The sequence below is a fragment of the Aeromonas sp. 604282 genome (genome assembly GCF_049170575.1).
Classification (GTDB): domain Bacteria; phylum Pseudomonadota; class Gammaproteobacteria; order Enterobacterales; family Aeromonadaceae; genus Aeromonas; species Aeromonas veronii_A.
The window spans coordinates 1-42,300 of sequence record NZ_JAAKMV010000022.1 but is presented as its reverse complement, the minus strand read 5'-3'; the positions used below and the strand labels follow the sequence as shown (position 1 = coordinate 42,300).

At 60.5% G+C, this 42,300-nt stretch carries 44 protein-coding genes; 26 read left to right on the top strand and 18 right to left on the bottom strand.

The annotated features are described in order from the left end of the window. On the top strand, positions 1-197 hold a 197-nt coding region (locus G5367_RS19795), incomplete at its 5' end, for a hypothetical protein (protein ID WP_421260630.1). A gap of 21 nt (positions 198-218) precedes the next feature. On the opposite strand, the gene G5367_RS19790 is transcribed toward G5367_RS19795, so the two are convergent. Together G5367_RS19790 and G5367_RS19785 are read right to left on the bottom strand one after the other, a co-directional pair. Next, entirely contained in the window at positions 219-2,801 is a 2,583-nt protein-coding gene (locus G5367_RS19790) for a GNAT family N-acetyltransferase (RefSeq protein WP_421245055.1), read from the bottom strand. A 73-nt stretch (positions 2,802-2,874) separates the two neighbouring features. After that, the gene (locus tag G5367_RS19785) at positions 2,875-3,066 is read right to left on the bottom strand and encodes a hypothetical protein (protein ID WP_005342100.1); all 192 of its coding nucleotides are present in this window, start codon (positions 3,064-3,066) and stop codon (positions 2,875-2,877) included. A gap of 189 nt (positions 3,067-3,255) precedes the next feature. Here G5367_RS19785 and G5367_RS19780 point away from each other — a divergent pair, with 189 nt between their 5' ends. Beyond that, a complete protein-coding gene (locus G5367_RS19780) occupies positions 3,256-4,116 on the top strand; it encodes a hypothetical protein (protein WP_421236378.1) in 861 nt (286 codons plus the stop codon). Here the strand turns inward: G5367_RS19780 and ilvY are convergent. Then, complete coding sequence (gene ilvY, locus G5367_RS19775) at positions 4,105-4,998, bottom strand: HTH-type transcriptional activator IlvY (protein ID WP_005342097.1); 894 nt, start codon at positions 4,996-4,998, stop codon at positions 4,105-4,107. The genes G5367_RS19780 and ilvY overlap by 12 nt on opposite strands. Before the next feature lie 253 nt (positions 4,999-5,251). On the opposite strand from ilvY, the gene ilvC reads away from it, so the two are divergent. Beyond that, positions 5,252-6,733: a ketol-acid reductoisomerase gene (gene ilvC, locus G5367_RS19770; protein WP_216959951.1), complete on the top strand. Its 1,482-nt coding sequence runs from the start codon at positions 5,252-5,254 to the stop codon at positions 6,731-6,733. 252 nt (positions 6,734-6,985) lie between these two features. On the opposite strand, the gene pgi is transcribed toward ilvC, so the two are convergent. The 5 genes from pgi to coaBC all read right to left on the bottom strand — a co-directional run bounded on the left by pgi (position 6,986) and on the right by coaBC (position 12,386). Further along, the gene (pgi, locus tag G5367_RS19765; RefSeq protein ID WP_421245056.1) at positions 6,986-8,635 is read right to left on the bottom strand and encodes a glucose-6-phosphate isomerase; all 1,650 of its coding nucleotides are present in this window, start codon (positions 8,633-8,635) and stop codon (positions 6,986-6,988) included. 338 nt (positions 8,636-8,973) lie between these two features. Then, entirely contained in the window at positions 8,974-9,810 is an 837-nt protein-coding gene (locus tag G5367_RS19760) for a mechanosensitive ion channel domain-containing protein (protein ID WP_041210774.1), read from the bottom strand. A 165-nt stretch (positions 9,811-9,975) separates the two neighbouring features. After that, positions 9,976-10,572, bottom strand: coding sequence for a nucleoid occlusion factor SlmA (gene slmA, locus G5367_RS19755; protein ID WP_005339495.1), 597 nt, complete (start codon positions 10,570-10,572; stop codon positions 9,976-9,978). Between the two features lie 68 nt (positions 10,573-10,640). Then, positions 10,641-11,099, bottom strand: coding sequence for a dUTP diphosphatase (dut, locus tag G5367_RS19750; RefSeq protein ID WP_216979843.1), 459 nt, complete (start codon positions 11,097-11,099; stop codon positions 10,641-10,643). Between the two features lie 84 nt (positions 11,100-11,183). After that, positions 11,184-12,386, bottom strand: coding sequence for a bifunctional phosphopantothenoylcysteine decarboxylase/phosphopantothenate--cysteine ligase CoaBC (gene coaBC / locus G5367_RS19745; protein ID WP_421245057.1), 1,203 nt, complete (start codon positions 12,384-12,386; stop codon positions 11,184-11,186). 148 nt (positions 12,387-12,534) lie between these two features. Here coaBC and radC point away from each other — a divergent pair, with 148 nt between their 5' ends. From radC to G5367_RS19715, 6 genes are all read left to right on the top strand, one after another. Next, positions 12,535-13,209, top strand: coding sequence for a RadC family protein (radC, locus tag G5367_RS19740; protein WP_421245058.1), 675 nt, complete (start codon positions 12,535-12,537; stop codon positions 13,207-13,209). 136 nt (positions 13,210-13,345) lie between these two features. Then, positions 13,346-13,582, top strand: coding sequence for a 50S ribosomal protein L28 (rpmB, locus tag G5367_RS19735; protein WP_005307492.1), 237 nt, complete (start codon positions 13,346-13,348; stop codon positions 13,580-13,582). A gap of 11 nt (positions 13,583-13,593) precedes the next feature. After that, positions 13,594-13,761, top strand: coding sequence for a 50S ribosomal protein L33 (rpmG, locus tag G5367_RS19730; RefSeq protein WP_005307500.1), 168 nt, complete (start codon positions 13,594-13,596; stop codon positions 13,759-13,761). A 93-nt stretch (positions 13,762-13,854) separates the two neighbouring features. Then, a complete protein-coding gene (locus G5367_RS19725) occupies positions 13,855-14,310 on the top strand; it encodes a hypothetical protein (protein WP_421245059.1) in 456 nt (151 codons plus the stop codon). Between the two features lie 24 nt (positions 14,311-14,334). Next, on the top strand, positions 14,335-15,147 hold the full coding sequence (gene mutM, locus G5367_RS19720) for a bifunctional DNA-formamidopyrimidine glycosylase/DNA-(apurinic or apyrimidinic site) lyase (RefSeq protein WP_216979846.1): 813 nt from the start codon (positions 14,335-14,337) through the stop codon (positions 15,145-15,147). Positions 15,148-15,261: 114 nt separating this feature from the next. After that, a complete protein-coding gene (locus tag G5367_RS19715; protein WP_421245060.1) occupies positions 15,262-16,197 on the top strand; it encodes a VirK/YbjX family protein in 936 nt (311 codons plus the stop codon). A gap of 90 nt (positions 16,198-16,287) precedes the next feature. Here the strand turns inward: G5367_RS19715 and coaD are convergent, their stop codons facing one another. Next, on the bottom strand, positions 16,288-16,773 hold the full coding sequence (gene coaD, locus G5367_RS19710; RefSeq protein ID WP_111901322.1) for a pantetheine-phosphate adenylyltransferase: 486 nt from the start codon (positions 16,771-16,773) through the stop codon (positions 16,288-16,290). A gap of 134 nt (positions 16,774-16,907) precedes the next feature. On the opposite strand from coaD, the gene G5367_RS19705 reads away from it, so the two are divergent. After that, complete coding sequence (locus tag G5367_RS19705) at positions 16,908-17,945, top strand: glycosyltransferase family 9 protein (protein ID WP_421245061.1); 1,038 nt, start codon at positions 16,908-16,910, stop codon at positions 17,943-17,945. 51 nt (positions 17,946-17,996) lie between these two features. On the opposite strand, the gene G5367_RS19700 is transcribed toward G5367_RS19705, so the two are convergent. Continuing rightward, the gene (locus tag G5367_RS19700; protein ID WP_421245062.1) at positions 17,997-18,773 is read right to left on the bottom strand and encodes a glycosyltransferase family 2 protein; all 777 of its coding nucleotides are present in this window, start codon (positions 18,771-18,773) and stop codon (positions 17,997-17,999) included. Between the two features lie 276 nt (positions 18,774-19,049). Between G5367_RS19700 and waaF the strand changes: the two genes are divergently transcribed. The 5 genes from waaF to G5367_RS19675 all read left to right on the top strand — a co-directional run bounded on the left by waaF (position 19,050) and on the right by G5367_RS19675 (position 23,105). Next, complete coding sequence (waaF, locus tag G5367_RS19695; protein ID WP_216976535.1) at positions 19,050-20,084, top strand: lipopolysaccharide heptosyltransferase II; 1,035 nt, start codon at positions 19,050-19,052, stop codon at positions 20,082-20,084. Position 20,085: 1 nt separating this feature from the next. After that, positions 20,086-21,351, top strand: coding sequence for a lipid IV(A) 3-deoxy-D-manno-octulosonic acid transferase (gene waaA, locus G5367_RS19690; RefSeq protein ID WP_421245063.1), 1,266 nt, complete (start codon positions 20,086-20,088; stop codon positions 21,349-21,351). Between the two features lie 92 nt (positions 21,352-21,443). Then, complete coding sequence (locus G5367_RS19685; RefSeq protein ID WP_421245064.1) at positions 21,444-22,424, top strand: MDR family oxidoreductase; 981 nt, start codon at positions 21,444-21,446, stop codon at positions 22,422-22,424. 74 nt (positions 22,425-22,498) lie between these two features. Continuing rightward, positions 22,499-22,636 carry a hypothetical protein gene (locus G5367_RS19680; RefSeq protein WP_216952376.1) on the top strand — a complete coding sequence of 46 codons (138 nt, stop codon included), beginning with the start codon at positions 22,499-22,501 and terminating at the stop codon, positions 22,634-22,636. 136 nt (positions 22,637-22,772) lie between these two features. Further along, positions 22,773-23,105 (top strand): DUF2799 domain-containing protein, encoded by a 333-nt coding sequence (locus G5367_RS19675; protein ID WP_042061170.1) that lies wholly within the window; start codon positions 22,773-22,775, stop codon positions 23,103-23,105. 20 nt (positions 23,106-23,125) lie between these two features. On the opposite strand, the gene G5367_RS19670 is transcribed toward G5367_RS19675, so the two are convergent. Then, entirely contained in the window at positions 23,126-23,290 is a 165-nt protein-coding gene (locus tag G5367_RS19670) for a hypothetical protein (protein ID WP_421245065.1), read from the bottom strand. Between the two features lie 112 nt (positions 23,291-23,402). Continuing rightward, positions 23,403-23,837 (bottom strand): flagellar basal body-associated FliL family protein, encoded by a 435-nt coding sequence (locus tag G5367_RS19665; protein WP_421245066.1) that lies wholly within the window; start codon positions 23,835-23,837, stop codon positions 23,403-23,405. A 145-nt stretch (positions 23,838-23,982) separates the two neighbouring features. On the opposite strand from G5367_RS19665, the gene G5367_RS19660 reads away from it, so the two are divergent. After that, positions 23,983-24,519, top strand: a complete 537-nt coding sequence (locus G5367_RS19660; protein ID WP_421245067.1) for a chorismate--pyruvate lyase family protein — start codon at positions 23,983-23,985, stop codon at positions 24,517-24,519. Then, positions 24,516-25,385, top strand: coding sequence for a 4-hydroxybenzoate octaprenyltransferase (gene ubiA, locus G5367_RS19655; RefSeq protein ID WP_005339536.1), 870 nt, complete (start codon positions 24,516-24,518; stop codon positions 25,383-25,385). The genes G5367_RS19660 and ubiA overlap by 4 nt, the downstream gene beginning before the upstream one ends. Positions 25,386-25,454: 69 nt before the next feature. Here ubiA and plsB read toward each other — a convergent pair whose 3' ends face one another. After that, complete coding sequence (gene plsB, locus G5367_RS19650; protein ID WP_421245068.1) at positions 25,455-27,878, bottom strand: glycerol-3-phosphate 1-O-acyltransferase PlsB; 2,424 nt, start codon at positions 27,876-27,878, stop codon at positions 25,455-25,457. A gap of 204 nt (positions 27,879-28,082) precedes the next feature. Here plsB and lexA point away from each other — a divergent pair, with 204 nt between their 5' ends. From lexA to dinF, 4 genes are all read left to right on the top strand, one after another. Further along, positions 28,083-28,706, top strand: coding sequence for a transcriptional repressor LexA (gene lexA / locus G5367_RS19645; protein WP_005339540.1), 624 nt, complete (start codon positions 28,083-28,085; stop codon positions 28,704-28,706). Positions 28,707-29,190: 484 nt separating this feature from the next. Next, positions 29,191-29,406 (top strand): hypothetical protein, encoded by a 216-nt coding sequence (locus tag G5367_RS19640; RefSeq protein ID WP_019446524.1) that lies wholly within the window; start codon positions 29,191-29,193, stop codon positions 29,404-29,406. A gap of 209 nt (positions 29,407-29,615) precedes the next feature. After that, positions 29,616-30,242 (top strand): SCO family protein, encoded by a 627-nt coding sequence (locus tag G5367_RS19635; RefSeq protein ID WP_421294908.1) that lies wholly within the window; start codon positions 29,616-29,618, stop codon positions 30,240-30,242. A 2-nt stretch (positions 30,243-30,244) separates the two neighbouring features. Further along, positions 30,245-31,606, top strand: a complete 1,362-nt coding sequence (dinF, locus tag G5367_RS19630; RefSeq protein ID WP_323894265.1) for an MATE family efflux transporter DinF — start codon at positions 30,245-30,247, stop codon at positions 31,604-31,606. A gap of 13 nt (positions 31,607-31,619) precedes the next feature. Here the strand turns inward: dinF and trmL are convergent, their stop codons facing one another. The 3 genes from trmL to G5367_RS19615 all read right to left on the bottom strand — a co-directional run bounded on the left by trmL (position 31,620) and on the right by G5367_RS19615 (position 34,206). Further along, positions 31,620-32,084, bottom strand: a complete 465-nt coding sequence (trmL, locus tag G5367_RS19625; protein ID WP_266135680.1) for a tRNA (uridine(34)/cytosine(34)/5-carboxymethylaminomethyluridine(34)-2'-O)-methyltransferase TrmL — start codon at positions 32,082-32,084, stop codon at positions 31,620-31,622. Between the two features lie 74 nt (positions 32,085-32,158). Further along, on the bottom strand, positions 32,159-33,529 hold the full coding sequence (locus tag G5367_RS19620) for an ATP-binding protein (RefSeq protein ID WP_409012620.1): 1,371 nt from the start codon (positions 33,527-33,529) through the stop codon (positions 32,159-32,161). Then, entirely contained in the window at positions 33,511-34,206 is a 696-nt protein-coding gene (locus G5367_RS19615) for a response regulator (RefSeq protein ID WP_216979855.1), read from the bottom strand. Before G5367_RS19615 ends, G5367_RS19620 begins: the two co-directional genes overlap by 19 nt. 85 nt (positions 34,207-34,291) lie before the next feature. Between G5367_RS19615 and G5367_RS19610 the strand changes: the two genes are divergently transcribed. The 4 genes from G5367_RS19610 to G5367_RS19595 all read left to right on the top strand — a co-directional run bounded on the left by G5367_RS19610 (position 34,292) and on the right by G5367_RS19595 (position 37,748). Beyond that, positions 34,292-35,203, top strand: a complete 912-nt coding sequence (locus G5367_RS19610; RefSeq protein WP_337073808.1) for a cation diffusion facilitator family transporter — start codon at positions 34,292-34,294, stop codon at positions 35,201-35,203. Positions 35,204-35,211: 8 nt separating this feature from the next. Then, positions 35,212-35,991: a serine O-acetyltransferase gene (gene cysE / locus G5367_RS19605; RefSeq protein WP_005339552.1), complete on the top strand. Its 780-nt coding sequence runs from the start codon at positions 35,212-35,214 to the stop codon at positions 35,989-35,991. 20 nt (positions 35,992-36,011) lie between these two features. Beyond that, the gene (locus G5367_RS19600; RefSeq protein WP_279464017.1) at positions 36,012-37,292 is read left to right on the top strand and encodes a hypothetical protein; all 1,281 of its coding nucleotides are present in this window, start codon (positions 36,012-36,014) and stop codon (positions 37,290-37,292) included. A 246-nt stretch (positions 37,293-37,538) separates the two neighbouring features. Next, positions 37,539-37,748 (top strand): cell division protein ZapB, encoded by a 210-nt coding sequence (locus G5367_RS19595; RefSeq protein WP_005339554.1) that lies wholly within the window; start codon positions 37,539-37,541, stop codon positions 37,746-37,748. Between the two features lie 72 nt (positions 37,749-37,820). Here G5367_RS19595 and elbB read toward each other — a convergent pair whose 3' ends face one another. Then, positions 37,821-38,471 carry an isoprenoid biosynthesis glyoxalase ElbB gene (gene elbB / locus G5367_RS19590; RefSeq protein ID WP_005339556.1) on the bottom strand — a complete coding sequence of 217 codons (651 nt, stop codon included), beginning with the start codon at positions 38,469-38,471 and terminating at the stop codon, positions 37,821-37,823. Positions 38,472-38,871: 400 nt separating this feature from the next. Between elbB and polA the strand changes: the two genes are divergently transcribed. Next, complete coding sequence (gene polA / locus G5367_RS19585) at positions 38,872-41,637, top strand: DNA polymerase I (RefSeq protein ID WP_421245071.1); 2,766 nt, start codon at positions 38,872-38,874, stop codon at positions 41,635-41,637. Between the two features lie 88 nt (positions 41,638-41,725). Here the strand turns inward: polA and G5367_RS19580 are convergent, their stop codons facing one another. Then, positions 41,726-42,265, bottom strand: a complete 540-nt coding sequence (locus G5367_RS19580; RefSeq protein WP_108541386.1) for a gamma carbonic anhydrase family protein — start codon at positions 42,263-42,265, stop codon at positions 41,726-41,728. Positions 42,266-42,300 lie beyond the last annotated feature (35 nt).

Sequence of the window (42,300 nt, the reverse complement as noted above, 5' to 3'; positions counted from 1 at the left end):
GGTTTGCTCATAAGAGCCACAGATTTGCACACCAGAGCCAACACAAGCCCAGTCTGACGACCGGGCTTTGGTGTTTTAGCTTGTTAAACCAGCCAATGGCTCGCTTTTACCTGTCGGAAGAATGGCCAGATAGCAGACTATTCCCACCATTTTCTGGCTATATCAGCGTTCTATCAGCTTCATTTACAGTTATTTGAATGATCCTGCAGGTGGTCAAATCAGGCTTCTGTCGCTTGCTGGCTACAGAGCAGTTCCATATTGACCACCCCCTCCTCCATCTGCACGTCGATCTTGAAGCCAAGCCGTTTGGCGAGGTTGACCATGCCGCGATTGCTGGGCATGGTCATGCCGGATAACTTGCCAATCCCCTGTTCTTTGGCGTAACGGATGATCTTCTCCATCATCAATTTGCCGAGCCCCACCCCTTTCAAGTCCGATCGCACCAGAATGGCAAACTCGGCATCGCTCTGGTCCGGGGTCGAGATAGCGCGCACTACGCCGAGGATCTGATCCTGCAGCTCGCCATCTTGCCCCACCGCTACGAAGGCCATCTCCCGGTCGTAATCGATCTGGGTCATGCGGGCCAACTCTTCGTGACCCAGTTCACCGACATCGGCGAAGAAGCGTTTGTACCTGTCTTCATCAGAGACTTGCAGCACGAACTGCTTGTGAGCCGGTTCATCTTCCGGCCGGATCGGGCGCAGTAGGATATGGCGTTGATCTTTAAGCCAGGCACCTTCCTCCAGTTCGGTAGGATAGGGGCGGATCGCCAGTCGGTTGCTGGTTGTGATGGCGGGGTCAGCCAGCGTGAGGCTGGCATCCAGTACCACCATCTCGGCGCCGCATGCTTGCAGCGGGTGCAGGTCCAGCTTCTGAATCTCCGGAAAGGCGAGCAATAGCTCGGAGAGCTGGCAAAGCACTTGGCCCAAGGCATCAATATCCAGTCGTTCCGGCGTCGCCTGTTCGCGGATCTTGCGGCTCTTGAGGGCACCGATGATCTGATAACGTGCCAGTGCCTGATTGAGCGGTGGCAAGGCTGCTACCATCTCCTGCGGTTCGGCGCCCGACTCACCCAGCAGGATGACGGGGCCAAAGATGGCGTCTTGCTGGATCCGCACCCGCAGCTCCAGGCCGCCGCTGCGGCGGGCCATGCGTTGCACCAGCAAGCCTTCGATGCGGGCGCCCGGATCGTGTTGTCTGACCCGATCCAGAATGGCATCTGCGGCTTGCGCCACTTCTGCCGAGGTGCGCAGATTGAGCACCACCCCGTGTACGGCAGACTTGTGTTGGATGTCGGGTGAGCGCAGTTTCACTGCCACCGGATAGCCGATCTGCTCGGCGGTCAGGGTCGCCTCGATGGCATCGGTGACGATCCAGGTTGGCAGGGTCGAGAGGCCGGCAGCCTGCAAAATTGGATGCACCAGATGGGTATCCAGCCTCAGCTGCTTGCGCTCCTGCGCCTGACGGACCAGATGTTGGCAGAGCTCGACATTGAGCTGGTTGCCATGCAGTGATGCCGGTGTCTCCATCAATTGCTTCTGGTTGCGGCGGTATTCCACCATGTGCATGAAGGCGGCCATGGCACTTTCCGGCGTGCGATAGGTCGGGAAACCTGCCTCGGTAAAGAGTTTGCGACCCTCCTGCGCCGAGTATTCGCCCGCCCAGTTGGTGAGGATATTGAAACGGCGCGCTCTGGGATGCTGTTTCAGATGGGCGATAAGATGGCTGGCCAGCGGTGCATTCGGTGCTGTGAGCGAGGGTGCGTGGATAATCAGGATGGCGTCGATACCATCCTCCTGCAACACGCTGTCCAACGCCTCCTGATAGGTGGCGATGGTGGCATCGCTGCCGATGTCGAGCGGCGGGCGAGCCAGCTTGCCGCCACGCTCCAGCAGCACATCCACCGCCATATTGGCCAGCCCGCGGCCGTTGGAGATGATGGCGAGCCGCTCCCCCTTGAGGGTCATGGAGTGGCTCAGTGTTTCCACTGCGGCAAACAGCTCGTGGGTATCCCGTACCCGCAGCATACCGGCGCGGCGGATAGCGGCGTCATAGACATTGTCGAGGCCGTGGGCCGGATCGTGGCGCCCGCTTTTCAGTACCAGGATCGGCTTGTTGCGCGAGGCGGCCCGCGCCGCCGAGAGAAAGTGGCGGGCGTCGTGCAGCTTGTCCATGTAGATCAAGATGGCACGGGTGACGCTGTCGCGGGAGAGCTGATCCAGCAGCTGGCCGAAGTCGATATCGCAGTGATCGCCAAGTGAGATGAAGGCGGAAAAGCCCAGTTCATGCTGCTTGGCCCAATCCAGAATGGTGGTGCTGACAGCGGCGGATTGCGAGAGAAAGGCGACCTGCCCCGGCTTGGCGGCAATGGGTGAAAAGCTGGCGTTGATCCCTTGGCCGGGCAGCAGCATTCCCATGCTGTTGGGGCCGAGCAGGCGAATGCCGTATTGTTGGCAGACCCGTTTCAGCTCCAGCCGCTCCTCGGGGGAAAAGTCGGCGGCCAGTATGATGGCTGCACCAGAGCCCTTCTGGCCGAGCGCTTCCAATAGTGGCAAGACTCGTTCCCGTCTGGTGCAGATGATGGCGAGATCCGGGATCAGCGGCAGGCTGGCAATATCGGGATAGGCCAGCACGCCGGCGATGGCCTTGTTGCGCGGAGTGACCGGGAGGATGGGCCCTTTGAATTGGCCTGCCAGCAGGTGACGCACGATCACATGACCCGCCTTGAGCGGGTCGGTCGAGGCGCCGATCACGGCGATTGATTGGGGTTTGAACAGCCGATCCAGACCGCTTGCTTTCATGGGCACTCCCGACAAAAGGGGGAAGATACCAGTCTAATACGCCTTTGCTGCGGGTTCTGTGACCGGCTCCCGATCACCGTTTGTTCAGGGCATTGGCACGCAGATAAAAGCGCAGTTCGCCCTGTACCCGACGAATGGCTCCCAGGTAGCGTTCCTGCAGATAGATATCCTGCTCCCTATCCAGCGCCGTGCTGGGCACCCCCATACTTTGCAGATACTCGTCAAACAGGGTAGAACCCTTGATCTCTACCAGATGCTGTTTCATGGCTCTCCTCCCTGCGCCTTGGTGTTTGTTGATGAGTGCTCAGTCTGCGATGAGCTGCATGGTTTGCCTATTGTCACTTTTGACACGAGAGCGCTCACACATCTTTCAGAGAGGGCACCGTTGAGCCGCTGGCTGGCGTTATAGTATGGCGAGGAGAATGAGGTGCATGAGGAGCGGATGGTGCACGGGATGATCAGAGTCTGGTGGTGGTGTATGGGATTGTGGGCGGTTGGCGTATCGGCAGCCGAGCAGCCTATCCGCGCCTGGAATCTGTTGCTGGATCACCCCAACCCCGCCGTCGTCCAGTTGCTGCGGCTCTCTCTCGATCTCACCGTACCGGAGTATGGCCCCTACCAGCTGGTCCCCAGCCCCCAGATGGAGCAGGGGCGGGCTGTGAAGGAGTTGCGTAGTGGCGAGCTGGTTCAGATTGGCGTCTTTGCCCCGGATGGTGAACGGGAACGAGAGCTGTTGGCGGTCCACATTCCGCTGGCCAAGGGGCTGCTGGGGTGGCGGGTGTGTCTTGTTCGGCAGGGTGACGAGGGGCGTTTTGCTGCGATCGGCTCGTTGGTGGACTGGCATCGCGCCGGACTCTCCATCGGTCAGCACAGATCCTGGCCCGATACCCAGTTGCTCAAGGCCAACGGCCTAAAGGTGACGGTGGGCAATCTTTATGAGGCGCTTTTCAACATGCTGCGCAAGAAGCGTTTTGACTGCTTCCTGCGCTCGGTCATCGAGATCGAGGATGAACTCAGGCAGCACCCGGATCTGGCCATCGAGCCTCGTCTGGTATTTCGCTATCCGCTAGCGCTGCTCTTCTTTGTCTCGCCCAACTATCCGGAGCTGGCGCAGCGTATCGAGCTCGGCCTGCAGCGGGCACGGCAATCGGGCGCTTTTGATCGGGTTTTTGAAGAGGGATTTGGCAGCACCATTCGGCGGCTAAAACTGGATGAGCGGGTGCGCCTCGAGCTGCACAATCCCGACCTGCCGTTGCCCAGTCGCGTCATGATGGCTGATCCGGCACTCATCTATAAACCGGTGTCAGCGCAGTGAACCCTGATTCTGCGCGGTATCCCAGAAGGCGCGGATCAATGGCTCCTCCAGCCGCTTCTTGAGTACCCCGATCCCCACATCAAATGGCTTGAAGGCGGGCTTGAGGTCGATGATCCGTACCTTGTCGCCGAGCGGGCTGTGGTCGATCACCGCCGCCGGTACCAGCCCCACGCCACAGCCGAGCGCCACCATGGCGACAATCCCCTCGTTCCCCGCCACTTCGGCATAGATGTTGGGGGCTATCCCCTTGTTGCGAAACCACTGATCGCTGCGTTTGCGGGCCAGTCCCTGCTCGGAGAGGATGACTGGCAGCTGCTCCCAATCCGGCTCCCCTTGACGGAACCACTGGTTCAGCTGCGGGGCATTGCGCGGCGCGATGAAGACCAGCGGCACCAGCTGCAGGCTGGCAAATTCGAGTTTGGCCGGCAGGGCATCGGGGCGGGCGGCGATGGCGAGATCGGCCTCGTCGGCCAGGATCTTGTCCACCGCCAGCGCCGGGTCGCCGGTCTCCAGCTTGATCTCCAGCTGGGGGTAGCGGCGGCGAAAGCGCTCCAGCACCTCGGGCAGCAGAAAATAGCTGGCAGTGACCGAGCAGAACACGCGCAGCCGTCCCTGCAGTGGTTCATCGCTGCGTTTAAGCTCCTGCTTGAGCTGGCGCCACTCCTGCAACAGGCCGCCGCCAAACTCCCGCAGCTTCTCGCCGGCGGGGGTGAGTCGCACTGAGCGGTTATCTCGCTCGAACAGGATGCAGCCGGTCTCCTGCTCCAGCCGCTGGATGGCGCGGCTCAGGGTCGAGGGGCTGACCGCCATGGCATCGGCGCTCTTGCCGAAATGAAGGGAGTCGGCGAGGTGGAGAAACAGTTCGAGATTACGAAGGTCCATTGATCACTTCCTGCAGCTGTCAGGGCATAAAGTCATGCCGAACCGTCCGGCTCTGGCAACCGCATCCCCGTACAATTCAGCGGCCATATTGTCGAAACGGGGGCGCATATAGGGATAACTTGCCAAGAGTCATCTTTCAATTCTTGCAACGTACTGTTTCGAATATATCAGTTCAGGCAATAAGTGTCCCGCGCTATAGTGGTTCAGACAACGCCGCTACCCGGCATGGAATCAATCGAACGGAGCAATCACCATGGCTAACTATTTCAACACCTTGAACCTGCGTCAGCAGTTGGCCCAGTTGGGCAAGTGTCGTTTCATGCAGCGCGAAGAGTTCGCGGACGGCTGCAACGTGCTGAAGGGCAAGAAGGTGGTGATTGTGGGCTGTGGTGCCCAGGGTCTGAACCAGGGTCTGAACATGCGCGACTCCGGGCTGGATATCTCCTACGCCCTGCGCAAGGCCGCCATCACCGAGAAGCGTGCCTCTTGGCAGAAAGCCACCGACAACGGCTTCGCGGTCGGTACCTATGAAGAGCTGATCCCGACTGCCGATCTGGTGCTGAACCTGACCCCGGACAAGCAACACTCCGACGTCGTCAAAACCGTGATGCCGCTGATGAAGCAGGGCGCCGCGCTGGGTTACTCCCACGGCTTCAACGTGGTGGAAGAGGGTCAGCAGATCCGCTCCGACATCACCGTCGTGATGGTGGCGCCCAAGTGCCCGGGGACCGAAGTGCGCGAAGAGTACAAGCGTGGCTTTGGTGTGCCGACCCTGATCGCCGTTCACCCGGAAAATGACCCGAAAGGCGAAGGCATGGCCATCGCCAAGGCGTGGGCCTCTGCCACCGGCGGCGACCGTGCCGGGGTGCTGGAATCCTCCTTCGTGGCGGAAGTGAAATCCGATCTGATGGGCGAGCAGACCATCCTCTGCGGCATGCTGCAGGCCGGTTCCCTGCTTTGCTACGACAAGCTGGTTGCCGAAGGCACAGACCCGGCCTATGCCGGCAAGCTGATCCAGTTTGGTTGGGAGACCATCACCGAAGCCCTGAAGCAGGGTGGCATCAGCCTGATGATGGACCGCCTCTCCAACCCGGCCAAGCTGCGCGCCTTCGAACTCTCCGAGCAGCTCAAGACCCTGATGCGCCCGCTGTTCGAGAAGCACATGGACGACATCATCGCCGGTGAGTTCTCCCGCGGCATGATGGCCGACTGGGCCGAAGATGACGTCAAACTGTTCACCTGGCGTGAAGAGACCGGCAAGTCTGCCTTCGAAAATGCCCCTGCGTTCGCTGGCAAGATTGCCGAGCAGGAGTACTTCGACAATGGCGTGGTGATGGTGGCCATGGTCAAGGCGGGTGTCGAGCTGGCGTTCGAGACCATGGTGGCTTCCGGTATATACGAGGAGTCTGCCTACTACGAATCCCTGCACGAGTTGCCGCTGATCGCCAACACCGTTGCTCGCAAGCGTCTGTACGAGATGAACGTGGTCATCTCCGATACCGCCGAGTATGGCAACTACCTGTTCGCCAACGCCGCCGTGCCCTTGCTGCGTGAGCACTTCATGCCGACCCTGAAAGCGGGCGATCTGGGTGCCAGCAAGGCGGAAGGGCAGAACGTGGATAACCTGGCGCTGCTGGCGGCCAACGAAGCGACCCGCAACCACCCGATCGAAAAAATCGGCCAAGTACTGCGTGGCTACATGAAAGACATGAAACGTATCGCCGTTGGCGGTTAATCAGGTATGACCCGCAACCATGCCTGATGCGAGAAGAGCGGTCAGGTACTGCGCGGTTATATGAAAGACATGAAACGCATCGCCGTTGGCGGTTAAGCCCGCATCGGGCAGGATGATGAAGGGGCGGGGATGACGATCCCCGTCGCCGGTCGGACTGGACACCCGACCGGCCAGCCAGAAAAACCAGCCTGACAGTCATAAAAAAGCCCCGCTCATCGAGCGGGGCTTTTGCATTTAGAAAGGCCCGATAAATCAGGCTTTCCACGCTTTCCAGGTGTTGATCAGACCGTTGGTGGAGCAGTCGTGGCTGGTGACAGCCTCGTTGTTGCCCAGTTCTGGCAGGATCTTGTTGGCCAGCTGTTTACCCAGCTCCACGCCCCACTGGTCGAAGCTGAAGATGTTCCAGATTGCACCCTGTACGAAGATTTTGTGCTCGTACATGGCGATCAGGGCACCCAGGGTTTTCGGGGTCAGGCTCTTGAACAGGATGGAGTTGGTCGGACGGTTGCCTTCGAACACCTTGAACGGCACCAGATCCTTGACCTGCTCCAGGGTTTTGCCAGCAGCCAGGAACTCGGCTTCAACCTCTTCCTTGCTCTTGCCGAAGGCCAGCGCCTCGGTCTGGGCGAAGAAGTTGGCCAGCAGTTTCGGATGGTGGTCACCGATCGGGTTGTGGCTGATGGCCGGCGCCAGGAAGTCACAGGGGATCAGCTTGGTGCCCTGATGGATCAGCTGGTAGAAGGCGTGCTGGCCGTTGGTGCCCGGCTCACCCCAGATGATGGGGCCAGTCTGGTAGTCAACCGGCTTGCCGTTGCGATCCACGTACTTGCCGTTGGACTCCATGTTGCCCTGCTGGAAGTAGGCAGGGAAGCGGTGCATGTATTGGTCGTACGGCAGAATGGCTTCGGACTCGGCACCGTAGAAGTTGTTGTACCACAGGCCAATCAGGGCCAGTAGCACCGGCACGTTCTGCTCATAGGAGGTAGTGGCGAAGTGCATGTCCATCTCGAAGGCGCCTTGCAGCAGGGCTTCGAAGTTTTCGAAACCGACGGAGAGAGCGATGGGCATGCCGATGGCGGACCAGGAGGAGTAGCGGCCGCCAACCCAGTCCCAGAACTCGAACATGTTATTGGTGTCGATACCGAACTCGGCCACGGCCTTGCCGTTGGTGGAGAGGGCGGCGAAGTGCTTGGCAACGTGGGCCTTGTCACCGGCGATCTTGATGAACCAGTCGCGGGCGGTCAGGGCGTTGGTCATGGTCTCCTGGGTGGTGAAGGTCTTGGAGGCCACCAGGAACAGGGTGGTTTCCGGATCGATCTTCTTCAGGGTCTCGGCGATGTGGGTGCCATCGACGTTGGAGACGAAGTGCATCTGCAGGTGGTTTTTGTAGGGACGCAGTGCCTCGGTGATCATCACAGGGCCCAGATCGGAGCCACCGATACCGATGTTGACCACGTGCTGGATCGCTTTGCCGGTGTAGCCTTTCCACTCGCCGGAGATGATCTTCTCGCAGAAGCCCTTCATCTTGGCCAGCACGGCGTTTACTTCCGGCATCACATCCTTGCCGTCGCACTCGATGGGGCGGTCGGAGCGGTTGCGCAGGGCCACGTGCAGTACGGAGCGGCCTTCGGTCATGTTGATCTTGTCGCCATTAAACATGGCATCGATCGCGCTGCGAAGATCGGTCTCTTTGGCCAGATCAACCAGCAACTTGAGGGTTTCTTCGGTGATCAGGTTCTTCGAGTAATCAACCAGGATGTCGCCGCCGAAGGTAAGGGAAAACTTGTCAAAGCGCTTCGGGTCCTGCGCGAACAGATCCTTGAGTCGGGTCTCTTTGTTTGCTGCAAAGTGGGCTTCCAGTGCCTGCCAGGCCTGGGTTTGGGTTGGATTGATATTTTTCATAGGATTCCTGAAATGCCAAGTTGTGTTTGAACCTTGCAGGCAAGGTCCCGCCAAACCTTATTATCCGAGCATTATAGCGAGCCGGCCGAGCGGCCCGTGTAACAGAGTTTTACCGATTGTCTTTTACCGCAATGGGGCAACCGTCGGGAGTATACAACCAGAACATCGGGATTATGAGTCACGAAAGCAAGGGGGATCTTGCGCTCGCTCATGATTGGGGCTGGCCCGCAGCTCTGAAATTGTTTTCATTCAGCCGGCCTGATTATGCAGCGGATGGCGCGCTAGAAATGACAATGCCAGCCCGAAGGCTGGCATTGTGGGTTGCTGCTTTACCGCGATCATGCCTGCGGTTTTTGCATGTGCATCACCATCTGCGGGAAGGGAATTTCGATCCCTTCGGCATCAAAGGTGAGTTTCACCTTCTCGTGGAAGTCGAACCAGACACCCCAGTAGTCGCCGGTCTTGACCCACGGGCGCACCACGATATTGACCGAGGAGTCGGCCAGCGCGGCGACGGCGATGGTAGCGGCCGGATCCTTCAGGATGCGCGGCTCTTCGTTCACCAGACGCTCAAGGATCTGCTTGGCCTTGCGCAGGTCGGAGCCGTAGCCGATACCGAAGGTCATGTCGACGCGGCGGGTATCCATGCGGGAGTAGTTGACGATGGTGCCGTTGAGGATGGCGGAGTTCGGAACTACCACCATCTTGTTGTCACCGGAGGTGAGGGTGGTGGTGAATAGCTGAACGGATTGCACCACGCCAGACGTGCCTGCCACTTCGATAAACTCGCCCGCCTTGATGGGGCGGAAGATGATCAGCAGGAAGCCAGCGGCAAAGTTGGAGAGCGAGCCTTGCAGCGCCAGACCGATGGCCAGACCGGCGGCACCGATAATGGCGACGAAGGAGGCGGTCTGGACGCCGACCCGGCCCAGCGCGGCGATCACCACGAACACCAGGATGGCGTATTTGAGGATGCTGCCAACGAAGTGGGTGACGGTGGTGTCGAGCTTGCGCGCCTGCATCACTTTTACCACGCCACCGCTGAGCAGATTGGCTGCGATATAGCCGACCAGCAGGGTGAGCAGGGCGGCCGCGATGTTGACGGCATACTCGATCAGCAGGCCCTGGTTATTGACCAGCCAGGTCTGCGCTTCGGTAATGATTTCGGGTTCCATAGGATGTCCTTTCGGGTGCTAAAGGTTTATGGCGCATGAATCTAACATCGCAGCGCGACAGTCCGGGTCGCATCTGGTGCTTATTTTACTGCCATAAAAAGCTGCCACAAAAAAGAAGGGAGGCCAAGGCCTCCCTTCTTCAAGCTAGGTGAAAAGCGTTGCCGATCAACTTTGTAGCAGTTGACTGCGAATAAATTGCCACTGATCCTCAAAGCCGGCGGTGGGCTTGAGCTTGAACTCGGAGCGGACGAACTGACTGATGCGACCTTCGGTGTAGGCCAGCAGCAGATTGGCCAGCATGGTCTCATCGAGCTGGAAGCCCTGACCCTCGCGCAGTCGCTTCTCGCGCAGCACCTGTTTGATCTGGGTCTCCAGCTTGTCGAACAGGATGCTGATGCGGTCTCGCAACCGGTCATGCTCCCCCAGCAGGGCATCGCCGTTGAGGATGCGGGTAATGCCGGGATTGCGCTCGGCGAACACCAGCAGCAACTGCAGGATGTGGTGGCAGCGCGCCATGGTGTCTTTCTCTTCCGCCATGATCAGATTGACCCGTGACAGCAGGGAATCCTCGATAAAGTCGATCAGCCCCTCGAACATCCGCGCCTTGCTGGGAAAGTGTCGATAGAGGGCAGCTTCAGATACGCCGACCTCGGCCGCCAGACGGGCCGTGGTGATACGCTGCCCCGGACTGGTTTCCAGCATATGGGCGAGCGCCTGCAGGATCTGATCGCGCCGACTCTGTTTCTGATTACTGCTTGCCATGGATTCCCCTAAAAAAACAATGGCTTGATTCTGTTATTAGGCACCGCCCATCAGGTTGGTGTGGTCTGTTATTGACGACCGGAAGAACCAAAACCGCCTTCGCCCCGTTCGCTCTGGTTGAACTCATCGACCAGTTGGAAGGTGGCCTGAACCACCGGCATGATTACCAGCTGGGCGATACGCTCGCCGGGTTGCATGGTGAACTCATCCTTGCCGCGGTTCCAGACCGAGACCATCAGCTGACCCTGATAGTCGGAATCGATCAGACCGACCAAGTTGCCCAGCACGATGCCGTGCTTATGGCCAAGGCCGGAGCGGGGCAGAATGGTGGCACACAGACCCGGATCCTGAATGTGAATAGCCAGACCGGTCGGTACCAGAGTGGTATCGCCCGGAGCCAGAGTCAGCGGCGCATCCAGCAGGGCACGCAGATCCATGCCGGCAGAGCCGGGAGTGGCGTAGGCGGGCAGCGGGTACTCGGTACCGATACGGGCATCCAGAATCTTCAGTTCAATTTGTGTTGTCATGAATCGCTTTTTCAGTTGGATCTTCTTGTGTTGGCGCCCCTCTTGGCAAGGCGGGGTGCCGTGAGTCTTGTTCTTTCGGGACGCTCAGCGCCGATAGTGACGCGCAATCAGGGCGATCAGGTGACGGGCCAGCGTCAGCTTGTCGGCCAGCGGCAGAGGCGCCTGGCCCCCTTGCCAGAATACGGTCAGGGCGTTGTCATCGGCGTTGAAGCCTTGCCCCTCGCGGGACACATCGTTGGCGGCGATCATGTCCAACCGCTTACGCTGCAATTTATCGAGGGCGTATTGTTCCACATCCACGGTTTCGGCGGCAAATCCGACAGTGAAGGGCTTGTCTGAAAGGGCGCCGACGGCCGCGATGATGTCGGGGTTTTTCACCAGCTTCACCACCATCTGGTCGTTGTCACCAGTCTTCTTGATCTTCTGGCTGGCGACCTGCTCGGGGCGATAGTCAGCCACTGCTGCGCAGCCGATGAAGAGGTCGCACTCGCCCACCCGGCTCATTACCGCCTGATGCATCTGCTCGGCGCTCTCCACATCGACACGGGTCACGCCTGCCGGCGTAGCCAGCGTCACCGGCCCGCTCACCAGCGTCACCTCGGCGCCCGCTTCACGGGCAGCGCGGGCGATGGCAAAGCCCATCTTGCCGGAGCTGTGGTTGCTGATGTAGCGCACCGGGTCCAGCGCCTCGCGGGTCGGGCCAGCGGTCAGCAGCAGCCTGACGCCCGCCAGCAAGGGCTCGGCGGCCAGTTGCTGGCAGCAGCGATCCACCAGTTCGAGGGGATCCAGCATCCGGCCCGGGCCCACATCGCCACAGGCCTGGCTGCCGGCATCCGGCCCCCACAGCAGAATGCCGCGGCTGGCCAGGGTCTTGAGGTTGGCCTGGGTCGCAGCGTTGAGATACATCTGCTGGTTCATGGCGGGCGCCAGCGCGATGGGCGCTGGAGTGGCCAGACAGAGGGTGGTCAGCAGTTCGTCGGCCATACCGGCCGCCATACGTGCCATCAGGTTGGCGCTGGCGGGGGCAATCAGTACCAGATCGGCCCACTTGGCCAGCTCGATATGGCCCATGCCCGCTTCGGCAGAGGGGTCCAGCAAGCTATCCGCCACCGGATGACCGGAGACCGCCTGCAGGGTCAGCGGGGTGATGAACTCCTTGGCGGAGCGGGTCATCACTACCCGCACTTCGGCCCCTTGATCTTTCAGACGGCGTACCAGCTCGGCACTCTTGTAGGCGGCGATCCCGCCACTGACACCCAACAGGATGCGTTTATCGGCCAATCTCATCTGCTGTTTCTCTATCCGGCTCACTTTGACTGGTCGGCTAAGATACCACAGGCTGGGGATGACGACAGGGGTTGGCATCAAGGGCTTGTGGCGGGGAACACGCAAATATTTGCTATGTTTTTCCTCAACAGGGAGAGAGGAGAGACAAATGAGCATCAAGGAGTGGCCGGAAGATGAACGCCCCAGAGAGAAGCTGTTGCGTCAGGGGCCTACTGTGCTCAGTGATGCCGAGCTGCTCGCGATCTTTTTGCGCACCGGAGTCAATGGTTTAAGTGCTGTCGATCTGTCACGCAACCTGTTGAATAAATTCGGTTCTTTGCGAAGTTTGCTGGATGCGGATCAACAGACATTTTGCGAGGCCCACGGCCTTGGCCCTGCCAAATATGCCCAGTTGCAGGCGGTGCTGGAGATGGCGAGGCGCCATCTGGCACAGCAACTGCAACGGGGTGATGCGCTCACCTCACCCCAGCTGACCCGCGACTATTTGCAAGCCCAGCTGCGGGATCGGTCGCGCGAGGTATTTGCCCTGCTGTTGCTCGACAATCAGCACAGAGTCATTCAATTTGTTGAGCTTTTTTTCGGCACAATCGATTCGGCGAGCGTCTGGCCAAGAGAAATCGTGCAGATCGCACTCAAACATAATGCAGCCGCGGTGATTCTGGCGCATAATCACCCGTCCGGCGTCGCCGAGCCCAGTCGGGCCGACCGCCAGATCACGGATCGGATCACGGCCGCCTTGGCCCTGATCGATATCAGAGTGCTGGATCACTTGGTGATCGGTGACGGCATCACGGTTTCTTTCGCCGAGCGCGGTTGGTTATGACTGTGCTCTGGCGCCGTATTAGTTGATCTTTGATCACGGATGCTGTATAAAATGCCGCCTTCTGTTTGCCCCGCAATCGAAGGCCAGCGGGGCAGATATTTGCTCGAGCAATGAAGTAAGATTTGGAGAGACTGACATGTCTAGAGTATGCCAAGTAACCGGCAAGCGCCCGGCAGTTGGTAACAACCGTTCGCACGCTAACAACGCTACCAAGCGTCGTTTCCTGCCGAACCTGCACACTCACCGTTTCTGGGTTGAGAGTGAAAAACGCTTCGTAAGCCTGCGCGTATCCGCAAAAGGCATGCGTATCATCGACAAGCGTGGCGTTGAAGTGGTTCTGGCTGAACTGCGCGCCAGCGGTGTTAAGGTATAAGGAATTAGATCATGGCTAAAGGTATTCGCGAGAAAATTCGCCTGAACTCCAGCGCCGGTACTGGTCACTTCTATACCACTACCAAAAACAAGCGCACCATGCCCGAAAAAATGGAGATCAAAAAGTTTGATCCCGTTGTTCGTCAGCATGTGATCTACAAGGAAGGCAAAATCAAGTAATTACTTGATGCTGCATTCCCAAAAACCCGGCTTCGTGCCGGGTTTTTTTATGCGCCGAATTCAGTACACTGCCGGTTCAAAGGGAGGCTTGCCATGTTCAAATTGAGCCGCAAAGGCTGGAATAACGTGATCATTGTGGTGGTTCTGATCGTGATCACTCTGTTGCACCGTATGGAGACTGCCCAGCAAGAGAACAGCGCCAAGCGGGCTCGCCCCTTGTTGTCGGATGCATCCGTAGTGCTCACCTGGCAGGGGCCGAGCTGGCAGATTGAGCGGATCGGTCAGGGTTGGCGCAGCGTGCCGGATTTGGGGCTCGACAGTGCGCAGCTGGATGCCCGTCTGGCTCGTTGGCAGGACTGGTTGCTACCCCCCGGTGAGGCGGTACGCGGTGCGCCGGTGACCATCAAGGTGTGGATTGCCGGCCAGAACGATCCGGTCGAGATCGGCCTCTATCAGAACAGCGGTCAGTATGGTGCCCAGCTGCCGTCCGGTCTCTGGCTCGCCCTCACTGCCGAGCAGTATCGCGATCTGCTGCGTCCTGCCCCCTGATTTCCTTTTACTTGCGAGGTGCCCATGCCTGAATTGCCAGAAGTTGAAGTCAGCCGTCAGGGGATCTCTCCCTGGCTCACCGGTATCAAGGTGACGCGCGTGGTGGTGCGGGATGGCCGCCTGCGCTGGCCGATCCCCGGTGAGATTCAGGAGCTGGTGGACCTCACCATCCATCGGGTGCGCCGCCGTGCCAAATACCTGCTGCTGGAGACCGATTTCGGCACCGCCATCCTCCATCTGGGGATGTCCGGCAGCCTGCGGGTACTGGATATCGGCACGCCAGCCGAGAAGCACGACCACGTGGATATCGAGCTGGAGAATGGCAAGCTGCTGCGGCTCAACGATCCGCGCCGCTTCGGTGCCCTGTTGTGGACCCGTGAACCGGCCGAAGCCCACGCGCTGCTCGCCAAGCTGGGGCCAGAGCCGCTCACCGATGCCTTCAATGCCGATTACCTGCAGGGGCGCGCCAAGGGGCGCAGTACTGCAATCAAGCAGTTCCTGATGGACAATCAGGTGGTGGTCGGGGTGGGCAACATCTACGCCAACGAGGCGCTCTATGCCGCCGGCATTCACCCCAAGCGGGCGGCGGGTACTATCAGTGCCAAACGGCTGGGAACCCTGGTGGCAGAGATAAAGCGGGTACTGGCCGAGGCGATTCGTCAGGGCGGCACCACCCTCAAGGACTTCACCAGCGCCGATGGCAAGCCGGGCTATTTCGTGCAGCAGTTGCAGGTCTATGGCCGTGGCGGGCAGCCCTGTTTCCACTGTCACACCCTGCTGACCGAGATCAGAATGGGGCAGCGCACCACGGTTTTTTGCACTCATTGCCAGCGCTGAGCGTACTTTTTTCCCCGATCCGGGGGAAGTTGTAACAGCATATTTCCAGGCTGTTGAATATTTGCGCAGTCATCACTAGTATCTGCGGCCGTTCAGGCGGTTTGAGAACTAGAAATGACTTTAAAATCAATAGACTGGGAATATCTATCCCAGCAAGAGCGCTATTGCGCCAAGAAAATGGCCCGCTTCCTCTACCCCGAGGGGTGCGAGCGCCAAACCTTCAATCGCGGCAAGTTCGTGCTTCGCAGTCTGCTCTATCGCAAGTCGCTAAGCCGGGTCTTCAATCTGTTCCGGTGCGAGTCGCTCAAAGCGCTGCCGGCCATTTATCCCGAGCTGCTCGACAAGCCGATGCGTCCCTATCGCTTCGCTAGCGCCAGTGCCCGCCAGCGGGTCGAGATGCTGGAAAACCACTACCGGTTGCTGCTGGAGTGCTACCCGCAACTGATCGAGCGGCTCTATCTGGGTGAGGGGATCTCGCTGGGGCACTATCCCCAGAGCGGCTGTCGCATTCTGCTGCGCCATGATGGCACTTTTCGCCGCGAGGCCGAGCTGGCACTCTCCATCGTCAACAATGAGGGGCAACGCCTTTACAGCTGTGCGTTCTCGCTGGCGGGCAGTGCGGAACGTCTGATGCTGATGATCGGCTCCATGCAAGGGCCGGAGCCTGCGGTCGACAATGCCCAGGATCGGGTGCGTGAGCTGACCAAAGAGGGACACGGCCTGCGGCCCAAATCCCTGCTGGTGCAACTGGTGCTGCAACTGGCGCAGGCCATGGGGGCGGCGGAGGTGCTGGCGGTGCGCAAGCGGGCCCACGTGTTTCAGGCCAAGCGCTACAGCAGCAAGCAGAAAGCCAATTTGCAGGCCGATTATGACGAGCTGTGGCAGGAGTTCGACGCCCGGGATGTGGATGCCAACTTCGTCGCCCTGCAAGCCCAGCCGCGCAAGCCGCTGGAGGAGATCGCCGCCAAGAAGCGGGCCATGTATCGGCGCCGCTACGAGTGGCTCGATCTGCTGGTGAAGGAGATGAATGAGCGGTTTGCCCGTCAGTAACCGGCAAGCAGGCTGACCTCTTCATTGCGAGAGAGAAACAACAAGGGCTACCCGCGGGTAGCCCTTGTTGTTTCTGCCATCAGGGAGGAATTAGCGCTGTTGCTGTTTGGCTGCGATGGCCTGGGCCACCACGGGATCGACAAACTGGCGGATGTCGCCACCGTGCAGCGCCACCTCTTTCACCAGAGTGGAGGAGATAAAGGAGTTCTCCTCGGCCGGGGTGAGGAAGACGCTTTCCAGCTCAGGCATCAGGCGACGGTTCATATTGGCCAGCTGAAACTCGTACTCGAAGTCGGAGACGGCGCGCAGGCCGCGGATCAGCACGTTGGCTTGATGCTCTTTGGCGAAATCGACCAGCAGGCCGGAGAAGCCCACCACCTTGACGTTGGGAAGCGTGCTGGTCACTTGCTGGACAAGCTGGACACGTTCTGCCAGATCGAACAGAGGTCGTTTGCTCGGGCTGTTGGCGACCCCGACCACCACCTCGTCAAACAGCTTGGCGGCGCGGCCGATGAGATCGGCGTGGCCATTGGTAACGGGATCAAACGTCCCGGGATAGATCACCCTGGTAGTCATCTTTGCGGTCCTGCAACCTGGAAATTTGGTCGCATTATAAGGTCGTCGCTTGAGAATAGCAGTGCATCAGGCAAGAATACGCCATCGCGCATCAAGCCTCCTTGCATTGGTGACAGGGAGCAAAGGGATTTTTTATGAAACGTATTCTGGTCGTTCGCAATGACAAGATTGGTGACTTCATGCTGGCGTGGCCTAGCTTCGCCATGCTCAAAGGCTCCATGGAGTGTCATGTGACTGCCCTGGTTCCGGCCTACACGGCGCCGCTGGCCCGGCTCTGCCCCTGGATTGACGAGGTGATCATCGATCCGGGCGTGCGGGCCGACAAGGAGCAACAGCGAGCGCTGCTGGCGCGGATCAAGGCGACGGCGTTCGACGCGTCCATCTGCCTCTTTTCCAACTCCCGCAACGCCATGCTGGTGTGGAAGGCGCACATCCCTTACCGGCTGGCCCCGGCGACCAAGCTGGCGCAGGTGCTCTACAACCAACGTCTGGTGCAACGCCGCTCCCGCTCCCAGAAGCCGGAGTCTGAGTACAATCTGGAGCTGATCCGTCGCTTCCTGACCGACCATCAGGTCGCCGTGGTGGAGCCCAAGACTCCCTTCCTCAGTTTCGATGAGGCGAGCCTGCAGCAGGTGCGCGAGCAGCTGGCACTCAAGCTCAAGCTCGATGCCAGCCGCCCCTGGCTGATGGTGCATGCCGGTAGCGGCGGTTCGGCCAACAACCTCTCCATCGAGCAGTATGCCCGCATCATCATCAAGCTCAATCAGGCCTGCCCCGAGCTGCAGTGCGTGCTGACCGCAGGCCCGGGTGAGGAGAAGATGGCCGAACAGCTGGCGGCCGAGCTGCTGGCCCACGGCGGCAACGGCTGGATCTACCGCTCCAGCGATGGTCTGCCGATGTTCTGTCAGGTGCTGGCTAACGCCGCCCTGTTCGTTGCAGGCAGTACCGGCCCGCTCCATATCGCCGGCGCGCTCGATGTGCCGACCATCGGCTTCTTCCCGATGCGCCGCTCCGCTACTCCGCTGCGCTGGAAGCCCCTCAACAGCGAAGGGCGTCACCTCGCCTTCAGCCCGCCGGAGGATAGCGACCACCCGGAGGATATGAGCCAGCTCGATCCCAAGACCATGGTGCCGGTGATGGCCCGCTGGGCGGCGCCTTTCTGGCGCAAGTAACCTATGCAGCAATGCAAACAGGGCCCCGCGGGGCCCTGTTTCGTATGACGGTTATTCCGGCTGCTGCGGCTGCTGGCGCACCCAGAGGTCGGCGTATTTAACGAAGGTGGAGTGGGCGGAGAGGATCGCCAGCAGCAACCCCTGCTTGCCATCGAGGAAGCCCGCTTTGAGCAGGTACATCTTGAGGAAGCAGCCGACGGCGTGGATCAGCCCCTGACTGAGGGAGCCCTTCTTGCCGCGGGCGGTGCGCTGATCGGCCCAGGCGCGGGCATAACCGGCGGATTTCACCAGATAGTGCTCCAGATCCCGATAGGTGAAGTGGAGCAGGTCGCCATGAATATTGACGATCTTCATGTTGGCCCGCACTTCCACCTTCTCGTGCACCAGCGCCTCGTTGTAGCTGGTGAGTGCCTTGGGATAGAGGCGCAGCACCCGATCCGGATACCAGCCGCTGTGGCGGATAAAGCGGCCAAACACCCAGGAGAGGCGCGGGATCGAGTAGATGGTATCGCTGGCCGGATTGGCCATCACCTCGGTGATGGCGGTTTTCAGCTCGGGGGTGAGCCGCTCGTCGGCATCCAGCCACAGCACCCAGTCGGATTGCACGTGGGACTGGGCCAGCCGGCGCTGTTTGCCAAAGCCGGGCCACTTGGCGTTGACGAAGAAGCGGGCGCCAAACTCGGCGGCAATGGCCGGGGTCTTGTCCTGACTGCCGGAGTCCAGAATGACGATCTCGTCCACCAGTCCGTCGAGGGAGGCGAGGCACTTGCGCAGGTTGTCGGCTTCATTCTTGACGATCAGAACGGCAGCCAGAGTCGGTTTTTTCACGAATGTGGGCTCACGGTTATTGCCCGGCTGGCGGGTCGAATGCGTATTGATGGGCCATTCTAACGGAAAAACGGGTCAAAGAGAGAGCCGCCATTGCCCGTTTCTGCCAGCTGTCTGCCTGTCTCGTCTCGTCCGGTTGGAAGAGGGCCACTGCTGGAAAAATGGGGTGACAGCAGCGTCTGCCAAGGATCTTCTGTTATTTATCCAGTCATTCTTGGGGCATAATCTCGCCCAGTGATGATTAACAGCCGGGCCAGTCCCGAGAGAAGACGCGTGATGAAAATATTGGTGATCGGCCCCTCCTGGGTCGGCGATATGGTGATGTCCCAGAGCCTCTACAAGGCGATCAAGGCCAACCATCCGGAGTGCGAACTGCACGTGATGGCCCCCGCCTGGTGCTGCGCCCTGCTGGAGCGGATGCCGGAGGTGGACAAGGCGATCACCATGCCCCTTGGCCACGGTGACTTCAAACTGGTGGCGCGCCGCCGCCTCGGCAAGCAGCTGGCGGCGGAGAAGTACGATCAGGCCATCGTCCAGCCCAACTCCATGAAGTCGGCGCTGATCCCCTGGTTTGCCCGCATTCCGGTCCGTACCGGCTGGAAGGGCGAGAGCCGCTACGGCCTGCTCAACGATATGCGCAGCAACAAGTCCGCTTTCCCGCTGATGGTGGAGGGCTATCTGGCGCTCGCCTATCCCAAGGAGCAGATGAAGAGCCGGGCCGATATTCCGACCATTCCCCATCCCTCTCTGCACGTCGATCTGGTCAACCAGAGCAAGGCGCTGGAGCGGCTGGGGCTGGATCGCGCCCGCCCGGTGCTGGTGCTCTGTCCCGGTGCCGAGTTTGGCCCGGCCAAGCGCTGGCCGGAGGGGCACTACGCCGTGGTGGCCCAGCAGCATCTGGACGAAGGGTGGCAGGTGTGGATCTTCGGTTCCAACAAGGATGTGCCGGTTGCCAACACCATCCGGGATCGGGTCAACCTGCTGACTCGCCCCAACTGCCACGTGCTGGCGGGCAAGACCAGCCTGCACGAGGCGATCGATCTGATGGCGCTGGCCAGCCGGGTCATCTCCAACGACTCCGGTCTGATGCACATCGCCGCCGCCCTCAACCGGCCGCTAGTGGGCGTCTATGGCTCCACTTCGCCGCTCTACACCCCGCCGCTGGCGGATCGGGTCGAGATTGTTCACACCGACATCGAGTGCCGCCCCTGCTTCAAGCGCACCTGCAAGTTCGGCCATCTCAAGTGCCTGATCGATCTGGCGCCGGAGCAGGTGGTCGATGCCTGCAAGAAGCTGGAGCAGAGTCAGTAAGATGCCCTACCGTCTGCTCTACAACCTGCTGATCCATCTGGGATTGCCACTGGCGCTGCTGGCCCTCTACAAGCCGAAGAAAGGCAAGCCCGGCTTTGGCAAGCGCTGGGCCGAGCATCTCGGGCGGCTGCCCGCCACCGGACAGGAGGCGCCGCTCTGGATCCATGCGGTGAGCGTGGGAGAGACGCTGGCCATCACGCCGCTCATTCGTGCCCTCAAGGCGGAGCGGCCCGATCTGCCGATCCTGCTCACCACCACCACCCGCACCGGCGCCGATCAGGCTGCCAAGCTGGGGGATCTGGTGATCCATCGCTACGCGCCGCTCGACTACCCCTGGGCCATTGCCGCCTTTCTCGACACCTTCAAGCCGCGCGCGCTCTGGGTGATGGAGACCGAGTTGTGGCCGAACTGGCTGGCCGCCTGTGAGGCGCGCCACCTGCCGGTGACCATCATCAATGCCCGCCTCTCCGAGCGATCCTGCCAGCGCTATGCCCGCTTCCACGGCGCCTTCGATGCCCTGAGCCGGCCGCTGACCCATCTGCTCTGTCAGCATCAGGATGACGCCGACCGCTTCGCCCGCCTCGGCATCGATCGTTCGCGGCTGGCGGTGACCGGCTCCATCAAGTTTGATATCCAGTTTGGTGACGAGGTGCAGGCCAAGGGGCGTGCCCTGCGCCAGCAGCTGGGGGCGGAGCGGCCGGTCTGGATCGCCGCCAGCACCCATCTGGGTGAGGACGAGCAGGTGCTGGCCGCCTTCGATCTGCTGCTCAAACGCCATCCCGACGCGCTGCTCATTCTGGTGCCGCGCCACCCCGAGCGGTTCGACCGGGTGGCCGAGCTGTGCGCCCCTTATGGCTGCGTGCGGCGCACTGGTGGTGCTGCTGTGAGTGCCGGGGAGAAGGTCTATCTTGGCGATACCATGGGCGAGCTGCCGCTGATGCTGGTGGCGGCCGATGTGGCCTTCGTCGGCGGCAGTCTGGTGAAGATCGGCGGTCACAACCTGCTGGAACCGGCGGCCCTCGGCAAGCCTTGCCTGACCGGCCCTGCCTACTTCAACTTCAGCGACATTACCCGCCAGCTGGTGGCTCAGGGGGGCGCCGCCATCGTGGCCGATGCCGCCGAGCTGGGCGAGCGGGTGAGCCAGCTGTTTGCCGACGAGAGCGCCCGCCGCGAGATGGGGGAGCAGGCCCGCGCCGTGGTGCTGCGCAATCAGGGGGCGCTGGCGCGTACCCTCTCGCACTGCCTGACCGCACTGGAGAACGACTGAACCCATAATGAGCATCGTACTGGCTCTCGATTTTCAACTGCAAAGCGCCAAAGCAGCTGATCCCCGTTTCACACGTCATCAAAGAGGCAACCATGTTCAAGGCTCTGTTACTGGAAAACCAAGACGGCAAGACTGTTCCAACCCTGACCCGACTGACCGAGAGCCAGTTGCCGGAAGGTGAGGTTCGGGTGGCCGTTGCCTACAGCTCCATCAACTACAAGGACGGGCTGGCCATCACCGGCAAGGGCAAGATTGTACGTCAGTGGCCGCTGGTGCCCGGCATCGACTTCGCCGGTACAGTGCAGGAATCTGCCGACAGCCGCTATCAGCCCGGCGACAAGGTGGTGCTGACCGGTTGGGGTGTGGGTGAAGGCCACTGGGGCGGCATGGCCGAACAGGCTCGGGTCAAGGGTGACTGGCTGGTGCCGTTGCCCGCCGGGCTGGATGAGCGCCAGGTCATGTGCATCGGTACCGCCGGTCTCACCGCCATGCTCTGCGTGTTGGCGCTGGAAGAGGCGGGTATTACTCCGGATAGCGGCGAGGTGCTGGTCACCGGCGCTGCAGGCGGCGTGGGCTCCACCTCGGTTGCCCTGCTGGCTGCCCTTGGTTATCAGGTGGCGGCGCTGACTGGTCGTCCCGAAGAGCAGGGAGCCATGCTGACTGCGCTGGGTGCCAGCCGCATCGTGCCGCGCAGCGAACTGCTTGTGCCCGCCAAGCCGCTGGAGAAGCAGCTGTGGGCCGCTGCCATCGATACCGTTGGCAGTCAGGTGCTGGCCAAGCTGTTGGCCCAGATGAACTATGGCGGCGCCGTGGCGGCCTGTGGGTTGGCGGGCGGTTTTGATCTGCCGACCAGTGTGATGCCCTTCATCCTGCGCAACGTACGGTTGCAGGGGGTCGATTCGGTGATGTGCCCGTTTGAACGTCGTCAACTGGCGTGGCAGCGACTGGCACGGGATCTGCCTGCCAGCTTCTTCGCACAGGCGGTTACCGAGATTGGGCTGGAGCAGGTAGTGGAGGCTGCCGAGGCCATCACGCAAGGCCAGATCGCCGGCCGCACCTTGGTCAAACTTTGAACTCCCTCTGACTGGCGAGCCCGACAATTCCGGATAAAATTGGAGTGCGGGTGAACTATCCAAGGAGAGTGAAGATGGGTGGACACAAGCCGGATTACGACTCCTCTGATGATGATTGGGAGCCGGATTCCTGGGAGGAAGAGCTGGATCAGTGGGAAGAAGAAGGCTGGCAGGACGATGATCCCTTCGATGACCCCTTCAACAACCCGTGATCCATAGCATTGAATGAACAGGCGGGCATTGTGCCCGCCTGATTTTTTGCCGCGCTCACACGGTTGAGTGTTCGCCCTTGGTCAGGGGCAGGCTGCTGGGTAGAATGAACTGCCCAAACGACGCTCAAGGATGACTATGCGACTCACCATCATATTGTTGGCTGCCCTGCTGGGTGGCTGTGTCTCCAACGATGATCCCTGCGAGAAGGTGTGGAGTGAGGTGGGGGAGGCAGATGGCAAGCTGGGCTTCACCGCCGAGCGGGTCGAGTTCCATCAGGGCCAGTGCGGCAAAAAGGTGGACACCGAACTGTGGGAGCAGGGACGCCAGAAGGGGTTGGCATGGTATTGCCGCCCCGAGCATCTCTATCTGGCCGGCCGCTCAGGCGAGGAGTATCGCGGAGTCTGCCCGAATGATATCCAGGCGCGCAGATTGTTCGAGCAGGGGCGTCAGGGGTGGACTGATCAATAACGCCCTGACAGGGAGGGGCGTTACTCCTCTTTCAAGCGCAGCGGTTGGCAGAGATAACCCTTGTCATTGGCACTGCGGGCGCACTTTCCGCAGACAAACTTGGGTTTGCGGACTATCTTTCGCAACGCCTTGAGATCGGCTGGGATCTCGTGACGGCGCCATTCACACAGGGTTTTGCTGCCCATAACGACTACCTCTACGACTCGACGGCCGTATTGTAATCGATTTTCATTTCGAGTGAACCGGCAAAACTCGCTTATTGGTTGATATGCCAATAAGCGATTGTTTCGGGAGGGATTACTGGTAAAGGAACTTGGTGAAGATGAGTTCGCGTACTGCTTTCTTGCCAGTCTCTCGGACCAGCAGTTCGTTGACCTTGGTCTCGCACTCCTTGCGCAGCTCTTCGCGGCTGACCAGGGATTTTATCTGCTCGGCACTCTTGCTGCCCATCAAGCGAATGATGGTATCGCGGATGAGCGGGTCATGCTGCTCCAACAGCTTGAGGTCGGCCTCGTTCTCGGCCATCAGCTCCACCGTAACCCGGACATAACCGAGGGTTTTGCCATTGCTCAGGTAGTTGGTGATGATGTCGGGGTCGAGCGCATGATAGGAGAAACCGGGTTTGGCTGCGCCCTCTGCGCCCTCTGCGGGTGGCTCTTCTTCGGATGAGGCTTGTACATGCAGCGCACCACAGCTCAGTAACAACACCAGCAGAATTTTGAAGATCTTCATATAGATGGCTCATCAGCAAGAGATAACCCATTTTTGATGTTGCCATCGGGGCCGTCAAGCACGGATGTTCTTACATTTCGCTATTGATTTACGGATAATAAACCGGATTTTAACCTGAACACGGAAATCTCTGGATGGTGAAGCTGTGAAGTCCGAGTTGACTGTTCCTCTCACGCCATTAAGCGGGTGGCTGGCCCCCGAATGTTGTGAATTGCCCGCCAGCTTGCGCCCCTGGCTGCTGGAGCCCGGCTCCATGACCCTGCGTCTGCGTCTGCACAATCGCCACTTTTCGGTGGAGTGGCTGGGCAATCACCCGGTCGCCCTTACTGCCGATGAGCAGTGGCTGGTGGATTCGGCATCGCCGGTCGGTACCTGCCGCGAGGTGATCCTGCATGGGGATCGTGGGCCCGCCGTGCTGGGCTGGACCCTGTTTGCCGATGACGCGCTGCAAGGGAGCGGCATTGCCGAGCTTGGCGAGCAGCCGCTGGGTGAACGGGTATTTGGCCATGAGCCTGCCCGCCGCGATCATCTGCAGCTGGCCCGTTTCGATATTGCCGCCAATCCCCGTTGCCCGGCCGCCACTGTCTGGGGGCGCCGTTCCCGTCTGTTTCTGGGGCAGTGGCCACTGCTGGTGCACGAGCTGTTTCTGCCTTCTCTCGTCTGTGACAAGGAGCTGGAGTGAATCTGTTAACCAAGGAGCGGGGACTTGCCTACATGCAGTTGGCCCGTGTCGACAAACCCATAGGTACTCTGCTGCTGCTGTGGCCAACCCTGTGGGCGCTCTGGCTGGCCGCTGGTGGCCTGCCCAATCTCTGGGTGCTGACCGTGTTTGTGGTCGGCGTCTTTCTGATGCGCTCGGCAGGGTGCGTGATCAACGATTATGCGGATCGCAACTTCGATGGCCACGTCAAACGCACCGCTGGTCGCCCCTTGCCCACGGGTAGAGTCAAGCCGTGGGAGGTGTTGGCGCTCTTCTTCGTGCTGGCGCTTATTTCGTTTGGTCTGGTGCTGACCATGAATCCGCTCACCATCGGCCTGTCGTTTGTCGCCCTGCTGCTGGCGGTGAGTTACCCCTTCATGAAGCGCTTTATCTCGAACCCCCAGCTGGTGCTCGGGATGGCCTTCTCCTGGTCGATCCCGATGGCCTATGCGGCGCAGGCGGATGCCCTGCCGCTGGTGGCCTGGCTGCTCTTCTTTGCCAATCTGCTCTGGACCGTGGCTTACGACACCCAGTACGCCATGGTGGATCGGGATGACGACCTCAAGATCGGCCTCAAATCCAGCGCCATCCTGTTTGGTCGTTACGACAAACGGATCATCGGCGCACTGCAACTCTCGACGCTGCTGCTGTTGCTGGCGGTCGGGCAGCTGATGACGCTGGGGGGCTGGTATTACTGGGGATTGCTGGGAGCGGCGGTGCTGTTTGTCTATCAGCAGCGGCTTATTCGCGAGCGGCAGCGGGAAGCCTGCTTCCAGGCGTTTCTCAACAACAACTATGTGGGGGCGCTGGTGTTTGCCGGTCTGGTGCTCGATTACCTGCTGGCGTGACATGTTCCCGCGCAGACTCCGATAAAAAAGAAGGCCGCATGATGCGGCCTTCTTTGTTTGCGTTGCTGATTAGAGCTGATTGCCTGCCTGAATGGTGCGGCGGATCTTGTTGCTCAGCAGCGGCACTATGTTGTCGGCCAGCGCCTGGAAGCGGCCGAGATCCGGCTTGCACTCGGGAGAGAGGTAACCCTCCTTGCGCAAGGTGTGGATCAGGGTGCTGAACAGCTTCTGGTCGAAGAACTCGGGGGCGTTGATGCCGTGCAGGGTGCCGAGGCGCTCTGCCATCATCAGGCCGTCCGCTTCCAGTTGTTCCGCCTCGATATGAGGCTGGGCCAGTACCCGGGTCAGCACGATGGCGTAGCGTTGCAGGGTCTCCTGAATGCTCTCCGCCAATAGCAGCAGGCGCATCTGGTTGGCCGGATTGACCCAGTAGCCGTTATCGCGGGTTTCGATCAGTTGCTGGGTCTGCAGCGCGTCGAGCAGGCTGTCGACCAGCGCCGGCAGCTCCTCCTCTTCATAACGCAGGAACAGCTCGGTCTTGAGCAGCGGGTAGATGTCAATGCAGCGGGCCATGATCTCGCTGCGGGAGATCCCCTCGCACCGTTCGATCAACGCCGCCACCAGAGAGGGCATGGCGAACAGGTGGAGGATGTTGTTGCGGTAGTAGGTCAGCAGGATCGCCTGATAGCGGTCGAGACTGATGATCTGCCCCAGCTTGTCCTCGCTCACCTCGAACTTGTTGAGCTCCATCGCCTGATCCAGCAGGGTCTTGGCATCCTCATCCGGCATGGTGCTCTGCGGGCTGTAGGGCACCGCCTTGAGCAGATCCAGATAGGTGTTGAGCTGGGCCTGCAACTCGTCGCGGGTCAGGGCGTGGCGTTCGGCGGCCAGCAGCGCCAGCGCACTCAGGGTCAGGCCGTTGACCGCGGCCGCGCCGTTGATGCGGGTCATCAGCAGTTCGGCCAGATTGTTGACAGTGCCTGCCATCCACTCCGGACGCTCCTCTTCCCCGATGTGCTTTTTCCAGTCGGGGATATGTTCGCTCAGGTAGCTGTTGAGGGTCAGCGGTTCGCCGAAGTTGACGAAACCACGGCCGTAGTTGCGCAGCTTGCGCAGGATGCCGAGCACCTGCAGGAAGCTCTCCTTCTCCTTGCGGCTCCCCTTGAGCTCGTTGTGGTAGGTGTTCACCTCCATCACGTGCTCGTAACCGAGATAGACGGGCACCAGAGTGACTGGCCTGTCCAGTCCGCGCATCATCGCTTGCAGGGTCATCGCCAGCATGCCGGTCTTGGGCGGCAGCAGACGGCCGGTACGGGAGCGGCCACCCTCGGTGAAGAACTCCACCGAGTATCCCTTGGCAAACAGCAGGTTGAGGTATTCACGAAATACCGTGCTGTAGAGCGGGTTGCCCTTGAAGGTGCGGCGAATGAAGAAGGCGCCGCCGTGGCGGAAGATGGGGCCCGCCGGCCAGAAGTTGAGGTTGATGCCTGCCGCGATGTGGGGCGGCACCATCCCCTGGTGGTAGATGACGTAGGAGAGCAGCAGGTAGTCCATGTGGCTGCGGTGGCAGGGAACGTAGACGATCTCGTGCCCTTCCTGCGCCAACTGGCGCACCTTCTCGGCGCCATTGACCGACAAACCGCGGTAGAGTTTGTTCCACAGCCAGCCGAGGAAGCTCTCGCCTAGGCGGATCAGCCGGTAAGAGAAGTTGGAGGCGATCTCGTCCATGTAGCCATGGGCGCGCTTTTGCGCCTTCTCGAGGCTGATCCCCTCGCGCTGGGCCTCCTCTTCAATCGCCTGCTGGATCACCGCGGAATCGAGCAACTGCTTGAACAGCAGGTTGCGGTTCGGCAGTTTCGGGCCAGTGGCGGCCAGCTGCTGGCGGCTGAAGTGGGTACGGGCCACTCGTGCCAGCTTGTGGGCGATGGCCTCGTCGGTGCCGTGCTTGTCGGCCATGTAGCGCAGGGAGAGCGGCGGCGAGAAGCGCACCAGATTTTCGCGACCCTTGAGGATCACGATAAGTGCCTTCTTCAGCCGGTTCGGCGCCAGGCTGCTGATGATGTTGAGGCCGGAGGCTTCTTCCCCTTCCCGACCCGGAGCGCGGCCCCAGAACAGGGTGACGGGCACCACCTGGATATCCAGCTCGGGATCCTGCTTGTGCAGATCCAGCAGCTGGTGGAACTCCTGCAGGAAGGGGAGCGGTTTGCTGCGTTTGCCAAACAGGGGAGGCGGACGATCCAGACAGACATAGCGCGGCAGCAGCTGGCCGTTGAGCTCCAGCGGCGTGAAGGGGCCGGGCAGACCGAGATCCTCGCAGCACTGCTGCAGGGTCATCAGGTCGGTGATCGAACTGGTTTTCAGGGCATAGACGATGGGTCTGGCCGGATCCAGATTGAGTTCTGTGATGGGATTTTCCGGCAGGCTCTTGTGATTGACCAAGCCGCTGACCGGCCATTGCAAGATGGCTCTGGAAATCTTCTGTCCTAGGGACATGTGCGTCTGCTCTCCAAAAAAATGCGGCGTGAGCATAGCAAATCGACAGCCCCTTGTCGCCGAGAGGTACGATGAGTCGGCTGCGCAGGATCAAAACAGTAGTAAATGAGGGGTTGGTCGCGACAAATGTCAGCTGCGCCTTGCCTTGGCCACTGCACTGTATATACTGCCAGTGTGCTGTATAAAAAGACAGGTGCCAATTCTATGAAACCCCTTACCCCCCGCCAGGCCGAAGTGCTGGAGCTGATCAAGGTGAACATGAGCGAGACCGGTATGCCGCCGACTCGTGCCGAGATTGCCCAGAAGCTTGGTTTCAAGTCGGCCAATGCGGCCGAAGAACATCTGAAGGCCCTGGCCAAAAAAGGGGTCATCGAGATCATGCCGGGCACGTCCCGCGGCATTCGCCTGTTGCTCGAAGAGGAAGAGGTGCTGGAAGAGAGCGGCCTGCCGCTCATCGGCAAGGTGGCTGCCGGTGAACCCATCCTGGCTCAGGAGCATATCGAGAGCCACTATCAGGTGGATCCCGCCCTGTTCCACCCGCGCGCTGATTTTCTGCTGCGGGTGCAGGGGATGAGCATGAAGAACATCGGCATTCTGGATGGCGATCTGCTGGCGGTGCACAAGACCCAGGAGGTGCGCAACGGTCAGGTGGTAGTTGCCCGTCTCGATGAGGATGTCACCGTCAAGCGCTTCCAGCGCAAGGGCAGTCAGGTATGGCTGCTTCCGGAAAATGAAGAGCTCTCCCCCATCGAGGTGGACCTCTCCTGCCAGCAGCTCACCATCGAAGGGCTGGCGGTCGGGGTGATCCGCAACGCCGACTGGATGTAATCATCCCCGCCAACTGCGTTTGCCACACGGCCTCCTTCGGGAGGTCGTGCTGTTTCTGGCGCACTTTCCCTGTCATATCAAACAGATCATCGGCGGCGGTATTTTTGTCCTGCGCGACCTTCTACCAATCATCCATTTCAGATATATGCTCAGATCAGTGCCCTGTCGCCGAGACAAGGCTTGGCACCTCCCTCTGACCATCACAATGCGCCGGGACGGGAGGGCCGGTAACAACGAGAATAGGGCAGTACACCTTCACGGGATATGAAGGGGGAGTGGGGAGATCCCAAGTCTTGTCGGGCAGAGGGGACCACTCTGTAGTCGTTGCAGATAGTCGTGACAGGCCTGTTCCCAGTTCAGGCCGACGAAGCAACATGACCTGTCGGTCAGGAGGACTGGTATGGCATCAAGATCGCCATGGGATTCAGAGGCTGGGGCTGCGCCAGCGGAATCGTCAATCACCCGTTTCGTCAAAGGTAGCCGGATGACCTGGTTTTACGGTCTCTGGCTGCACCATCGTGGTTCGCACTGGACGCTCTGGCTGGGATGTCCGAAAGAGAAGGTGGTGCGACTGGTGCTGCTGTTCAAGCGTGGTCATGGTGATCGCCAGGGGGAAGAGGGCTGGCTGGCCCCCGTGATTCCCATCGGCGTGCGGGCCATCGGCAAGATGTTGCAGCAGGGGCGCAACGCTCGCCCCTGAGCTGAAAGTGCAAACAAATTGACTATAACCGGCACCCGAGGGGGCCGGTTTTTTTTATGGCTGAAATTGGCGCTCAATCGTGCCACATGGTCGACTCCCGAGAGGGTGCTGCACAAGGTTGACCCACCTTGGCGGTTCGCTGGGGTACAATGTCCCCTCTTGTCCGGTCACTGCTGGCCATCTGCCTCGAACTGAAAGGGTCTCTTGTTATGATGAAGCTCCGCTATCCCCTGCTGTTTCTGCTGCTGACAGGCTGCCTGATCCTGGTGTTCTATGCCACGCAGCCAGAGCAGCCGGAACAGGCCGATTATTATCCGGCGGGGCGGGACATCAACGATTTTGCCTTTACCGATGCGGACAACCAGCCGTTCACCCCTGCCAACCTGAAGGGGCACTGGACCTTCCTGTTCGTCGGCTACACCTTCTGCCCCGATATCTGCCCCACCACCCTGGCAGATATGCGTTCCGTCTATGACCAGCTGAAGAAGATGGCGCCCGACAGTCAGGTGGTGTTTATCTCGGCGGATCCCCAGCGTGACGACATTCCACGCCTCAAGACCTATACCGCCTTCTTCAATACCGAGTTCAAGGCGGCCACCGCCCCCCACGACAAGCTGTTCCCGTTCGTGCGCAATCTGGGGCTGGTCTACTCCATCGCCAATCAGGGGGAGAAGGATTATCTGATCGATCACTCCGCCTCCATCGTGCTCATCAATCCCAAGGGCAAGCTGCAGGCGGTGTTCCGCCCGCAGGTGGCGCCGGGTCAGGTGCCCAGGGTGCAGATGGCCACCATGCTCTCTGACTTCGCCCGCATCCTGAAGCTGACAGGCGACTGAGCGTGACCCCAGCTGTTGCCCCCTGGTGGCGAGATCCCTCTCGCCACCGCGCTGTTTTTGCGCTCGCCCTGCCCATGGTTTTCTCCAATATCACTACCCCCTTGCTGGGGCTGGTGGACACCTGGGTGATCGGTCATCTCGGTCAGGCCTGGTTTCTGGGGGGCGTTTCGGTTGGTGCGACCCTGATCAACCTCATCTTCTGGTTGCTCGGTTTTTTGCGGATGTCGACCACCGGACTGACGGCGCAGGCGCACGGCGCCGCCGACGGTCGTGCCCAGCTCGATACCCTGCTGCGGGCGCTGGGGCTGGCCATTGCTCTTGGCCTGGCGCTGCTGTTGTTGCTCTTCCCCCTGTTGCCACGGTTGATCGCCCTGAGTGGCGGCTCGCCCGAGGTGCAGCTTTATGCGGGCCAATATGTGGCGGTGCGGATCTGGAGCGCCCCGGCGGCGCTCTGCAATCTGGTGGTCATGGGCTGGCTGTTGGGGATGCAGGATGCCCGCAGCCCCATGGTGATGTTGATCCTCACCAATCTGGTCAATATGGCGCTCGATGCCCTGTTTGTGCTGGGGCTCGGCTGGCAGGTGCGGGGTGTGGCGGCGGCCTCGGTCATGGCGGACTACTGCGCGCTGGCGGTCGGGATCTGGCTGGTACGCCGTCAGCTGCGGCAACTGGCGCCGACGGTGTGGCAGGATGGTTGGCAGCGCTGGCGGCAGCTTGCGCCCATGGTGCGGTTGCTCGGCCTCAACCGCGATATCTTCCTGCGCTCCCTCTGTTTGCAGCTCTGTTTCGCCTTCATGACTCTGCAAGGGGCACGACTGGGGGATGTGGCGGTGGCCGCCAATGCGGTGCTGCTCAACTTCCTGATGCTCATCTCCTACGGACTCGATGGTTTTGCCTATGCGGTGGAGGCCATGGTAGGGCGAGCCATCGGTCAGCGGGATCGGCAGAAACTGCGGGAGGTCATCGTGCTCAATCTGGGCTGGGCCGCCCTCATTGCCAGTGGTTTTACCCTGGTGTTTGCCCTCTTCGGTGCCCACCTTATCGGCTATATCACCGACATTCCGGCCGTGGTGGCGGAGGCAAATCGTCAGCTTCCCTGGCTGATCGCCATGCCCTTGCTGGCGGTCTGGTGCTTCCTGCTGGATGGCGTATTTATCGGGGCGACCCGGGCCCGGGAGATGCGCAACAGCATGTTGCTGGCCGCGTTTGGCGGCTTCTTCCCGATCTGGTGGCTCTGTCAGTCGTGGGGCGTGGCCGCGCTATGGGCGGCGATGGCGGCGCTGATGGTGGGGCGCGGTCTGTCGCTGGGGGTCACTTGCTGGCGGCTGGAGCGCAGCGGGCATCTGCTCGACGCCCGCCACTGATCATCGGTGGCGCTTACATGGCACCGTCGTAGCCGAGCTGGCGCCAGCTCTCGTAGACAAAGACAGACACCGCGTTGGAGAGGTTCATGCTGCGGCTCTGGGGCACCATAGGGATGCGCAGCCGCTGCTCGAACGGCAGACTCTCGATGATCTCGGTGGGCAGGCCGCGACTCTCCGGGCCAAACAGCAGGGCGTCGCCAAGGGCATACTGGGCCGCCGAGTGTGCGGTGCGGCCCTTGGTGGTGCAGGCGAACACCCGCTTGGGCGCCACGGCGGCCAGAAAGGCCTCATAGCTCGGCCAGCGCTTCACCTCGGCAAACTCGTGATAGTCGAGTCCCGCCCGTTTTACCCGCTTGTCATCCCACTCAAATCCCAGCGGCTCGATCAGATGGAGCCGGTAACCGGTATTGGCGCAAAGCCGGATGATATTGCCGGTGTTGGGCGGAATTTCCGGCTGGTAGAGGACGATATCGAGCATGACGAGCTCCTGCAAAGAGGTGTAAAGCCAAGAAGGGGCGCCAGCATACCCAGCGCCCGTCCGGATGAAAAGGATCAGGCGATGGGCAGCTTGATCGTGATGGTCAGTCCGGTTGGATGATTGCTGCTGGCCGTAATGGTGCCGCCGTGACGCTGGATCGCCTCCGATGCGATAGCCAGTCCCAGCCCGGTGCCACCGGTCTTGGCGTTGCGGGCATCATCGACCCGGAAGAAGGGTTGGAACAGCAATATCTGCTGTTCGTCGGGGACGCCGGGCCCGTCATCACGAATAGTCATCACCCACTCCTGCCCATCCCGATACCATTCAACCTTGATGAACTCGCGGGCATACTTGAGGGCGTTGCGCAGGGGGTTTTCCACCGCCCGGGCCAGCAGCTCGGGCCACATCTGGATCGACTCGGCGGGCAGCGGTGGCAACCTGAGCTGCTTGCCGCTCTGGTTCGCCTCAAACATCGCATCTTCGAGGATGGGCTCCAGTAGATCGGCCAGCGGCTGCACGATAGGGGCCTCAACATGCTGTTGCACCCGCGACAGATCGAGCAGGTCACCGATCAGCTTGTCCAGCCGCCCAATCTCCGATTCGATCCGCGCCAGCTCGGCGCTATCCCCCTGTTTGCGGCGGATCAGCGCTTGCGCCAACTGCATCCGGGTGAGGGGGCTGCGCAGCTCGTGGGAGATATCGGAAAGCAGCTGTTTCTGCTTCTGGATCATGCTCTTGAGCGTCTCTACCATGCGGCTGACGTTATCCGCCAGCTGACCGATCTCATCGCCCCGTCCCAAGTTGGGGATCTGCACCTCCAGATTGCCGGCCGCCAGTTGGGAGACTGACTTTTGCAATTGCAGGATGGGACGGGTCAACCGCCAGGCGAGCAGCAGGCAGAGCGGGGTGCTGACCAGCATTGAGATGCCCAGAATGCGGATCGGGTGATCCAGCACCTGAATGAACAGGAACAGATAGGGATTCTCGGCATTGAGGCCGAAATAGACGTGGTAGCGATGGCCGCGGTGCTCCATCAGGAAAGGCCCTGCGATCGCCTTGCGATCCTCGTTGCCCAGCATGGGTTTGGCCGGGTCGTCGGCGTCCACCATGAAGCGAACCACAAACTTGCGCGGATGGGTGGTGGACTGGATCTGGCCCCTCTCGTCGCGCAGGTAGACATTGTCCACCGGGAGCATGGCGATCTTGTCCATCGTTTTGGCCAGATCGAAATCCTGATCCGGATCGGCAGCGTTGAGCAGGGCCTGCACATTTTTCTGCATTCGCACTGCCTCATGGGTCGGCAGCGGGATCTGGTTGCGAGGATCCAGAGTGGGCAGGCTGATCACGGCGGCCAGCATCACCAGCAGCATGAACCAGAACCAGAGGAAGATATGGGTCGATATGCCGTTGAGGGAGCTGGTACTCTTTATTCTTGCTCTAGCCACAGGTAACCGCGCCCCCGTACGGTTTTGAAGCGGGGCTGGCCATCACTGCGCTCCGGCAACTTTTTGCGCAGGTTGCTCAGGTGCATGTCGATGGCCCGATCGAAGGGCTCCAGCTTCTTGCCAAGCACCTGTTCGGAGAGGTGGCTCTTGCTGACGATCTGGCCAGGATTGCGCAACAGGCACTCCAGCAGTCCGAACTCGGTGGCTGTCAGCTCCAGCAGCTGTTCGCCGCAGCGGGCTTGCTGCAGGCCGGGTTGCAGCACTATATCCATGAAGTGCACTTCGTCGGAGGAGCTGCCACGCTGGGGCGGGGCACTCTGGGTGCGGCGCAGGATGGCGCGAACCCGGGCCAGCAGCTCCCGATCGTCGAATGGCTTGGCCAGATAGTCGTCGGCTCCGGCCTCCAGACCGTTGACCCGATCCTGGCTGTCGCCACGAGCGGTCAACATCAGCACCGGGGTTTCATGGGTTTTGCGCAGCTTGGTCAGCATGGCAAAGCCGTTGAGTTTTGGCATCATTACATCCAGCAGCACCAGATCGAAGCCCTGCTCCGCCAGCCGTTGCAGCCCCTCTTCACCATCCTCGGCGACCGTGACCTGAAATCCTTCCAGGGTCAGAATTTCGGTGAGCAGCTGGGTCAATTCAAGATCGTCGTCGACCAGGAGTATTCTGTTCATCGCTTCTTGTTCCACTGATTTTCGCGCCAAATCGACGCCGGGGTCAGGGTATAATAAGTTTTTCATCGTCAGAGGAAAGCCGGTTTTGAGCCATCAACAATATTCCCGTTGGGTAACCTTTGCCAGCATGGCGGCGGTTACCACTGCAACCTTGCTGATCACCGGCAAGCTGATCGCCTGGTTGATGACCGATTCGTCGACCCTGCTGGCGTCGCTCACCGACTCTTTCATGGATGTGAGTGCCTCCATCATCAACCTGCTGGCCATTCGCTATGCGCTGGCCCCGGCCGATGATGAACACCGCTTCGGTCACGGCAAAGCGGAGTCTCTGGCGGGGCTGATCCAGTCGGCCTTTATCTCCGGCTCCGCCCTGCTGCTGGTGATGCACGGCATCTCCTCCCTGCTCAAACAGGCACCTATTGAACGGTTAGAGGCGGGTCTCTGGGTTAGTGGCGGTTCCATTGTGCTGACCCTGCTGCTGGTCAGTTTCCAGAGTTTCGTTATTCGCAAGACCAACAGCGTGGCCATCAAGGCGGACATGTTGCACTACCGCTCCGATCTGCTGCTCAACGCCGGTGTCTTGCTGGCGCTGGTGCTGGCGGGACAGGGGTGGTACTGGGCTGACGGCCTGTTTGCCATCCTGATCGGGTTGCTCCTGCTGTGGGGGGCGGGACATATCGGCTACGAGTCGGTGCAGGCCCTGCTCGATCGTCAGTTGCCAGCGGAAGAACAAGCGAGAATAATGGCCCTCTGCTGTGCCGTAGAAGGGGTACACGGCGTTCATGACCTGCGTACCCGTCAATCCGGGCCGACCCGATTCGTACAGTTGCATCTGGAACTGGATGATCAGATCCCCCTGGTCAAGGCCCATCAGATCGCCGATGAAGCCGAACTGGCGGTACGCCAGGCATTCGAGCGGATGGATGTCATCATCCACATGGACCCCATCTCGGTGCTGACAAAAGAACAACAGAGCCCTCACCCAGAACAACAGTAGGCTGCAACATGGATGAACTGGTTGCCAAAACCTGGCACAAAATTCAGCAAGAAGCGGAGTGCATGGCGGCCCAGGAGCCGATGCTGGCCAGCTTCTTCCACTCCACCATTCTCAATCACAAGAATCTGCGTTCGGCGCTGAGCTTCCAGCTGGCCAACAAACTCGACAGCGCCACCATGCCCGCCATCGCCCTGCGCGAGGTGATCGAGCTGGCCCTGCGCAGCGAGCCCGAGCTGCTGACGGTAGTGGCGGCCGACATCTGCGCCGTGCAGGAGCGCGATCCTGCGGTCGACCTCTTCTCCACCCCGCTGCTCTACCTCAAGGGGTTCCATGCCCTGCAGGGGTATCGGGTCGCCAACTGGCTGTGGCGGCAGGGGCGCCGCTCGCTGGCCCTCTATCTGCAAAACCAGATCTCGGTGGTGTTCGGGGTGGATGTGCACCCGGCCGCCCGCATCGGCAAGGGGATCATGTTCGACCACGCCACCGGCATAGTGGTGGGCGAGACGGCAGTGATTGAAGATGATGTCTCCATCCTGCAGAGCGTGACCCTCGGTGGTACCGGCAAGGAGAGCGGCGATCGCCATCCCAAGATCCGCGAAGGGGTGATGATAGGGGCGGGCGCCAAGGTGCTCGGCAATATCGAAGTGGGCGTGGGCGCCAAAATTGGTGCGGGCAGCGTGGTGATCAACCCGGTGCCGCCTCATACCACGGTCGCTGGCGTACCCGCCAAGATCGTCGGCCGTCCGGAGTGCGACAAGCCTTCACTGGATATGGATCAGTGTCTCTGATCTCCCGGCCGGAGTAGTCGATGGCCAAACGCTGGTCGGGTTATCTGATTTTAGGGATGTGGCTGCTCAACCTGCTGCATCTCTATCTAGGGCTCTCCCCCTGGCCTGCTGCCATTGCGGCTTGGGGGGCGTCACTGCTCACCTGGCCCTGGCTGGTGGGGGCCGCCAAGCGGCAGGCGCTGGCCTTGTATGGCGCGGCGCTGTTGCTGCTCTTCTTCTCCTGGTGGCAGGGAGCGACCCTCACCGCCGGTGACTGGCTGCTGCCCAACATCAATATGCTCACCATGTTTGCCGCGGTGAGCACCCTCAACCTTGCCACCTCCGGCTTGCTGACCGGCACCACCTCCTGGACCGGACGCAAGGGGCTGTGGAGCACCATGGCCAGCCTCAATCTGCTGGGGGCGGTCATCAACCTCTCGGTGCTGTTTATCATCGGCGATCGCCTGGAGCGCAATGGCACCCTGGAGCGGCGTCAGGTGATGGTGCTGAGCCGGATCTTCTGTGCCGCTGCCTTCTGGTCGCCCTTCTTTGTCGCCATGGCGGTGGCGCTCACCTATGCGCCGGGCTTGCAGCTCTCCCATATTTTGCCGTTCGGGATCCTCGCCGCCTTGCTGGCGATGGGGCTGACTGCCTGGCAGGTGGAGCGGATCGGGGTGGCTGACTTTGCCGGTTATCCGCTGCGGTTGCAGACCCTGGGGTTGCCGGTCACGCTGGCGCTGCTGGTGCTGCTCATCAAGCAGATTTGGCCCCAGCTCGGCATTCTGGCGGTGATCGCGCTGGTGGCCCCGCTGCTGGCGTTGCTCTTTATGCCGAGGGCCGGGCGCAAGGCGGCCCTCAAGCGGCAGGTGGTGGAGCGCTTCCCCGCCATCGGCGGTCAGCTGGTGTTGTTTCTGGGGGCCGGTTTGCTGGCGGCAGGCATCAACAGTGCGCTGTCGGTCATCGATCTCGGCTCCGGTCACGGTCTGCCGCTGTTCAATCACTTTGGCTGGCTCGAAGCATCCCTCACTCTGCTGCTGATCCTGCTGGTGGCCATCGTCGGGGTGCATCCGCTCATCAGTATCTCCGGGCTGGCGCCACTGCTCTGGCCGCTGGCTCCGGATCCCAGCCTGCTCGGTATGTGTTTCCTGCTGGGGTGGGGGCTTGCCACCGGCACCAGTCCGCTCTCCGGATCCAATCTGGCGCTGGCCTCCCGCTACAACCTCAGTGCCGGGCTGATCCTGCGCTGGAACCTGCTCTACGGCCTGCTGATGTATGTGGTCGCCTGTCTGTTGCTGGGGGCTTATATCGCCTTGCATGGATAACGGCGATTCCGTCGAGAGGGTGCAAATGATGCGCGGGCGGCGGGGTCTTTTACGCACGGTTCAGTGTGTTGTCGCGGCTCGGGCGCAGGATGCGAGAAAAATAGACGCATATTTAGACAATACATCTATGGAAGGCGCATTTTACAGCGCACTGGCTTGTTTGTGCCGATGCGCTCGGGGTATGCTGGCTTCACGCGCTTGAATCGCCCTCTGTGGGGCATCGCAATTGAACAAACAGGTATGCATATGTCACTAGAAGTCCTTGAGCAACTCGAATCCAAAGTACAATCCGCTGTCGACAACATCTCCCTGCTGAAGATGGAGCTGGACGAGCTGAAAGAGCAGAACAGCAAGCTGCAAGACGAGAACCATCAGCTGCGCAACGAGCACACTGCATGGCAGGAGCGTCTGCGTGCTCTGCTGGGCAAGATGGATCAGATGGGCGAAACCATCTAATTCATCGCCTTCAGGCAGAATTGAAAACGGGCCGCTCCATGAGCGGCCCGTCTGTTTTTGGCGGGATGGGAATTACAGCGCCAGCAGCTGCTTGACCGTCTTCTCGATGCCGTCTGCCGCTTCGACTATGTTGTTGGCCAGCATGTAGGCGGGGGTGGAGATCACCTTGCGCTCCTGATCCACCACGAATTCGTTGACCGGGCAGTTGAGATGGCTGCCACCCATCGCCTCGATGGCGTTGGCGGTGCCTTCGTCATGGCCGATGGTCGCCAGCGTCCCGGCACCATAGATCAGCGGGATCATGGCGGGCGCGATGCAGATATAGGCGGCCGGTTTGTTGGCTTTGGCAAAGCTCTGGCACGCTTTCAGCACATCGGGCTGGATCTGGCACTCCGCCCCCTTGATAGCGAAGTCGCACAGGTTCTTGGCCGCGCCAAAGCCGCCGGGCACCAGCAGCGCGTCGTAATCGGCCGCATCCAGCTCGGCCACATCCTTTATCTGGCCACGGCAGATGCGGGCCGCTTCGACCAGCACATTGCGGCTCTCCCCCTCGCTCACTTCACCGGTCAGGTGGTTGATGACATGGAGCTGCGCCACGTTCGGGGCGAAGCACTGGACAGCGGCTCCCTGACGGGCCAGCGCCAGCAGGCTGATGACGGCCTCGTGGATTTCGGCCCCGTCAAATACGCCGCAGCCACTCAAAATCACGGCCACTTTTTTCATGGCAAACTCCTCGTTGTTGAAAATGTGAGCCAGGATGGATTGTTGTACTTTTGTATGGTTATCGCTCGCCCTCCGCTGGTCAAGTCATCTTGCTGTGCTAGGATTGTTTCGTTTTGGATCCTGCCGTACCTACTCCCTTAAATCTTTTTCCACATTGATCGAGATCATTCCAACTGTCTTGCGATCGGTTTTTGTGATCTCAATATATTGTTTTTAATGGTTTTTTATATTTTTATGCACAGTTTTATCACTGTGTGCTCTGATGCGCCCCATTTTTGAACACAGAGTTATCCACAGATTGAGTCCCTTTATCAGGCGCTGTGTGCTGTTGCTGCGCCCCTTGGTGTGAGGGGGGCCCTGTGGCATCCTAGCGGCTGTTTATCTCTGGCAGGACGATTTCATGGCCCCTAGCAACCCCCTTATTCTGGTCGACGGCTCCTCGTATCTTTACCGCGCCTTCTTCGCCTCCCAGCAGGCTGATCTGCGCACATCGACCGGTTTGCCGAGCGGCGCCGTCCGTGTCATGGCCAACATGATGCGCAGCCTGCGCAAGCAATATCCTGACTGTCATGTGGCCGTGGTGTTTGATGCCAAGGGCAAGACCTTCCGCGACGACATCTATCCCGAGTACAAGGCGACCCGCGCCAGCATGCCGGACGATCTGCGCAGCCAGGTTGCCCCGATCCACCAGATGATCAAGGCGATGGGTTTCCCCTTCCTGATGGTGGAGGGGGTTGAAGCCGACGATGTGATCGGCACCCTGGCCCGCCAGGCGACCGAGAAGCAGCTGCCGGTGCTGATCAGCACCGGTGACAAGGATATGGCACAGCTGGTCTCCGACCATGTCACCCTGATCGACACCATGAAAGATGTGAAGACCGATCGGGAAGGGGTGATCGAGAAGTTCGGCGTACCGCCCGAGCTCATCATCGACTATCTGGCCCTGATGGGTGACAAGGTCGACAACATTCCCGGCATGACCGGTGTCGGCGAGAAGACCGCACTGGCCCTGCTGCAGGGGATTGGCAGCATCGACGAGATTGCCGCCAATCTGGACAAGGTGGCCGCGCTCGGCTTTCGTGGCTCCAAGGCCTTTGCCGACAAGTTCCGCGAGCAGGAGGAGCAGGTTCGTCTCTCCTATCGACTGGCGACCATCAAGACCGACGTCGAACTGGAACAGAGTCTGGAAGAGCTGTTGCTCAAGCCGGTCGACAAGGAGTCCCTGCTGGCGGTCTATCGCGAATACGAACTGCGCAACCTGATCAAGGAGCTGGAATCCGGTGGTGAAGAGGGGAGCGAGAGCGCCGGACAGGGCGACGCTGGCGATGAGAGCGCCGCTCCGGTTGCCGCCATCGAAACCGACTACCGCTGCATTCTGGACGAAGCCGAGTTTGACGGTTGGCTGGAACAGTTGAAAGCGGCACCGCTGTTTGCCTTCGATACCGAAACCACCAGTCTCGACTATATGGAGGCGCGGATCGTCGGCGTCTCCTTCGCGGTTGAGCCGGGCAAGGCTGCTTATGTGCCGTTTGGCCATGACTATCTGGGGGCACCGTTACAGCTGAGCGAGGCTGTGGTGTTGGGCAAGCTCAAACCGCTGCTGGAAGATCCGACCCGTCTCAAGGTGGGGCAGAATCTCAAGTACGATCGCAACGTGCTGCTCAACCACGACATCGACCTGCAGGGCATTGCCTACGACACCATGCTCGAGTCCTATGTGCTCAACTCCACCGCCAGCCGCCACGACATGGATTCGCTGGCCAAGCGTTACCTCGGGGTCGAGACCACCTCCTTTGAAGATATTGCGGGCAAAGGGGTGAAACAGCTCACCTTTAACCAGATCGAGCTGGAGCAGGCCGCTCCCTATGCGGCGGAAGATGCCGATATCACCCTGCGTCTGCACCAGACCCTGTGGGGTCAGCTGGAGGCCGTGCCTGGCCTCGCCAAGGTATTCAGCGAGATCGAGCTGCCGCTGCTGCCGGTATTGGCACGGATGGAGTTGCTCGGCACCACCATCGATCCCAAGCTGCTGCACCAGCAGAGTCAGGAGATCGAGCTGCGGTTGGCGGAGCTGGAGAAGCAGGCTCACGAGCTGGCCGGGCAGGAGTTCAACCTCTCCTCGCCCAAGCAGCTTGGGGAGATCCTCTTCACCAAGCTGGGCCTGCCGATCATCAAAAAGACGCCGAAGGGTGCGCCATCCACCGCAGAAGAGGTGCTGGCCGAGCTGGCGGAGACCTACGAGCTGCCGCAGCTGCTGATGGAGCACCGTGGGCTGGCCAAGCTCAAGTCCACTTACACCGACAAGTTGCCGCTGATGATCAAGCCCCGGACCGGGCGGGTGCACACCTCCTATCATCAGGCGGTAGCGGCTACGGGCCGTTTGTCATCATCTGATCCCAACCTGCAGAACATCCCGGTGCGCAACGAGCAAGGGCGCCGGATCCGGCAGGCCTTCATCCCGAGCGCCGGTTACAAGCTGGTGGCGGCGGACTACTCCCAGATCGAGCTGCGCATCATGGCGCACCTCTCCGGTGACAAGGGGTTGCTGACCGCTTTTGCCGAGGGCAAGGACATCCACAAGGCGACTGCCGCCGAGGTGTTCGGCGTGGCGCTCGATGCGGTCACCACCGATATGCGCCGCAGCGCCAAGGCGATCAACTTCGGCCTTATCTACGGCATGAGCGCCTTCGGTCTGGCCAAGCAGTTGGGGATCGGTCGTGCCGAAGCGCAGAAGTACATGGATCTCTACTTCGAACGCTACCCGGGCGTGCTGGAGTATATGGAGCGCACCCGCCAGCAGGCGGAAGCCCAGGGGTATGTCGAGACCCTGTTCGGTCGTCGCCTCTATCTGCCGGATATCAAGTCCCGCAACGCCGGTCTGCGCAAGGCGGCCGAACGTGCCGCTATCAACGCCCCGATGCAGGGCACGGCAGCCGATATCATCAAGCGCGCCATGATCAACGTGGACAGCTGGATCCGCGGTATCGAGGATGAGTCGATCCGGATGCTGATGCAGGTACACGATGAACTGGTGTTCGAGATCCGCGAAGAGAAGCTGGAGGAGTACACCGCCATCATCAAGGAGAAGATGTCGGCCGCAGCCGAACTGCATGTGCCGCTGCTGGTTGAAGCGGGTACCGGCGACAACTGGGATCAGGCCCACTGATTTCCGGTCAGCCGTTCTGCACTGCTACATAGCTATATAAGAAGCGAAGCCCGGCATCATGCCGGGCTTCCTGTTTCTGCCAGCCCTATCAGGTCTCTTGCAGATACTCATCCTTGAGCAGCACATAATTGTCCGCTGAGGTTTTGAGAAAGGCGATCTCGGCGGGCTTGAGCGGGCGAGCCTGTTTGACGGGATTACCTATATATAGAAAGCCCGACTCGAGTCGCTTGCCCGGTGGCACCAGCGAACCTGCGCCGATCATCACATCATCTTCCACCACGACGCCATCAAGCAGAATGGCACCCATGCCGACCAGCACCCGGTTGCCGATGGTGCAGCCGTGCAGCATTGCCTTGTGACCCACAGTGACATCTTCACCGATCAGCAGCGGATAACCGGTCGGGTTGCTGGCGCTCTTGCGGGTCAGGTGCAATACGGTGCCGTCCTGAATATTGCTACGGGCGCCGATGCGGATATGGTTCACATCCCCCCGTGCCGCCACCATGGGCCAGATACTGGCGTCGTCGGCCAGTTCGATATCGCCCACCAGTGTCGCGCAGGGGTCTACATACACCCGTTTGCCCAGTTGCGGGCGTTTTCCCTTGTAGGGTCTCAGTCGCAAGTCCATCTTGGCCTCCTTGTTTTCGGCCATTCTAGCAATCT

Coding starts and splice junctions, on each gene's coding strand:
- G5367_RS19790 (WP_421245055.1), bottom strand. CDS start 2,801: ATGAAAGCAAGCGGTCTGGATCGGCTGTTCAAACCCCAATCAATCGCC.
- G5367_RS19785 (WP_005342100.1), bottom strand. CDS start 3,066: ATGAAACAGCATCTGGTAGAGATCAAGGGTTCTACCCTGTTTGACGAG.
- G5367_RS19780 (WP_421236378.1), top strand. CDS start 3,256: ATGATCAGAGTCTGGTGGTGGTGTATGGGATTGTGGGCGGTTGGCGTA.
- ilvY (WP_005342097.1), bottom strand. CDS start 4,998: ATGGACCTTCGTAATCTCGAACTGTTTCTCCACCTCGCCGACTCCCTT.
- ilvC (WP_216959951.1), top strand. CDS start 5,252: ATGGCTAACTATTTCAACACCTTGAACCTGCGTCAGCAGTTGGCCCAG.
- pgi (WP_421245056.1), bottom strand. CDS start 8,635: ATGAAAAATATCAATCCAACCCAAACCCAGGCCTGGCAGGCACTGGAA.
- G5367_RS19760 (WP_041210774.1), bottom strand. CDS start 9,810: ATGGAACCCGAAATCATTACCGAAGCGCAGACCTGGCTGGTCAATAAC.
- slmA (WP_005339495.1), bottom strand. CDS start 10,572: ATGGCAAGCAGTAATCAGAAACAGAGTCGGCGCGATCAGATCCTGCAG.
- dut (WP_216979843.1), bottom strand. CDS start 11,099: ATGACAACACAAATTGAACTGAAGATTCTGGATGCCCGTATCGGTACC.
- coaBC (WP_421245057.1), bottom strand. CDS start 12,386: ATGAGATTGGCCGATAAACGCATCCTGTTGGGTGTCAGTGGCGGGATC.
- radC (WP_421245058.1), top strand. CDS start 12,535: ATGAGCATCAAGGAGTGGCCGGAAGATGAACGCCCCAGAGAGAAGCTG.
- rpmB (WP_005307492.1), top strand. CDS start 13,346: ATGTCTAGAGTATGCCAAGTAACCGGCAAGCGCCCGGCAGTTGGTAAC.
- rpmG (WP_005307500.1), top strand. CDS start 13,594: ATGGCTAAAGGTATTCGCGAGAAAATTCGCCTGAACTCCAGCGCCGGT.
- G5367_RS19725 (WP_421245059.1), top strand. CDS start 13,855: ATGTTCAAATTGAGCCGCAAAGGCTGGAATAACGTGATCATTGTGGTG.
- mutM (WP_216979846.1), top strand. CDS start 14,335: ATGCCTGAATTGCCAGAAGTTGAAGTCAGCCGTCAGGGGATCTCTCCC.
- G5367_RS19715 (WP_421245060.1), top strand. CDS start 15,262: ATGACTTTAAAATCAATAGACTGGGAATATCTATCCCAGCAAGAGCGC.
- coaD (WP_111901322.1), bottom strand. CDS start 16,773: ATGACTACCAGGGTGATCTATCCCGGGACGTTTGATCCCGTTACCAAT.
- G5367_RS19705 (WP_421245061.1), top strand. CDS start 16,908: ATGAAACGTATTCTGGTCGTTCGCAATGACAAGATTGGTGACTTCATG.
- waaF (WP_216976535.1), top strand. CDS start 19,050: ATGAAAATATTGGTGATCGGCCCCTCCTGGGTCGGCGATATGGTGATG.
- waaA (WP_421245063.1), top strand. CDS start 20,086: ATGCCCTACCGTCTGCTCTACAACCTGCTGATCCATCTGGGATTGCCA.
- G5367_RS19685 (WP_421245064.1), top strand. CDS start 21,444: ATGTTCAAGGCTCTGTTACTGGAAAACCAAGACGGCAAGACTGTTCCA.
- G5367_RS19680 (WP_216952376.1), top strand. CDS start 22,499: ATGGGTGGACACAAGCCGGATTACGACTCCTCTGATGATGATTGGGAG.
- G5367_RS19675 (WP_042061170.1), top strand. CDS start 22,773: ATGCGACTCACCATCATATTGTTGGCTGCCCTGCTGGGTGGCTGTGTC.
- G5367_RS19670 (WP_421245065.1), bottom strand. CDS start 23,290: ATGGGCAGCAAAACCCTGTGTGAATGGCGCCGTCACGAGATCCCAGCC.
- G5367_RS19665 (WP_421245066.1), bottom strand. CDS start 23,837: ATGAAGATCTTCAAAATTCTGCTGGTGTTGTTACTGAGCTGTGGTGCG.
- plsB (WP_421245068.1), bottom strand. CDS start 27,878: ATGTCCCTAGGACAGAAGATTTCCAGAGCCATCTTGCAATGGCCGGTC.
- lexA (WP_005339540.1), top strand. CDS start 28,083: ATGAAACCCCTTACCCCCCGCCAGGCCGAAGTGCTGGAGCTGATCAAG.
- G5367_RS19640 (WP_019446524.1), top strand. CDS start 29,191: ATGACCTGGTTTTACGGTCTCTGGCTGCACCATCGTGGTTCGCACTGG.
- G5367_RS19635 (WP_421294908.1), top strand. CDS start 29,616: ATGATGAAGCTCCGCTATCCCCTGCTGTTTCTGCTGCTGACAGGCTGC.
- trmL (WP_266135680.1), bottom strand. CDS start 32,084: ATGCTCGATATCGTCCTCTACCAGCCGGAAATTCCGCCCAACACCGGC.
- G5367_RS19615 (WP_216979855.1), bottom strand. CDS start 34,206: ATGAACAGAATACTCCTGGTCGACGACGATCTTGAATTGACCCAGCTG.
- cysE (WP_005339552.1), top strand. CDS start 35,212: ATGGATGAACTGGTTGCCAAAACCTGGCACAAAATTCAGCAAGAAGCG.
- G5367_RS19600 (WP_279464017.1), top strand. CDS start 36,012: ATGGCCAAACGCTGGTCGGGTTATCTGATTTTAGGGATGTGGCTGCTC.
- G5367_RS19595 (WP_005339554.1), top strand. CDS start 37,539: ATGTCACTAGAAGTCCTTGAGCAACTCGAATCCAAAGTACAATCCGCT.
- elbB (WP_005339556.1), bottom strand. CDS start 38,471: ATGAAAAAAGTGGCCGTGATTTTGAGTGGCTGCGGCGTATTTGACGGG.
- polA (WP_421245071.1), top strand. CDS start 38,872: ATGGCCCCTAGCAACCCCCTTATTCTGGTCGACGGCTCCTCGTATCTT.
- G5367_RS19580 (WP_108541386.1), bottom strand. CDS start 42,265: ATGGACTTGCGACTGAGACCCTACAAGGGAAAACGCCCGCAACTGGGC.